The organism is Nonomuraea sp. NPDC049129, from assembly GCF_040648495.1.
GTDB lineage: Bacteria > Actinomycetota > Actinomycetes > Streptosporangiales > Streptosporangiaceae > Nonomuraea.
In genome coordinates, this window is sequence record NZ_JBEZDU010000036.1 from 55,097 (window position 1) to 97,804 (window position 42,708).

Sequence of the window (42,708 nt, forward strand, 5' to 3'; positions counted from 1 at the left end):
TGACGCGCTCGCCGTGGCCGCGACGGTGACGCTGACGCACACGGCCGGGGTGATCGTGCTGGGCGTGCTGCTGTCAGTCTCGGCCTCGATCGCCGGGGAGACGGTGCTGGGCTGGCTCGGGGTGATCAGCGGGCTGCTCATCGCGGCGATCGGCACCGCCCTGCTCCGCTCGGCCGTACGACCCGCAAGCCAGCACGGGCACGGACACGGGCACGGGCACTTCGCTCCGTCGGGGCGGGGTGTGGTCGGGTTGGGGGTCGCGGGCGGGCTGGTGCCGAGTCCGTCGGCCCTGGTGGTGCTGCTGGGGGCGATGGCGCTCGGGCGTACGGCGTTCGGGATCGTCACGGTCGTCTGTTATGGACTGGGCATGGCCCTGACCCTGCTCGCCGCGGCCGTCGCCGTCCGCCGCCTGGCCGACCTCACCCTGACGAAGCGGCTGTACAGGCTGCGTCCGTACACGGCGACGATCACCGCCGTACTCGTCCTGCTCGTCGGCATCGGCATCGCCGCCCGCGCCCTGGCCTCCCTCCTCTGAGATGGCGCCGCTGGTCAGGTGGCGGTCGCCACCCGGCCTCCGAGATGGCGCCGCTGGTCAGGTGGCGGTGGCCACCCGGCCGACAGGGGTGAGCCGGTCGCGCCGGTCCAGCCGTCTGACGGCGGCCGCGGAGGCGAGGCCGGCGACGGCCAGCAACAGCCAGGGCAGAGCGGCCAGCCGCGTCGTACGGGCCGCGTCGAGCAGGGCGCCGGCGACCAGGTTGCCGGCCAGGATGCCCACGCCGGACGCCAGGTTGTAGATCCCGTAGTAGGTGCCGATCAACCGATCTCCCGCCATGTCGGCAATGGTGGCCATCTCGAAGGGAAAGGCCATCAGCGTGCCGACGGTGAGCAGAAGAGTGCAGGCGAGCACGGGCAGCATCGCCCACACCGGCGCCAGAGGCAGGTGCGCCGCCACGGCCGGTGGCAGGAAGGCGAGCCCCATGAGCGCCAGACCGCGGCTGATCGCCTGGCCGCGACTCCAGCGCGCCGCGCACCAGGTGGTCAGGTGCACCTGCCCGGCGATGCCGAGCAGCGCGGAGAGGGCGTACAGGGCCATCACCCCTGCCTGGCCGCCGCCGAAGCGCTGCACCTGCAGCGGCAGGGCCAGATACATCTGGTACGACAGCGCGTACGAGGCGATCATCGCCGCGGCGAAGGAGACGAACGCCCGGTTCCCGAACGCCGCGCGCCACTCGCGCAGCACCGGCTGGTGCTCTGCCGCCCGAGGGCGCCGGGCCGGAAGGCACGCGCCTTGCAGGACGGTCAGCACCGCGAAGATCGCCGCCGCGGACAGGCACACGGCCGGGAAGCCGACGCTCATCAGCGCGATGCCGGCCAGCGGGCCGAGCAGGATGCCCGCCTGGTAGAACACGTTGAACACGGCGAAGGCCGCCACCTTGCGCTCGCCGGCCTCGACGGCCAGGTAGGCGCGGGCCGCCGGGTTGAACAGCGCCCCGGCGAAGCCGGTCACGGCGGCTGCCGCGAGGAGCCAGGGCAGTGAGGTGGTCAGCCCGAACAGGGCGAACCCGATCGTACGCAGCGCGCACCCGGCCATGATCATCGGCTTGTAGCCGAGCCGGTCGGCCAGGGTGCCGCCGATCAGGAACATGCCTTGCTGGCTGAAGTTCCGCAGGCCCAGGACCAGCCCGATGGTCCAGGCCGCCAGGCCCGCGGCGGCCGACAGGTGCTGGGCGAGGTAGGGCATGAGCATGTAGAAGCCGAGGTTGATGCCCAGCTGGTTGATCTGCAGAAGTTGAATCGGCCGGTCGAAGGAGCGGAACTGCCGCAGCGCGCCGCTCATCGCGTTCCCGTCAGTGGGTCCATCACGTGGGCGCAACGCGTCCAGCGGTGTACCTCCCGCTCGCTCGGCGCCGGCAGGAGGTCCGGTTCCTCCGCCGGGGTCGTGTCGAGCAGGCCGTGCCGCTGGCAGTACTCGTCGTCGAAGATGGTGTTCCAGTATCGCCAGGGCCCGTCGGGGAAGATCGCGACGATGGTCTGACCGGAGGTGGTACGCGCCAGCCAGCGGGCCACCAGGGTGACCGCGCCGGTGCTCCAGCCACCCGAGATGTAATGCCGGGCGGCCAGGGCGCGGCACGCCCAGACCGCTTCGGCGGCGCTGACCCAGTGCACCTCGCTGAAGGCGTCGTAGGCGACGTTGCGCGGGTGGATGCTGGAGCCCAGGCCGCGCATCAGCCGGGGCCGGGCGGGCTGGCCGAAGATGGTGGAGCCGACCGTGTCGACGCCGATCAGTCTCAGCTGCGGGAAGTGGCGGCGCAGCACCTTGGAGATGCCCGCGCTGTGCCCGCCGGTGCCGACCGAGCACACCAGCACGTCGATGTGCGGCAGCTGGGCCAGCAGTTCGTGGGCGAGACCGGCGTAGGCGTCGACGTTGTCGGGGTTGTTGTACTGGTCGGGACAGTAGGAGCCGGGAAGGTCGGCGAGCAGGCGCTGCACGCGCTCCCGGCGGGCCTGCTGCCAGCCGCCGACCGGGTGCGGCTCGGTGACGATCTCAAGGCGGACGCCGTAGGAGGTCAGGAGCCGGCACATCAACGGCTCCATGCCGAGGTCGCCCACCAGCACGACCGGGTGGCCGAACACGATGCCGGCCAGAGCCAGGCCGAGCCCCAGGGTGCCGCTGGTCGATTCGATGATCGTCGCACCCGGTGCGAGCTCCCCCCGGGCTCGTGCCTGGCGCACCATGTGCAGGGCGGGCCGGTCCTTGATGCCGCCCGGGTTGAAGCCTTCGAGCTTGGCCCAGAATCCCCCTCCCCCCGGTACGAACGGCTCGGAAATGAACGCCAGCGGCGTATTGCCGACGGTGAGCGACAGAGTGGAATAGGCGGCCTCTTGCGGGCGCGCGAACATTGCTGGTGATGACATTGATAAAATCCCCGAAGAATACGCGAAATTCACGGCACGGCGATATGACCGCGAACTTGGGCGGGCAGTGGACGACGAAAGCAGACGCAGTCCTGGCCTATACGCGCATCACGCTTTCCTGATCGGGCCTGACCCCCCGGCCGATATCGGCCGGCGACGAAGCGGCCACGGCGGTCCGCGGTGCCGCCGGGCAGGGCAGCACGACCGCCGGCCCGGCCGGCAAGGTCGGCGCGCCGGTGGGATTGGTGGCTGAGCGGTCCTGCTCGGTTCCGTGTACATGGCCTACGGGCAGGTCACGATGCAGGCAGCGGACGCCGTGCCTGACCGGAGAGACCCCTCGGGCCGCCGGCTGAGCGCCGTGAGCGAACGCAGAAACCCCTCCGCCGGCCGGCTGAGCGCTGTGAGCGACCGGTTCCGACAGTTCCACGGCCGCGCACGCGCCGCCATGGGCGAACACCACGCTGAGGACCAAGGCGATCGCGAACACCGCGTGCGTCAGCAGCCGGCCGGTGCCACGGGCGGCCGGTCGGCGCGAACGGAGCGTTCGTGTCGCAAGCATCACCGGTGATAGTGCCCGAAAGGCAGCCGGACGCGCCCCGCAATAGCAATGCTTCCGGTAAAGCTCGTGCCGTCATCCGGTTTCGCGGGCGCGTCGATGGCCCGCTCACCGACATGGGGGAAAGAGCGTCCTACCGTACGGCCATTTCTCCCGTACCGCGATTTACGGTGGACATTCGCGCCTCGCGTGAATCGCGCGGATATCAGGTGGAGTCCCTCATGACCCTGTCCCGACGCCGGATCCTCGCCGGGCTCGGCGCGCTGGCCGCCGGCGCCGCGACCCGCCCAGCTGTGACGCCCTCGGTCCCGGCCACGACCCGCCCCGCCCCAGCCGCGACTCCCCCAGTCCCGGCCGTCACGCCTTCAGCCCCGGCGGTGACGTGCCCAGCCCCAGCCCCGGCGGAGGCGCTGACCGTACCCGGCGGCGGTCTGACCCCCGAGCAGCTGGCCCAGGACGAGGGTTTCTGGGCCACCGTCGCCCGCCAGTTCCAGGTGAGCGCCGACTTCGTCAACCTGGAGAACGGCTACTACGGCATCATGCCCGAGCCGGTCCGGCTGGCGTACCACCGCAACATCGACCAGCTCAACGAGCGCAGCTCCCACCTGCTGCGCACCGCGTACAAGCCGCGAGCCGACCAGATCCGCGACCGCATCGCCACCCTGCTCGGCGTCACCAGGGACGAGATCGCACTGACCCGAGGCGGCACCGAGGCGCTGCAGAGCCTGATCTCCGGCTACCGCCGCCTGCGCCCGGGCGACGGCATCATGTACGCCGACCTGGACTACCACAGCGCCCAGTACGCGATGAACTGGCTCCAAGCCCGGCGCGGCGTCCACCTCGCGCGGATCGTCATCCCCGAGCCTCCCACCCGTCAGGCGGTGCTGGAGGTCTACGAGCGCGCGCTACGTGAGCACCCGAAGGTGAGACTGCTGCTGCTCAGCCACATGAACAACCGCACCGGCCTGGTCACGCCGGTGCGCCAGATCGTCGCCATGGCCCGCCAGTACGGCGTCGACGTCATCGTCGACGCCGCCCACTCCTGGGGGCAGCTCGACTTCACCCTGCCCGACTTCGACGCCGACTTCGCCGCCTTCTCCCTGCACAAGTGGATGAACGTACCGCTGGGGGCCGGATTCCTCTACATCCGTGCCCAGCGCCTGGCCGACATCGACCCCCTCTACGCCGACGAGACCTATCCGGCCACCGACATCCGCTCCCGCGTGCACTCCGGCACCATGAACGTCGCCCCCTTCCTGACCGCCGACACCGCCCTGGACTTCCACGACACCCTCGGCGCCGAGGTCAAGCAGGCCCGGCTGCGCTTCCTGCGTGATCGCTGGGTCCACCAGCTGCGCGACCTCCCCACCGTGCAGATACTCACGCCGGACGAGCCCGACATGTACGGCGCCATCACCGCCATGCGACTGCGCCGCCGTACCTCTGAAGCCGACAACCAGGCCGTCGCCGACGAGCTCATGACCCGGCACCGGATCTTCACCGTCGCCCGCACCGGGATCACCGGCGGCGCCGCCGTACGCGTCACCCCGGCCCTGTTCACCTCCGCCGACGATGTGGACCGGCTCGCCACCGCGCTGCGCGACATCGCCCGCAGAGAGGCGTGATCGGGCCCTGCTCCAGACCGCCGGCGACCCGCAAAGACGCCGGCGGCGGACGCGCGCCGGCGTCCTTGCGGGACGCCGGCGAGCGTCCGCCGCCGCCCTTCGGAGACCGCCTAGGGGATCAACGGAAGCTCAGCTCGTACTCGACCTGCTCGATCGGATTGCCGTCACCGAAATCATGCTTGCGAGCCGCACCCGACTCGGTGAAGCCGCTCTTGGCGTAGAAGCGGCGTGACTGGGGTGTGTCGCGCAGCGTCCACAGATGTACCCCGCTGAAGCCCTCCTCGCGCAGCCTGGTCAAGGAGGCGGCGATCAGGGCGCCCGCGCTGCCGGTGCCCCACCCGTCCGGGTGGCTGTAGAAGCCGAAGATCTCCGCGTCTCCTGGGCGCGTCGGCGAGGGACCGAAGTAGGAGAAGGTCAGCGGCCGTCCATCCAGGGCGGCGAGCAGGATGGTGCCTTGCCCGTCCGCGAGCGTGTCGTGCCACTTCTCGCGCCGGCTCCGTACGGCTTCGGCGAAGTACTCCGGGTCGAAGAAGCCGTCGTAGGCCACCTTCCAGGACTCCGCGTGGATCTCCCCCACCACGTCTCCGTCATCCGTGGTGGCCTGAAATGTCGAGATACCTTCTGCCATGAGGTGATTCTTTCATTTTGGGCCTGCCGTCACCGCCCGAGACCACGGCGATCCCGGTGCAGGCGGCGCCCGCCCGGCTCGCTGGACCAAGCTGGCGGGCAGGCGCCGCGGTCATGGGTCAGGCGCCGCGGACGGCCTCGAAGCGCGAGATGACGTCGGTCCAGTTGATCAGGTCCCAGAGCTTCTCGACATAGTCCGGGCGCACGTTGCGGTACTGCAGGTAGTACGCGTGCTCCCAGGCGTCGAAGACCAGCAGCGGAGTGGTGTTCATGCCGACGTTACCGTGGTGGTCGTAGACCTGTTCGACCACCAGCCGACGCCCCAGCGGCTCCCAGGCCAGCACGCCCCAGCCCGAGCCCTGCACGGTCGCGGTGGCCGTGGTGAGCTGCTTGGCGAAGGCGTCGAAGGAGCCGAAGTGCTCGTCGATGGCCGCGCCCAGCTCACCGTCGGGGCGGTCGCCGCCGTCCGGGGACAGGTTCTGCCAGAAGATCGTGTGCAGCACGTGGCCGGACAGATTGAAGGCGAAGGTCTTCTCCAAGCCGACCAGGCCGCCGTACTCGCCCTTGTCCCGGGCCTCGGCCAGCTTCTCCAGTGTGTCGTTGGCGCCCTTGACGTAGGCGGCGTGGTGCTTGGCGTGGTGCAACTCCAGGATCTCCCCGGTGATCGCGGGCTCCAGCGCCGCGTAGTCGTAGGGCATGTCCGGAAGGGTGTAGTCCCCCATGTCGGTCTCCTCATACGGCCATTAATGCATATATCTTGCAATAACGATATATGTGCAAGTAGGTCCAAGGGAACCACAGGGCGCCCGCCCAGACGCGAGGCGCCCCCGGGCAGGCAGCCAGCAGCGGGCGAGCCGCCGAGCAGTTCGGGGCAGGCAGACGGCGGGACCCGGAAAGGCCCGTCAGCCGGACGGTTGGCGGGGGACGGCTGTCTGGGTACATGAAGGCGCAACGGAACAGGACGCCCGTACGTGCTCACGGGACGCTCATGGAAGTCCACGGCCGTGAGGAGATCATGCGGCGCGCGTCCGAATGACGCTACAGGTCGCCGCGCCGCCACCGGCTTATCTCGGCCTCCAGCGCCTGCTCGTCCAAAGGGGACACCGACACGTTCTGGGCCCACGCCGCCAGCAGCCGCGCGAGCTCCGCGTCCCCATGGTCGGCCTTGCCGTGGACGTGGAACCACGTGATCAGCGGCGCCGCGTGCGGCGCATCCTCATCGCAGGCAGGGCAGAGCACGACCCCGGTACGGCCGTGCACCCACCCTCCGCCTGCGTTGGCCCAGCCGTACGGTACCCGCGCCGACAGCAGCGCTTCGCCTTCGCAGCGCGGGCACGTGGGCGGCCCCGCGGTCGAGACGACCTCGATCCGCCGTTGGGTCACAGCATGATGGCTTCCGGTCCGAACAGCTGTTTCACGTCCGCGGCGAAGCTGGGTTCGGCGTTGACCGAGAACTCCGGCAGAGCGCACACCAGGGTCTTCCCGCTCAGCCGCTGCACGTTGATCCGCAGTGGCACGCTGCCCTGGTGCAGCTTCAGCACGTTACGGAGCTCTTCCACGGTTTGCTGCGTGAGGCGTTCCTCGCGGACCTGGATGGTGACGGGATGCCCGGAATCGCTGGTGATGCCGGACACGTCGAGCGGGGTGAGATCTTGCGCGAAGACGCTGATGGCGCCGTCCCGGTTGTTGATCTGGCCGCCGACCGACACCACGACGTCGCCGCGTAGCTCCGGGGCGTACAGCTCGTAGCTCTTGGGGAAGAACAGGCACTCGATGGCCGCGTCCATGTCCTCGACCGTGACGATCGCCCACACGTTGCCGGCCTTGTTGACCCGCTTGTCGACCTTGGTGATGAGGCCGCACACCCGTACGTCGCCGCGGTCGTCACGGCCGCTTTCGAGGAGTTCGGCGATGGTGGTGTCGCGGTTGCGGGCCAGCAGCCGCTCCGTGCCCGCCAACGGGTGGTCCGACACGTACAGGCCGAGCATCTCCCGCTCGAAGTCCAGCAGTGTCTTCTTGTCCCACTCCATGTCGGGAATCTGTACGGAGAACGCCGCCTCGCCCTCATCGTCGCTCGGACCGCCGAACAGGGAGTCCTGGCCGTGGGCCTCGTTCTTCTTGATGTCGATGACCGAATCGACCGCCTGCTCGTGCACCATGAGCAGGGCCTTACGCTGGTGGCCGAGCGAGTCGAAGGCGCCCGCCTTGATCAGCGATTCGATGACTCGCTTGTTGCAGGCCGTCAACGGCACCTTGCTGAGGAAGTCGTTGAAGTGCTCGTAGCGGCCCTTCTCGGCGCGGGCCTTGACGATGCCCTCCACCACGTTCTCCCCGACGTTACGGACGGCACCCATGCCGAAGCGCACCTGGGTGTCACCAACGGCGACGAAGTCGAGCTGGCTGTCGTTCACGTCCGGCGGCAGGACCTGGATGCCCATCTTGCGGCATTCGGCGAGGTAGACGCCCGCCTTGTCCTTGTCGTCACCCACGGAGGTGAGCAGGGCGGCCATGTACTCGGCGGGGTAGTTGGCCTTCAGGTAGGCGGTCCAGTAAGCGACCAGACCGTATCCGGCGGTGTGGGACTTGTTGAAGGCGTATCCGGAGAACGGCAGCATGACGTCCCAGAGCGCCTGGATCGCCTCGTCGCTGTAGTTGTTGGCGCGCATGCCCGCCTGGAAGTTGGCGTACTCGGCGTCCAGGATCTCCTTCTTCTTCTTACCCATGGCGCGGCGCAGCAGGTCGGCGCCGCCCAGCGTGTAGCCGGCCAGTTCCCGGGCCACGGCCATGATCTGCTCCTGGTAGACGAGCAGGTGGAAGGTGGGGCCGAGGATGGGTTCGAGCGCTTCCTTGAGCTCGGGGTGGATGGGCTCGATGTCCTGGCGGGCGTTCTTGCGGTGCGCGTAGTTGGTGTGCGCGTTGGCGGCCATCGGGCCCGGCCGGTAGAGGGCGAGCACTGCGGCGATGTCCTCGAACCGGGTGGGCTCCATCAGTCGCAGCAGCTGCCGCATCGGGCCGCCGTCGAGCTGGAAGACGCCCAGGGTGTCGCCGCGGGCCAGCAGCTCGTACGTGGTCTTGTCATCGAGGGGAAGCGTCAGCGTGTCGAGTTCCACGCCCCGGTTCTGCTTGATGATCTTGATGGCGTGGTCGATGATGCCCAGGTTGCGCAGGCCCAAGAAGTCCATCTTGATCAGGCCCATGTCTTCACAGCTCGGGTAGTCGAACCCGGTGATGATCACCTTGTCCTTGTCCCGCATGTGCATGGGGATCAGGTCCAGCAGGGGCGCCGAGGACAGGATGACCGCCGCCGCGTGCACGCCCGTGCCGCGGATCAGACCCTCGATGCCGCGGCCGGTGTCGATCACCTTGCGCACATCCTGGTCGTTCTCGTACAGGGCGCGGATCTCGGCGCCTTCGATGTAACGGGGGTGACTCTCGTTGAACATGTCCGCCAGCGGGACGCCCTTGCCCATGACGTCCGGCGGCATCGCCTTGGTGATCTTGTCACCCATCACGAATGGGTAGCCGAGGATGCGGGAGGCGTCCTTGACGGCGGCCTTCGCCTTGATCGTGCCGAACGTGTTGACCTGCGCGGTGGCCTCGCTGCCGTACTTCTGGGTCACGTACTGGACCATGCGGTCGCGCTGGCGGTCGTCGAAGTCGAGGTCGATGTCGGGCGGGCTGATGCGCTCGGGGTTCAGGAACCGCTCGAACAGCAGGCCGTGCTCCAACGGGTCGAGTTCGGTGATGCGCGTCGCGTAGGCGACGATCGAGCCGGTGGCGCTACCACGGCCGGGCCCCACCGCGATGCCGTTGTCGCGGGCATGCCGGCAGATGTCGGCGACGACCAGGAAGTAGGAGGAGAAACCGAGCGGGCCGATGACCTTCATCTCGGTCTCGTAGCGCTCCATGACCTCGGCGGGGACCGGGGTGCCGTAACGCATCTCCAGGCCGCGTTCGACCTCCTTGCGCAGCCAGGACTCCTGCGTCTCGCCCTCGGGGACGTCCGGGTATTGGGGCATCCGGTCCACGTAGGCGAACACGTCGCTGTAGTCGCCCACCATCTCGGCCACGAGCAGCGTGTTGTCACACGCTTCTGGCAGATCGGCGAACAGCCGGCGCATCTCGTCGGCGCTCTTGAGGTAGTAGCCCGACCCATTGAAGCGGAACCGGTTGGGGTCGTCCTTGTTCTTGCCCACGCCGACGCACAGGAGGCTGTCGTGCGCGTCGGCCTGGTCCTCGGTCACATAGTGGCTGTCGTTGGTGACCAGCAGCGGGATGTCGAGCTGCTTGGCCAGCCGCAGCAGGTCGGCCCGGACCTCCCGCTCGATGTCGATGCCGTGGTCCATCAGCTCCAGGAAGTAGTTCTCCTTGCCGAAGATCTCCTGGTATTCGCCGGCGACCCTGACCGCCTCGTCGTACTGGCCGAGCCGGATCCGGGTCTGCACCGCACCGGACGGGCAGCCGGTGGTGGCGATGATGCCGTTGGCGTATTGGGAGATCAGGTCCTGGTCCATCCGGGGCTTGGAGTAGTAGCCCTCGAACGAGGCCAAGGACGACAACTTGAACAGATTGCGCAGTCCGTTCGCGTCCTTGGCCCACATGGTCATGTGGGTGAACCGGCCACCGCCGGAGACGTCCTTGCCGCCTTCGCCGTCCGCCACACCGGTCTCGGCTCGCGACCCCCAGAAGACCGGCTTCTTCACGAACCGGTTCTCCGGCGCCACGTAGGCCTCGATGCCGATGATGGGCTTGACGGGGCTGTCCTTGGCCACCTTCTGGAACTCGTACGCGCCGAACATGTTGCCGTGATCGGACATCGCGATCGCCGGCATCTCGAGGCGGGCGGCCTCCTTGAACAGCGGCTTCATCTTCGCCGCCCCGTCAAGCATGCTGTACTCAGTGTGGACGTGCAGATGTACGAAGGACTTGCTCACCCGTTCCCCTAACCTTGCCCCGGCCCGACTGCAGCATGAGCCTATTCCGTCCCGCGAGGCTGTTGGAGCATCGAACCGAAGGGGCAGACACCCTGTTGCCGGGGTGTTGCCAGAGTGCAAGGTGGCTCCCGGAAGGTCAGCCCTTGCCGTTGGCGGCGCACCAGCCGGACCACGTGGTGGCGCCCTTACCCAACTGCTTGTTGTAGAAGGAGCTCCAGGAGTTCTCGCTCGGGCCGGGCGCGGTGGGAGCGGCTTTGAAGAGCGGGTAGGCGGTGTCGACCTCCGCCCGCAGCCACGGCTCGACGTCCAGGTAGGAATCCAGCGACCAGCTGCGGGCGTGGTAGGTCAGCTGCCCGCGAACGCCGGTCTCCGGCAGGCACATGAACGGCGCCCACGGGCTCGTCCTGGCCCAGCTGATCTTGGTGTCCATCGCGCCCTTGGGGATGCTGCCCGCGACCGTACGGGCCGCGACCTCGCGATCGTCGACGTAGAAGTCGAACATCTCCTGGGCCGCGTAGACGCCGTTCACCAGGCCGAACTGCTCGCCCAGCGTGGCCCCGAAGTCGGTACGTACCGGGATGTCGCTGGTCCACTCGGTCTCGTCGTGCATCTGCCGCAGGGGCGGGCCGACGTAGGAGGAGGTGACGTTGAACGGGCCGAAGTTCACCGTGTCGTTGTTGATCGGGACGACCGGGTAGGTGCGCTGGTCGATCGGGTTCTTCCACTCCCGCAGGATCTTCGTGGGGTCGGTGGGGTCGGTGTAGAAGACGATCTCGCGGGAGAGCTGGTAGAGCTGCGTGGTGCCGGGCACCCGGTACAGCCGCCGGATGTTGTAGCCCTCGATGTTGAACAGTTTCTGGCCATGGCGCAGCTGCGGGTCGTAGGCGTTGCCCTCGATGTTGGCGTAGACGGCCCCTGAGATCCGGAAGACCATGTCCTTTCCGTCCGGCCGCCCATTGGTCTGCAGGGACAGCAGCCCGCTCTTGTCCGTAACCGTCTTGTAGACCGGTCCCGGATATGTCGGATCCTCTGTCTGCTGGTCCGCCGCTGCTCCAGGGATGGCGACGCACACGAACAGCGCGGCGAGGGCCGCGGACAGGGTTAAGCCACGACGCTTGGACAAGGGTGCTCCTGGGATGCCGAGGGTGACAGTGATCAGGCTGATCATCCCAGGCCGCTGTTCGTGATCATTCCGCGCTTCCCGGCGGTAAGAAATCTGACCACAATTCTTCGACATAACTCGCAGGTACGGGAGGCCAGGTGTCGAGCAGCGTGCTGACCCACGAATTCCACGTGGACGCCACACCGGAGAAGGTGTTCGAGCACCTGACGACGCCGGAGAGCTACATCGGCCTGTCCCCCCTCGTGGTGGCCGTCAGCGATGTGGACCGCTCGGAGCCCGACGTGATCCGGTACAGGGCCGTCGAGCGTTTCCGATTTTTACGGATCTTCACGTACGACAACGCGATCGACGTGGCCCTGCACACCGACGGCCTGTCCGTCCACGGCGAGGTGCGGAGCCCGGGACGCATACGCATGGCCTACCGCTTCGACCTTGAGCCGGACGGCACCGGTACCCGGATGAGCGATCGGCTCGACCTGACGGCGCCATGGCTCCTGGCCGGGTTCGCGGCCGGCCAGGCGCGCAATGTCCAGCTCGCCCGCGCTCGGATCCTGGCAGCGCGGCTGTCTCGTAGGTAGGCCCTCAGCTGTCAGGCGCAGGTGTATCCGGACGGTAGTGCGGTGTTGCCGTTCGGGCGGGTCGCCTGGAAGCCGACGCTGGTGATGCCGGCTCCGGGGGCGAGGGTGCCGTTGTGGGCGACGTTGTAGACGAATTTCTCCGCCAGCTTTTTGGTCTCTTCCCGTCGGCACCGCCAGTCGGACTTGGCGGAGATGCGCGTACCGTCCAGCTTCTTGAAAGGGTCGGGGAGCCGGGAGTTGCTCGGCAGGGATCCCGCGTCGGGCAGGCCGGTCACCACGCAGTCGGCGCCCTCGTCCTCGACTCCGGTTGCCGCCGTTGCCCTGGTGGGGGCTACGGTTAGCGCTCCGGTGAGCGAGAGTGTCACGGCTACCGCCAGCGCGACGGCCCTCGTACGGAGGGTCATTGGGCTCTCCCTTCCAGGTGGGGCGTTGGCGATCAGTCTGAGAACCCGCCTGAAACGTGTCAACGCACATCCGAAATATTTCGGAGATCGGCCGCCTATGCAGCCGTGCAACCTGGGATGACATTCACCCCGTAGCCGAAAATTTCGGAAATTAGCTGAAATGGAGCCACTCCTTCACCCGACGGTCTGGGGAGAACGGCGAGAGCCGCCCCCAAGGACCGGGGACGGCTCCACTCAGGTGGGCGATGTCATCTACGCCCAGGATTGTTCGACGATCCAGCTCACGTCGTTGGCCCATGAGGTGGCGCTGTCGAAGGCGTTAGAGCCGCCGTTGCTGGCGATGTAGACGATGTTGTTGTAGTGGCGGATGAACCGGGTCGGGAAGTTGTAGGAGGCGAGCGAGGAGCCCTGGCCGCTCTTGCCGGCCTGCGGGCAGAAGGTGGCGTCGGCGGCGAACAGTGAGCTGCCGTCGTTGTGCTGCCGGTACAGCTGGTAGTTCTGGTGCCGCAGGAAGTCGCCGGGGTAGTTCCTCGACTCGAACGACACGCACGAACCGCTGGCCAGGCCGCTGCGTACGATCCACGAGGCGTCGCTCTTGTCGAGAGACGAGCTGCCCGAGGTGATCACCGACGTGATGACCTGGTCGTTCTGGTGCCGGATGTAGCGGTCGGTGCAGCAGGCCGTCGTCGCGCGCAGCGAGATCGACGAGCCGGGGGTGAGCGTTCCGCCGGGGTTGCCGCCGCTCGACGGCGCGTATCCGGCGGCGACGATGCCGGCCTGCACCGAGTTCTCGGTGGCGTCCGACGGGTAGCCGGAGGTCATCACGCCCTCGTAGAAGGTGCCGGCGGAGCCGTTGCTGTTGTCGCCGCCGATCCCGAGGATGATCGCCCCTTCCTTCTTCATCGGGTTGTAGCCCGCGACGTTGGGGCGCGCTCCGTTGTAGTACGTCGACAGGTTGCCCGACTGCGCGTTGCCGGCCCGGATCGACCAGTGGTTCGGCTCGCCCTTGATGATGGCGGTCAGGAACCGGTGGTTCACGGTCGGGTCGTTCGCGTTGTAACCCGGGTTCACTCCGGAGAACAGGCCGTTCTCGAGGTCGGCCATGACCCAGGGGCCGTTGCCCGTGCCGTAGCCCCAGACCTTGATGTTCCCGAAGTAGATGGCCTCCATGGTGCCGTTGCCGTTGTCACGGCTGTTGGTCTCGGCGTTGCCGTAGTCGAAGCAGCAGCCGCCGTTGTAGTGCGTGCCGTCGAAGACCGCGTACATTCCCTCGGGCTGATCTCCCTTCGCGACGCCGTTGGTGTTGTTGTTGCGGTAGCCGGTGCCGGGAGCCACGTAGACGCCGTACGCCTTGTGACCGTTGATCATCGTCGGCGCGGCGGTCGCGTTCGCGAGGTTGTCATACCCACCCGGAGCCGGGCCGGGGAACCCGCCGGGGGGCGCCTGGGTGAGGTTGTTACCGCGACCGGACTGGTCGTAAATGATGGTGATGAGGCAGGTCGTACCCGCGCAGAACGAATCCTGGGTGGCGGCGTTGGCGTATCCGCCCGCGCTCAGGAGGCCGATGTTCCTGGTGGTGTTGTCCGAGGTGCGGCGCACCTGGTAGAGCGAGCCGTTGTAGGTGCCGTACAGGGCGCGGGTCGTACTGTGCGCCGCGACGCACGGGGTGCCGGCGGCGGCGTAGATGTCACACGACAGCGACGTAGCGGCCTGGGACGGCGTGGTGACCCCGGCCAGGAGGCCGGCGGCGAGCGCGACGGCCGCACCGGCGGACAGCAGTACCTTTTTAAGCTGCCGTAATTGGGACCGAACAATCATGATGAACCTCTGCCTTTCAGGGGGGCGTCGCTATATTCCAGGCACAGGTCATTAACGAAAGACGCAAAGGACGCCGCCGTACGGTCGTGCGCACAGCGACATACCTGCCGGCCTGCGACATCGCGACAGGGGCGGAAAGGAGGTTACATTGTTAGCGCTAACATTTCTGCGTGCTATAAGACCTCCAGAGACGCGCTTATGGGGTGACTGGCTCACTATGGATCGGGAGCCTATGTTGCGTCAAGGTTTCGGCAGAGTTATGAAAACGCGCGCGGTCAGAACGATCACCGGGAAACCCCGCATCGCCGCTCTAACAGCCGGGCACTCCTACCGCTTCGTCTGGTGGTGCCGTGCACACGGCCGGCTCCTCCACGTGGACCGGGCCGCCTCGATCTCTGGTGACGAACGCGATCGCGAGGGCGACGAATGCCGCCACGATCACGCCGTAGGTCCATGCGCCCGCCTTGTTGTTCAGCGCCAAACTGGCGATGAAACCAACCGGTGGCGCGCCCAGCCCGAGGATCAACATGGCTATCCCGCACACCAGGAAGAGGGTTTCGTTCACCGAGGCGCCGTCGGCCACGGTAAAGGCGAACGAGAACGCCAGAACACCCAAGGTGGGTGTGCCGATGAGCCATAGGAGACCGAGAAGCAGGAGCGCTGTCCCGCCCTTCGGCTGCCGCTGATCCGGTTCCATGATCGGCCCCGTCATGCCTATTGGTCGCCGACAGCAGCTGACGAGTTCGTGATCTGTCGCAAGGGTTGCCAAGCCGTTATCGATCAGTAGAGCGGTTGTCGTAGGTCGTGAGTCTTCTCGGGCGACAGTACAGTCGACGCCGTGGCATACGACCCCGCGCCGCTTGAGTTCCGGCCGCCAAGGCGGTCGTCCATCTGCACCCACGGCCCGCCGCCGCCGTCGCCTGCCTGCCGCCGTGGTCGCCACGCAGCGCGATCCCGCCGCTCACGCCGTACTTCGTCATGCGGGTCGGACAGACGCCACTGATCGGGTACGCCGCTCCGGGGGGCGACCGCGAACCCCGCTTCCTCGCCGACGCGGAGATCCGCGAGCTCACCGGCAAGTACGGGACTCCCTGGAACATGGGCGCGCGCCTCGCCTGAAGGACCTGGGCGCGCTTGACGCGGTCGTGTCGAGCGCTTCGACCAGGTTTACGGAAAGATGTGACGCATGTTCGGCACGCCGCTGTCCGCCCGGCTTGAGCGTTCCAGCCGGATCCTCGTCGCCGGCGCGGGCGGAGGCTTCGACGTGTACGCCGGGTTGCCCCTTGCCCTGTCTCTTCGGGAGGCCGGCAAGCAGGTGCACCTGGCGAACCTGTCGTTCAGCCACCTCGACGCCCTCGACCTGGACGTCTGGCTGTTCGAGGACGTGGCGGAGATACGCCCGGACACCACGGCCCGCGACTGGTACTTCCCCGAGGGCTGCCTGGCCCGCTGGCTGGCCACGCACGGCCAGCCGTCGACCGTGTACGCCTTCCCCAAGGTGGGCGTCCGCCCGCTGCGCGCCGCGTACGCCAAGCTCGCCGAGCACCTCGACCTGGACGCGGTCGTCCTGGTGGACGGCGGCACCGACATCCTCATGCGCGGCGACGAAGCCGGCCTCGGCACCCCGGCCGAGGACATGACGAGCCTGGCCGCCGTCCAGGCTCTCGACGTCCCCGAGAAGATCGTGGCCTGCCTGGGCTTCGGGGTGGACGCCTACCACGGCGTCAACCACGTACAGGTCCTGGAGAACCTGGCGGCCCTGGAACGCGACGGCGCCTACCTGGGCACGTCGTCGGTCTCCAGGTCCACGAAGGCGGGTGCGCTCTATCTCGACGCCGTCGCGCACGCCCAGGCCGAGCTGCCGACGTACCCGAGCATCGTGAACGGCTCGATCGCGGCGGCCGTACGCGGCGAGTTCGGGGACGTGCGCTTCACCGACCGGACGAAGGGCAGCGAGCTGTTCGTCAACCCGCTCATGGCCATCTACTTCGCCGTGGACCTCGACGCGCTGGCCCGGCGCTCGCTCTATCTGGACCGGCTCCGGGACACCGAACTCATGCGCCAGGTCGTCTCCGTCATCGAGACGTTCCGCGACGAGGTGACACCCCGTCCGCCAAAGGCGTTCCCGCACTAGGGACTCCGGCCCGAGCAAGTCGTGCTGTCCAACGGGAGTGTCGAACTGATGGGTCGCGACGTCCGTCTTCACACGCCGAGCTGTGGTTGCTGCGACTTCGACGATCGACCGTACAGCTCGCGGTACGCCTCGCGTAGTTCGACGACTTCGGCCAGGCCGTGCCCCTCGATGCCCGCGATGACCTCCTGGGCCCGCCAGTAGTTCGAGGGTACGAGTAGGCCGCTCATGACCGCCTGGAGGGTGATGTGACCAGCCTCTCCCGGTTCGTCCGTGGCGAGCAGGGCCAAAGCCAGATCGAGCCGAGCGGAGGCGGCTCTGCGCGGGCGCGGCCCACCGTCCTCCGTGGACTCCAACCGAGCGAGTACCTGCCGTGCGTAGCCCACGGCCGCAGGATCGCCCAGCCACGATAGCGTCGTCGCGGTGTATGCCTCGCTCTTGGCGGGGTCATATCGGAAGTGATGCTCTGGCTGGTCCGGGATAGGCATCGGAGAGACCATCTGGTGAATCCGGTTCAGCGCGGCCCTGGTCTCGGTTCCCTTCCCCATCCGCGCCCACGCCCGGCCTTCCTGCCCGGTCGCCTGGACGTAGGCCGAACTCCTGCGCGGAGCGACGTCTTGCGCTCCCTGGGAGAGGATCATCGCGTGCTGGTACTCGCCCTCGGTGAGAGCCTGCCACGCCTCTGTTTCCAGGCACCACGCCTTGATCTCGGAGTGCTCGGCGTGGCCGGCCAGCTGTCCGGCGGTCCGCAGGCGTGCCGCCGCAGCGGGGTATTGCCGCAGGTCGATGTGGCAGGTTGCCGCAAGCAATGACAGCCAACCGCCGGCCACGAGCAGGCGTCGATGCTCGGCGATGGTCTTCTTGCCGTCGAAGAGCCGCACGACGTACTCCAGGTGCCGCTTCACTCGTACAAGCAGCTGGCCCGGAGGCGTGCGAGGGTAAGCCGACGACAGGTCATCCACGGCGAGTTCCAGCCGTTCCAGGGTCTCCCGGCCGACGTCGCTGGCCCCCGCTCGACGGGCGAGCTCGATCGCGTCGATCTCGTCGCCGAGGTACGTCGCTTCGTCCTCGTCGTGGAAGAGAGCGTGTTCGCTCAACCCGTACACGCGGCAGTACAGCTCGGCGTACTCATCGTCCGGCCGGTGCTTCCCGCACTCGTGGTCCCGGATTCTGCGAATTATGCTCTCCGGCTCAGGCAGGACCCTGTCTGCGACCCTGGACAGTTGCCGGGCAAGATCCCGTTGAGACCATCCTCGCCTGGTCCGCTCGATGCGTAGCCGACCGGCCCAGGCCGGAACCTTGCTCATCACACGCACCTCCGGGGGACGAGCGGACACAGGCGGATGGCAGGGTGCGCCACCGGTGTCCTCTCCCGCAGTCGTACCACAGGCGAGTGTGATGGAACCGTGCACTGGGACACGAACAACCGCGACGCGATGACCGACACCGGCGCGCACGCGCTCATGGCCACTGACCCGAACGTCCGCGAGGTCGTTGCCGATGCCGCTCTCCTGCTGGACCTCCGCGGCCGTCAGCTCTCGGTGCTCCGCAACACCTATCCGGGCTGGGACATCGACTATGAGAGCGATGCGTCCGGGCGGATGTGGTGGACAGCCGAGCTCCGCAGGACGCTCACTTTGGAGATGGCGACGGAAGGCGTCATGCGGATCGTCCGGCAGGAGGACGCCATCGCGCTCGCGTCCACGCTGGCCTGGCAATCAGCCCTCTTGCACAACACGCGGTCAGGCATCAGTCCGCCGAACACCCCGTCCACTAGTGACCCCCCTAGTCCCCCGTTACGCTGCTCCGCATGAACAAAACGGCCATGATCGAGACCTGGCGTCGTCTACTGGACCCCGCCAAGTCCTGGGTGCTCTTCGCCAACGGAACCTGCGTCATCTTGATGGAGCCGACCGACGATCTCGGCCAGCAGGCGACCTCGCTCTTACGGGAGTACGGTCCCGTTCACGCGGGCACCCCGGCCGGAGACTTCGACATCGTTGACCTGGACGACGCACCCGGTTGGGCCGTAACCGGCCATCATCCCGACGTTCTCACGTACGTCGATCCCAGCGAGTTGGAGAACCACGATGATCTCACGGTCGGCCTCTTCGGCCGTAGCAAGCGCGATCAAGACGGGCACGATTTGATCGTCATTCACATCGAAGATAAACACACCGCCTGAGGCAGAGCCAGATTGAGATCTCCCTTGGAGCCCTAACCTTCGGCTGACCAGCTCACCCCCCACAAACCGGCCCCATCGTCCATGGAAATCCATGACTCTCCGTAGCTGTTGTTAGCACACCCGTTAGCAAGATCAACTGCGCGCTCAGCCCGGATCGGTCACACTGGAGGCATGGATGCGAAGGGATACGGAGAAGTCCGCCCTTACGTCATGCCCGACACGTTGGAAGAGCTCACCGGGCCCGTCAGGGGTGTCATCGTGCTTCCCCATCACCTCGGCTGGGGACCAAGGCGTAGCTGCGACCTGGAGCAGACCGCCGATGCCCAGCTGATGTATATGCGGGTGATCCGGGAAAGTGCCACGCCGGATGACCTGCGGCGCTTCCTGAACGCCTCGCTCCTGCGGGCCCTCTGGCCCGAGTTGGTCCTGCCTCCACAGGTTCGCGCCCTGTGGACCAGCCGTTTCCCCGAACTGCAGCGTCAAGCCGCATAAATGGACAACTGCCGCCCGGGAAGTGCTGGCCCGGCTGCGGATGCTGCATCCACAGTTGACGCTGATATGGGGCGACAGCGCCTACGCCGGGGTTCTGGTGGGCTGGGTCCGCCGTTTCCTCCGCCTCACCTTGAAGATCGTGACCAAACGGCCTGGCCAGACCGGGTTCAAAGTACTCGCGAGGCGAAGGATCGTCGAAAGAACGCACCCCTGGATGATGAACGCCCGCCGCAACGTGATCTTCGAGCGCAAGCCCTCGCACAGCGAAGCTCACCTGACCGTAGCCGCGATCACGCTCATGACCAGGCGGTTGACCAGGAAAAGGCCGCAGGCGTGGACCCGGAGGCCGGCATCCACTCCGCAGGCCGCCTGAGAGCGCGCCGTTGCCCACGAGGCGGTGCCGTCGCCGCCCAGATCGCTCCTACATCGATCTGCGCGACAACTATGCAGAACCTTGGTGGGTACGTTGAGTGTGCCGTTCCGCCACTCGTTGATCACCAGTCGTCGGTGATGAGGTGTTTGGGCGGGGCCGTGATCTTGACAGGTTTTCCCCATCCTCGGTAGATGATGTTCATCGTCATGGTGTAGGTGTCGCCGCCCTCCGGCCGGGTGAACCTCATGATGGCGTGGAAGCGTCGCGGCAGATGGTCCGGGCCTACCCAGAGTTTCCAGGTGATCGGCCCGCCATACACGAACTCCTCCTCCCGGGTGCCGAAGTACATCCCAGCCTGCCTCTCATCCAGCTTGGGAACCGTCACCGTGCCACTGTGAAGGGTCGTCTTCGCTCCCTCGAAAGTTCCGCCGTCGGTGCTGGTTGTTCCGTGGGAGGCGCCCAGTTTGAGGAAGCCCGGGTTGATCCCGTTGATCAGGTCCTCTCCCCAGATGACCCCGGGGAGGTTCCGCCCGCCGTAGGTCCATTTCCCCACTGTCGAAGGCGACTTCCAGGTGTACTTGCCGTCTTTGGAACGCACGTAGGCCTGCGAGTAGAAGTCCGGGCCGATGCTGATTTCCCGGGACCGGCCTGTCCCTCCTGGTTCATGGGAGATCGTCGTGGTTTCGGTGGCGTACACGCCTGAAGCACTGAAGCGGTACGCACCGGACGCCCTGATGTCCCAGGTGGCTGGGGGCCCGCCGCGTCGCTTGACGGAGAAGCGCACGCTGCTTTTCTTCGCGAACTGCTTCTTGATCGCTTTAACGACCGAGTCGAGAGTCTCCGATTCGGGTGCCGCGCGCACGGCGCCGCCGGGAATCGTGACGCTCAGCAGGCTGGCCACCACCAGCACGACGCTCATGCGTTTCATGCGCTGATCATCACAGAGGATGATCTCCATCTCATCACGGCAAGGCGCTGGGCTGGCCATCATCCGACTGTTGCGTTCACCGGTTGCTAGAAAGCCCCACGGGCCCTCCTGGCTGACGGGAAACGATCGCTTCCGTCCGTGATGTGCGATGAATTGCCCCATGGGCCCATCGGCAATTCAGCTCCACTAGTGTGCACTCCCCAACTACAGCTGACTGATCAACGGTGCAGGTTCAGAGACAACCTCCCAGAGGTCTTGGAAACCGGGGAAGAACGAGCTATCGGAAAAAGACCCAAGCCGAGTTCGGCAAGGCCGGAGTGACCGGCACCGACGTCAGGGACGTCGCCAGCCCCGAGACCCCTGACGATCCCCCGCGTTCCTCACGTTCAAGGCCGGACGGACTGCCAGGGCTGGATCAGTCCCGCTCCCGAGGGGAAGACCTGGGTGCTCCTCTCCGAGGACGAGAAGACCCGTCCCTTCCTGCATTCCGGCGGGATCGATCTCGCCGGTCCAGAGACGCTGAAGGCGATATTGGGCACAACTGATATCAAGCGACCCGGCGGCACCTACGACAACACCCGTACTACTGTCTACCAGGGGACGCTCACTTTCAGCCAGCTTTACAAGGCGTCGGCCGCGTTCCGGGCTCAGCACGACGGGAAGTACGCAAAGACCGAACTCTCGTGGCGGCTGTGGCTCGGAGAGGACCAGTTGGTGCGCAGGGTCCGTACCTCCCTGCCCGAAGGCTCGGCAAGCGCCTGATCTCCCACGTCGTCGACGCTCGCCTGACCGGGTGGGGCGCCAAGACAGACATCGCGGTCCCCTCCGCCGACGAGACAGCGGGACCGGACGACTGGAAAGACTCCCGGTACTGAACCTCGCCGCCGAAAGACCCATGTCAGCTCGATCCCGAGATCGTCCTATAGTCAGGCCAGTTCCGGCGTGCCCATCAGCTTGCCGAGATCGGTGACCGCCGTCCGGAGTTGGCCGGTCAGCGACTCGCCGTCGTCCGTGGACCAGCCGAGGGCGTACCCGGCCCTGGCCCAGTTCGCGGTCAGTGGCGGAAGGCGGCAGCCGGCCGCGGCGAGTTGCCGGACGATCTTGACGTCCGGCAGGCCGGCGAGCACCTCCACCGGGGCGACGTTCCGGCGGACGATGCCGGAGGCCAGCAGAAAGCGCACCTCGGCCCGGCGGGCGCGGGGTGGGCGGTCCGCCGCGAGCGGCCGGCCCAGCGCCAGGTGCGCCTGGTCGAGGTAGAGGTCGCGGCCATGCACCGCGGACACCAGTTCGGTGATGTAGTCGCCTGCCGGTCGTATCGTCCCCTCCAGCAGGACGGGGCGGCCGCCGTCGAGCTTCACCTCGACGTGCAAGATGGCCGATTCGACCTGCCAGGCGGCGATCAGGTCGTGGACGAGCGCGCTGACGGCGGCGTCGGGGCGTTCGGCCTGGTCGGTGGTGTGGGCGACTTCGAGAAAGCCGGTAGGGCCACCTGTCTGCTTGCGGGTCAGCGAGCAGAAGACCAGCTCGCCGCCCCGCACCACGGCCTCGACGCTCGCCTCCGCTCCGGGCAGGTACTCCTCCACGATGCCGGTACGGCTCGGCGAGATCGCCCGTACTCGCGGCCACCGGTCCAGCGCCTCTTCGACACTGTGTACGGCGAACACGGCGGCACTCGCGGAGGCGTCCGGCGGCTTCAGCACCGCGGCCTGGACTCCGGCGGCGAAGAAGCGGACGAGATCGTCGGGGCCGGTGACGGCCGAGTGCCGGGGGCCGGTCAGGCCGTGCCGCTGACCGGCCCAGCGCTGGCGGATCTTGCTGCGGGCGATGCGCGCCGCGCCGACTCCCGGACCCGGCAGGCCCAGTTCCCGCGCCACTGTCGCGGCGGTGATCAGCGATCCCTCGGCCAGCGTGGTCACCCCGTCGTGGCTGGCCGCCATCCGTACTAGCGACTCCACATCGGCCTTCTCATCGCGGACCTCGACCGGATGGAAACGATCGACGGCGTGCTCGAAACCGCCGCCGCTGACCCCGTCCGCGAGGGTGACCGACAGGCCGGCGCGCAGCCAGGCGGAAAAGGCCCACTCGCGGCGCGGGTCCGCACCGATGACGAACAACCTCACTGGCCCGCACTCCTAACTATGCCGATGACGAACAACCTCATCCGTCGCCGCTCCCAACTGTCCGGCCCGCGCTTTCGGCGAACCGGTCGAGGTTTGCGATGGTGCTCTCCCAGAGCGCGAGGACGTCCGCCTCGCTGTAGCGTTCGGGCTTGTACCGCAGGGCCGCCCGCAGGCCGCCGACGTCGTCTTCCGACCAGTACGTCAGGAGAGCCCCGTCCGGCCGGCCGAGGTGGACAGGGAACTCCTCGATCTCGGTGCCGGCGAAGGCGGCCTGGCGCAGGGCGGGGCCCATCCGCCGTGGCTGGGCGTTGAACGAGATGTACGGCAGCGACATCGAGTGGGTGAACCATTCCGGCACGGTGTCCGCGACGACCAGCGCCCATGGAACGCGCGCCGAGTCCAGCGCCGCGACGACCGCCTCGCGGAACGACCGCAGCTGCTCCTCTGGGTCGGCATGCCTGCCCCGGTTGACGACGGCGACCTGGTCGGCGAACCAGCCCACCGAGCCGTGCAGGTCGGGGCGGGGACGACCGGCGACCGCCATGATCGTCGCGGCGGGGAAATGATCACCCAGTTCGGCCGACGCCGCGTCCAGGGCGGCCAGGACGAGCTGGAGCCGGGTCAGCCGGAACCGCTTCGCGGCCGGCAGCAGGCGCTCGTACGAGTCCACGTCGAGCTGCCGCTCGATCCGCGGGACATCGGCCTGGTCAGCAGGCCCCTGGTCGGCGGTCCTCTGGTCGGCGGTCCCGCGGCCGACGGGCCTCCGCTCGACGGTCCCCCGGTCAGCAGGCCCCCTGTCGGGGAGGAGAACGTGCCGAGCGAGCTTCCGGCGCAGGTTGAGGCCGGCTGTGGACTCCAGGTAGTCGTTCTGGCGTTCCACCCAGCCGACGTACGCGGCCGGCGCCGGGGGCAGGTTCCCGGTCGACGCACCGATCTCCAGGTCGTAGAGGCGGTACAGGTCGCCCAGGAGGATCCGCCGCGACCACGCGTCAGAGACCAGGTGGTCGGTCACCAGCCCGAGCAGCGTCTCCGCGGCATCCGGAAGCGGGATGGCGACCAGCCGGGTCAGCGGTCCCCGCTCTATGTCGAACGGCCGCTCGGCCTCCCGCACCAGCGCCTGCCGAGCGTCGGCGAGGCGCGGCAGCCGTACCAGGTCAACCGGGTCGGCCGGGTCCAGCCGCCACAACGGCTTGTGCGGGTCGAAGGACGTGAGCAGGATCGGGTGCCGCCGTTGCAGCCGGAGCCAGGCCAGGTTCAGCGCGGAGAGGTCCAGTGAACCGCGTACGCGCAACGCGGAGATCGTGTGCTGCGGCCGGTAGAGCCCGGCCTCCGCGTCCTCGACCAGCCGGAGCAGGCGGCTGCGCTGAGTCCACGACGGGGTGATCGGGCCGGTCACCCGAGGCTCCGGTCGGCGAGGTAGCGGGAGATCTCTTCGACGGTGGGGTGGTCGAAGACCAGACCGTACGGGATCTCCGCTTCCAGCGCGTCCTCCAGCCGGGCGGCGATCTCCATCGCGGACATCGAATCGACGCCGAGCTCGAAGAGATCCGCGGTGAGCGAGATCGATTCGACGCCCAGGACCCGTCGGCAGGTTTCGACGACCAGCACGTTCCCCCCAGATTCGCTGGGCTTAACCGAGGCCGGGGCCAAGGCCGGGGCCGGGGCGCTGGCCTGGGAGCGCAGGTCCGTGCGGTCGATCTTGCCGTTCGGCAGCAGTGGCAGGTCCGTACGTACGACGAACTCATCCGGAACCGCCGCGGCCGGCAACTCCCGCAGAACCGCCTCCCGCAACACCCGAACCGGCGGCACGGCCGGTTCCCCCACGAGATAGGCGACAAGCCGTGCATCGCCCGCGACGACCACGGCGGCCTCCCGGACGCCGGCCACACCGCGCAGCACCCGTTCGATCTCTGGCAGTCGCAACCGGACTCCGCGCACCTTGACCTGCTGGTCCAGTCGGCCGAGCAGATGCAGCAACCCTCGCTCGTCCCACCGCCCCAGGTCGCCGGTGCGGTACACCTGCTCACCCGTGGGACCCGTCTCGAACGTACTGTCCGTGCCGAGGTAGCCCAGTGACCGATACGGCGTTGTCAGCACCACCTCGCCGACATCATCGGGCTCCCAGGACCCCGGCCGCAGTACGCCGACCGAGCACCCGGGCAACGGCCGCCCGACCGGCAACGGGCCGGTGCCCGGCTCGTCGGGCACTTCGAAAGCGCACTGGGCAAGGGTGGTTTCCGTCGGCCCGTACAGGTTGACCACCCGGCAGCCGGGCGCCACCCGGCCGCGCCAGTCGTTCACCAGCTCCGCGTGCAGCGGCTCCCCGGCGAAGAAGGCGACCCGCAGGGTCGGCACGGCGGTGTCCACGGCGGCGGTCGCCAGCCACCGCCGGACCAGCGACGGAACCGTGTGAACCAGCGTGATCCCGTACGTCCGCGCGAACGAGAAGACCCGTCCGGCGTCCCGCGACCGCGATCCCGGCAGGCAGAGTGTGGCGCCGCTGATCAGCGAGGTGAAGATGTCGCGCAGCACCACGTCGAAGGACCAGCTCGTCAGTTGCGCCATACGGTCGCCCGGCCCGACCTCGAAGGTGTCCCGCTGCCAGCGGAAGAAATGGGCCAGCGAGTCGTGCGCGCCCAGCACCGCCTTCGGACGCCCGGTGCTGCCGGAGGTGAAGCAGAGGTACGCGGGCGAGCGGGCGTCCAGCTTGGCGGGCTCGGCAAGCGGCGCCACCTGGTCCGGGACGGCCATCGGCCGGGTCTGCCCAGGCTCGAAGAGGCCGTCCGCGCGGACCAGAAAGCGCGCCACGCTGGTCATAGAGTCACGGAGCTCCGGCGACAGCACCGGATCGATGGGGAGGATCACGCAACCGGCGTAGAGCGTGCCACGGCATGGCGGCCCTGGACGCCTTGGGCCGCGTGTCGACAGACTTCGCCGTCTCCCTGCTCGACCAGGGCTTTGTTCCGGCATACTCGACCCTGCTCGGCCCAGACCAGCCGTGGACGATGGTCCCGGTCACCGCCACCGAAGGCGGCCGCCTCAACGACGGCTTCCGCGCCACGGTACGACTCAGACACCGCTAAGCACCCTGTCCAAATCACACTATTTCCCCACAAGTTACATCTGGTCACTACCATTTCCCGATGTGTCCCCTGAGCATCACCACACGACAGCCGTCTTCGTCGACCAGAGCGGTCGCCGGCGACGGCTGATCATGATCGGCTCGATCGCGTCCGGCGTGCTGGCCCTCGCGCTGCTCGCCGTCGTCATCGGCGGCTTGTTCTCCAACACGACGCTGTCGGTGACCGGGTGGCCGGGCGATCAGAAGGGCGGGATGGGCAGCACGGCTTCGCCCGACCCTTCACCGACGCCTCGGACGAGCCGCACCAAGCGACCCACCCCTTCGGTGACCCGCATCTCGTCGCGGCCCACTCCAAGCAGCACCCGGTCCGCCGTACGGTCGCAGGACCCTGCGACCGTACGGACCCCGTCGTCGTCGCCCAGCGTGAAGCCGAGCACGGAACCGGCACCGGAGCCGACCACCGAGCCCACGGTCGGGCCCACAGTCGAGCCCACCGACCTACCCCCGGGCCAGAACAAGACGCCGCCGGGGCTCGACCCGGACCGGACCAAGGGGCCGAAGAAGTGAGCGACCTGGCCGACCAGGGCAAGCAGGTCTGGCCGCGTCCGGCGGTCGCCGCCTGGCAGGATCCCACTTCGGCCCAGGCTGAGCAGGACCGACCGATCGCGCCCACGCCCCCTTCCGCCAAACGAGCCGACCCAAGAGGGCACTGGTTCCTGCTGGCCATCGGCATGCTGCTGGCGGCCGGCGCCCTCGTACTCAACGGGTACGTGACCAACGTCGTCGGCGAGACTCGCGCCGCTCCGCCCGCCACCGACCACCCTTCCGCACAGCTGGCGGAGATGCGGCGGGGCGGACCCGTGCTGAACCTCACGGGCAGCGAGCCCTCCAGCGCGCACCTGCCGAACAAGACGATCGCTCTCACCTTCGATGACGGCCCGGACCCCGCCTGGACGCCGGCGGTGCTCGACGCCCTGAAGAAGCACGGTGCCAAGGCGACGTTCTTCGTCGTCGGCTCGAAGGTCGCGAAATACCCCGATCTGGCTCGGCGGATCGTCGCGGAAGGCCATGAGCTGGGCAGCCATACCTACACGCACGCCGAGTTGGCGACGGTTCCCGGATGGCGGCTCAGGCTGGAGCTGTCCCTGACGCAGAAGGCCCTGGCGGGAGCGACCGGGCTGCACACCGCTCTGGTCCGCCCGCCGTACTCCTCCACTCCCGAAGCGATCACGGGCCCGCAATGGGAGAGCATGAAGGCAGTGGCGGCCGAGGGGTACCTCGTCACGCTGACGGATCTCGACACCAAGGACTGGAGCCGCCCCGGCACGCGGAAGATCGTGACCTCGTCGCTTCCGGCCGGGGGCCGGGGCGCGATCGTCATGATGCACGACTCGGGTGGCGACAGGCGGCAGACCGTCGAGGCCGTCGATCTGGTCCTGAAGGAGATCGCGGGCAAGGGCTACCGGGCGGTCACGGTGACCAAGGCCCTCGGCATGCCACCGGCACAGCAGCAGGCCGGCGGAGTGGACCGGTTCGTCGGCTCGGCCTTGAACGTGGCACAGCGCGTATCCGGATGGTTCACCGACGCCCTGTCGTGGGTGCTCGTCGCCGCGGGCGCGCTCACATTGGCGCGACTGGTCTTCTTCGCCGTACTCGCGTGGGTGCATGCCCGCCGTACCAGAGGTGGAAAGCGGCGAAGAGGGCGCGCGCCCGCGTGGCCGGCGGACCCGCCCGTGACGGTGATCGTGCCCGCCTACAACGAGGCGGCGGGGATCCAGGCGACGGTACGCTCACTGGCCGACACCACCTACCAGGGCCAGTTGGAGATCCTCGTCATCGACGACGGCTCGACCGACGAGACCGCCGAACTGGCCGCCGGGCTGGGATTGGCCAACGTACGGGTGATCCGGCAGCGCAACGGCGGCAAACCCGCGGCGCTCAACACGGGCATCGCGGCGGCCGGGCACGAGTTGATCATCATGGTGGACGGCGACACCGTCTTCGAACCCGCGACGATCGGCCACCTGGTACGCCAGCTCTCCGACCCCACGGTCGGTGCGGTGAGCGGCAACACCAAGGTCGGCAACCGGCGCGGCATGATCGGCCGCTGGCAGCACATCGAGTACGTCATCGGGTTCAACCTCGACAGGCGTGCCTTCGAGCAGCTCGACTGCATGGCGACCGTACCCGGCGCGATCGGGGCGTTCCGGCGTTCGGCGCTGGTGGCCCTGGGCGGCGTCAGCATCGACACGCTGGCGGAGGACACCGACCTCACGATGGCACTGTGCCGGGCCGGATGGCGGGTGGTCTACGAAGAGAAGGCCCTGGCGTGGACCGAGGCCCCGACCACGCTCGGCCAGCTGTGGAAGCAGCGCTACCGCTGGTGCTACGGCACCATGCAGGCGATGTGGAAGCATCGCCGCGCCGTCCTCGACCAGGACCCGTTCGGTCGCCGCTGCCTCGGCTACCTGGCGCTGTTCCAGGTGCTGCTGCCGCTGCTCGCACCCGTCGTCGACCTCATGGCGATCTACAGCACGGCCGTGGGCGATCCCCTGCCGGTGGTCGCGGTGTGGGCCGGGTTCGTCGCGGTGCAGGCGGTGACCGGCTGGTACGCGCTCCGCCTGGACGGCGAGCGCGCCTCGGCCCTGTGGGTGCTCCCTTTGCAGCAGTTCGTCTACCGCCAGCTCTTGTACCTCGTGGTGATCCAGTCATTGGCGACCGCGGTGCTGGGCGTACGGCTGCGCTGGCACACGGTACGCAGGGAGGGCACGTTCAGCGCACCCACCGCTCCCGGTCTCTTGCGCTGACGGCTTGACTCTTCCTCTGTGGGAGACCCCATGCTGCACACACCGATCGCCCGGCTACCGAGGAGAGCGACATGACCACCGTGCACGGCATCGAGGGCCGTGGCCTGCAGCACTGCGAGACGACGGCCCTGGGAGTGTTGCTGCGGCATGAGGGACTTGATCTGTCCGAGCCCATGCTGTTCGGGCTCGGCTCGGGCCTGTCCTTCATCTACTGGGACAGCAAAAGCATGCCGTTCCCCTTCCTCGGCGGGCGCGTCAAGCCCTTTGAACTCACCAGAAACCTGGCTGCCAGGCTCGGGCTGACGCTGTCGGTCGATGAGACCACCTCACTACGCAAGGCGTGGGAGAACGTGGCCGCCCAGCTCGACGCCGGTCGACCGGTCGGCCTCCAGCTCGACTCCTTCCACTTGGCCTACTTCCAGTCCAAGGTGCACTTCGGCGGCCACATCGTCGCCATGTACGGCTATGACGAGCACGATGCCTACCTGGTGGACACCGCGCAGCAGGGAGGGGCCGTACGTACGAGCCGGAACAGCCTGGCCATGGCGAGGGCCGAACGAGGCCCGATGACCGCCAGGAACCGCTCGTTCTCCATCACCCTGCCGGCGCACGCGCCCTCCTGGCAGGACCAGATCATCCCCGCGATCAAAGCCTGCGCCGACGCCTTCCTGACCCCTCCCATCGCGAACCTGGGCCACCGCGGCATCGAAAAAGCCGCAATCCAGGTGCCCAAGTGGCTGCTACGTACGGACGATCCGCGGCGTGACCTACCGCAAGCCGCCGTACTCATGGAGAAGGCCGGCACCGGCGGCGCCCTATTCCGCGCCCTCTATCGTGACTTCCTCGCCGAGTGCGCCGACCTCATCGACGATGACCGCCTGCGCACCGGTCACCGGTTGTACGCCGAGGCCGCCGCGCTGTGGACGAGCGTGGCCGACTCGATCGCGAAGGCCGGAGAGAGCGGCGACGCGGCGCAGCTTGAGCAGGCCGGCGCCATCCTCCACGACCTTTCGCGGATCGAGCGGGATGCCATGCAAGTGCTGAGTGAGCTTTAACCCCCGCCGCGGCCCTCCACCAAGACGGCGAAACCGTCGAGATGGCGCGCGAGGGCGTACTCGAACAGTCCGTTCAGGTCCGACGCCACTTCCTCGGGAATCGCGGCCAGCAGTGGAAAGCGTCCGCTGTGGAGGAGTTCGTCGGTTCGCTTCCGCTGGGCCAGCCACCACCGGTCGAGCGTCACGCCGGTCTCCTGCTCCGCTTCGACCTCATCCGCCATGGACAGAGCGATGGTGAGGACCAGGGTGTGCAGCGTGAGCGCCTCTTGGATCCCGGTCGCCGCGGGCAGCCCGAGCCCGTCGAGTGCGCGCAGGGTCCACTCTGTGTGCTCCATCATGTTGGGGACGAGCGACGGGCGAGTGAACGAGATGGCCCTCGGCAGCCAGAGGTGTCGCCGGCACAGCTCCCATTGACTGCGGGAGATCAGTTCGAGCTTGGCTCGCCACCCCTCCGGCCCCGGGACGGGCAGATCCGGTTCGCCGAAGGCTTCGTCGACCATCTGCGTCACCAGCTCGTCCTTGTTCGCCACGTGCCGGTACAGCGACATCGGACCGACGCCGAGTTCGGCCGCGAGCCGACGCATGGAGACGGCGTCGAGTCCCTCGGCGTCGGCGGTCGCGATGGCGGTGCGGAGAACCTGCTTCCGGTTCAGCCTGGTGATGCCGCCCTGACGCGGCTTCAGTGACGCGCTCGGGGCGGTCGGCTGCTGCCGGGCCGCGCGTGCGCTGACCACCGCGCCAGAACCGACCTTCGTCTCGACCAGCCCGTCGTCGCGGAGCGTCGCCATCACTTTGGTCGCGGTCGCGACCGCGACGCCCCATCGCTGGGCGATCTGCCGGATGGACGGCATCCGCTCGCCGGGCCGCAGGTCGCCGGTCAGGATCCGAGTACGGATCTCCGCGACGATCCGCCGGTATGGCGGGTCCGGTCGCTGCGTTGACGACGACATGTGCCCCCGATTCGTTTGGTGAGATCGCTACAGTGTACTAGTTCGATCGCTACAACACTAGTTCACTTTATTTGTCTTAAGCGCAGAATAGTGCGGCTTTCATGCCCTGCGTAGCTACTCTGTACGCATGACACTTAATACACCGTACGCACCGGCCCGATCGGAGGACCCGATGTCCTTCTCGTTAACCGAAGTGCGGTCGTGGCATCGACCATTGATGATCATGGTGGCGGCGATGTCCGCGCTCATCGTCGTCGCGCTCTTCGGCCTCCTCACAGACGGCCGCGAGCTCATGCAGCAGTCGATCTGGGTGAAGCCGCTGAAGTTCGGGGTGTCGTTCGTCATCCATGGCGCGACGCTCGCCTGGCTGTTGCCGAAGCTTCGCAAGGCGAAGCGCACGATGTGGAACCTCGGAACGGCCTTGGCCGTCGCCGGGATGATCGACGTCGGCTTCATCGCGGTACAGGCCGCTCGCGGCACCTACAGCCACTTCAACACCGGCGCCGACACGTTCAACACGATCGGACAGGTGGTCTTCTCCACAGGCGTGGTCGGGCTGTTCGGGGCGAACCTGCTCATCGCCATCATGCTGCTGTTCCAGCGGATCGGTGAACCGGCACTTACCTGGGCCCTGCGTGCCGGGATCGGGCTGGCCGTCATGGGCATGGGGCTGGCGTCCTTCATGGTCGGGACGGCCAACAGGACGCCCCGGATGGCCGAAGATGCCTACGGGAACCCGGTCCCGCTGGTCGGGGGCCACGGGGTGGGGGTGCCCGACGGCGACGGCATGCCGATCACGAACTGGAGCACCGTGGGTGGCGACCTGCGCGTTCCGCACTTCATCAGCCTGCACTCCATGCAGGTGTTCGTCCTCGCGGTGCTGGTTCTCACCGCCCTCGCGGCCCGGGTCAGCTGGCTGCGTGGCGAACGCGCCCGCGCCCAGCTGACCGGGGTCGTCATCGTGGGCTACGCCGCGCTGTTCGCCATCACGGCGTGGCAGGCGCTGCGCGGCCAGTCGCTGATCCACCCTGACCCGGCCACGTGGATCGCGCTCGGGGCGTCGGTTGCCGTGACCGCCCTGCTGGCGGTGCTGGCCATCTTGGCGGCCCGCCGCAGGGAGATGTCACCCGCCCGCCATGGGCGCACGCCCAACGTGCAGCACCTGTCCGGCAACCCCCGCTAGACCCAGCAGGCATAAAGGCGTGGGCCGACCTCAGGGGCGAATCGTATGACCAGCTGAACCTGTATCCCGCCGATGTGCGCGGGCCGCTCACGGAGCTGCTTCACACCTGACCCCGGCGCGCAGGACCGGGGCGGGGCAATTTCTGAGTAGGGGTTACTCATGGCGTCCCCGAGATGTGCGTCGACACTCGGTCCATGCGTATCCGCCGGGTGATCATGCCGCTCGTACTGACCGTCGTCGCCGTCATGCTCGGTGCCCCACCAGGGCACGCCGCAGGGTCGGTCCGTGGTGACTGTGAGTTCCTCGGGAGCTCGCCCCTCTCGGTCGCGGAAGGCGGGCGGCCCCGGGCCAGGATCACCTTTGTCAACGACAGCCAGGAGAGCGGGTGGTTCACCGCCACGGTTGAGGCCGGGTTCCACTACTGGCACACCACGCCGTTCTACCGGCAGCTGTTATCCGCCGAGACAGGGCTGGTGCAGGGTGAGTTCGACCTGCCGCCGGCGTACGGCGAAGGCCTCGGCGAGGCGAGCGGCGTACGGATAAAGATCACCTCGACGCTGTCGGGCGACACCACCATCGGCACGTGCGCCACCCAGCTGAAGGTGCACACGGGCCGTGACTCCGACCAGGACGGGCTGCTGGACGACTGGGAGACCAACGGCATCGACTACGACCAGGACGGCACGGTCGACCTCGCGCTGAACCAGCCCCCGTACAACGCCGACCCGAACCGGAAGGACATCTTCGTCGAGCTGGACGCGATGTTCTGCGTGGCGTCGTACTGCCCGCGCTCCAGGGAGCTCGACCCGACCGCCATCGCCCAGGTGGTGGCCGCCTTCGCGGCGCACGGCATCACCCTGCACGTACGTACCGGCGAGCGGGCCGCCGAGGTGGAGCGGATCTCCTTCGACACCGACAGTCCGGGCGCGTTGAACGACTTCGCCGACCTCAAGTTCGGCGACCCCGATCTGCCCTGCGACGGGAACTTCGGCGACGTGCTCGACCGGCTCTCACGCAACTGCGAGAACATCCTGGGCGCCAAGCGGCTGGTGTTCCGCTATGCCCTGTCGGCGCACGGGCTGACCGGGCTCGGCACCACGTCGGGGCAGGCCGAGGTCGGAGACGACTCCCAGTTCACCGTCGACGCCTCCCGCCTCGGCCGCATCGCCCTGCCTGGCGGCAACGACTTCGTCATCACACTCGGTGTTTGGGACAACAAGCGGATAACCGACAACGGCGGCCAGGTGGCGGCAGAGGCGGGCACGTTCCTGCACGAGCTCGGCCATACGCTCGGGCTCCAGCACGGTGGCATAGACAGCATCAACTGCAAGCCGAACTACCTGAGCGTCATGAACTACTCCTACCAGTTCCCCACGGCATCCACCGCGACCCGCCCCCTGGACTACCAGCCCCAAGAGCGCGCCCCCATGGCCGAGAACAACGGGCTCGACGAGGTGGGCGACGCCGTGCCAGGGGCCGGCGGGCGGACCGTCGTGTACGGGCTGGGAGGCGTCTGGAATACCACGCCGGCCAACAAACCGGTCGACTGGAACGGCGACGGCATCAAAGCGACGGGCCAGTCCGGGGACGTCAACCACATCATCCTGGGCCCCGACACCAAATCCTGTCCCGTCTCACTGGGCCAGACCCTGATCTCATGGAACGACTGGGAGCACCTGAACCTCAACTTCCGCGAGAGCCTGTGGTTCGAGGACGGCGCGCACAAGGGCGTACTCGGCCTGGGCGACACCGAGATCACCGCCGAGGCCGCGGCGAGTCTCAACCCACCGATCGACCTCACCGCCACCAAGACCGTGGACAGGCAGGACGCCTCTCCGGGCGACACACTCACCTACACCGTGAGCGTGGGCAACAAGGGACCCGCCACCGCCACGGCAGTGAAGATCGACGACACGATGCCTGACGGCACCGTCGTCCGCCGTACGACGTCCGACATCAAGACGGGGGACTCCGCACGGGAGACATTCACCTACGAAATCCCCTGTACGACTGCGGACGGAACCGTCCTGACCAACAAGGCGACCGTGTCCGGCACCAACGAGCGCGGATACGCCGAAACCGGCACCCTCTCCGACAACACCGCCGACGCGTCCACCACCGTACGAAAGCCGCTGATCGGCGTGGACGCCACCGCGCCCGCCACCGTCAACGCCGGCGAGGCCGCCGCCTATACCCTGACCTACCGCAACACCGGTGGCGCCCCCGCGCCCGCTGCCACGCTCACCGCGACGCTGCCCGCCGGCGTCTACTACAGCACCGCGCTCGACCAGAGCGCCGGACCCCGTCCCGGCTCCGTGACCAGGAACGCCGACGGCACCACCACGCTGCGCTGGAACACCGGCACGCTGCCCGCCCGCACCGGAACCGGCACGATCGCGTTCACCGCGCGACCGAGCCTGCTGCTCCTGAACGGGGCGAAGGTCACCGTACCGGTCTCGCTGAGCGTCGCCGGCTCGGGCCCGTGCCCGATCAGCCCTGTCACCGCTACGGCGGAAACCCGGATCACGACCGTCTCCCCGAGCCACGACCCCAAGCTGGTCACGTTCTGGGCACTGCGGCCCGACCTGCGCACCGCCGAGACACTCGCCCGCGTCCAGGCCACCGACAGCCGCTTCGACGGCACCGACGGCTCGGCCGCCGACGGCATGCTCTCCCGGCCGGAGTCCTCCGCGGTCCTCACGCTGCCGGTGACGCAGCCGCGCACGCTGCTGGCCGAACTCCTGGCCACCCAGCTCAACCTGGCCACCCGCCGGATCAACGCCGACACCGCTGTCGACACTCTCACCGCGCGCGCCCTGGGGTTGACGACGGTGGGTGACGCCGTCCGCCACGCCCAGGCCACCCTCACCCAGCCACCCACGCTGGACAACCTCATCCGCTACACGAAAGCCACCCAACTGCTCGCCGAGATCAACTCAGGTCTGGCGGTTTAGTACGCCTAGCCGGCCTCCCCGCGCCAGCTAGGGCACTCACCTTGCGAGTCAGGCGAGGGCCGGGTAGTGCGACCCAGGCCCTCGCCGGAGCGGTCACTTGATGTCCTGGGCGCTCCGCAGGTTCGTGAACGGGTTGAATGCCGGTGCTTTCGCCTGCAGCAGGTAGGCCTTCATGTCGCCCCCGTAGAAGGCGTTCGGGTTGGCCATCATGAAGTTCTTGCGGCGCCCGGCGTCCTCGTCGTTGCCGAGCGACAGCAGGTAGTTGATGGAGACGAAGTTGCAGAAGCCCTCCACGTAGGGCTTTTTAGAAAGCTTGTTCTCGTAGAGCCAGATGTGGGTGAGTTCGTGGACCAGGGTCTCCATGAAGGCCGCTTTGCGCATCCCGTTGAGAACAAAGATCGTGTAGCTGGTGATCTTGTTGTCCACACCCTGAGCCTTGCACAGGCCCAGCAGGGTGCCCTTCTCACCCAGCCCGTGACCCTCGGCCAGGATGACGTTCGCGGGCACCACCTTGACGCTGAAGTTCGGGATCTCCTTGGGGAAGGTCTCCTTCTTACTCTCGAACCACGAACGGATCCAGAACAGTCCGTCCTTGACGCAGGCTTCGACGTCGAAGGCCGGGCCGGAAGCGCAGAACGCGCACCGGGCGTCGTTCTCGGCCAGCAGCTTGGCCCCCCGCAAGGGGGTCTTGGACTCCGCCAGGTAGGCGGGAGTGCAGCAGGCCCGGCACGTCTGCGCGACGGAGCAGGGCTTGCAGAAGGAGAGTTCGGAGAACGTCCACGGACCCCAGACGGAGGTCATCGTCGTGGGCTTCACGGTGAATCTGATGATCTCGACGTACTCTTCCTTGCCCACGGTGAGCAGCGTCGTGCGCTCAGGACAACCGTCGCACCACTTCTTGGGGTACTTGGCCTCGTCGTCGTGCTCCCTGCAGAGTAGGGCCCGCTCCAGCCCGTTCTTTCCGTTGTACTCCTGGATGGGCTGATTGCTGCACATCTTGCATGTCGCTGTGTTGGCTTCCATGGCGTACAGCGTCAGGTGGGCCGCTTGCCGTCCGATGCACGCGCAATTTACGCACCAGCGCAAAGCCGAGATTGGGCCAGGGCGCGGCGCGGCTGCAGCACCTGGGCCTGCTGGAGACCGTCCGTGGTCGCAGTGGCGGGGTACGCCTCGCCGCCACGGCCCGCACTGCCTCGATCGGCGGCCTCGTACGCGAACTGGAGGGCGGGACCGAGGTCGTCGACTGCGACGGCGACCCGATACAGCCGCAGCGCGCAGGCGACCGGCGAGCAGAAGCACGCGCTGGCCGGTGCGGTCGCCGCGTTCGCCGGGCACCTGGTCGGCGCCGGCCCGGACGCCCCGGTCTTCGACCACATCGTGGAGCGCATCGCACAGCGACACTGCCCCCTGGGCATCCGCCCGGAGCAGTACACGGTGGTCGGCGCACCGAGGCGCACGACACAGCGTCGTTCATCCTCACGCCGGCCGACGGCGCACCCAGCCCACCCGCGACGTCACGGCCGTGCACGCCGACCGCAGTATGGAACGCCACCCGCTACGAGCCGACATGATCGCCAACGGCTCCCGGCTGCTGTCCTTCCGCAACCTCGTCTGGTACGAGCAGACGGTCCCGGACGCGCCGGATGCCTTCACCGGTTTCATCGACACCGACGCGATCCCCCTGCACCCCGAGGCGGATGTCTACCTGTGCGGTCCAGTCCCGTTCATGCAGATGGTCCGGGCCGGCCTGCACCGCCGCGGCGTACCGGACGAGCGGATCCGCTACGAGGTCTTCGGCTCCGAACAGTGGCGCCCGGCCCCCGTACCGACGCCGGCCTGACCGTACCAGCCCGTGCCTGAGGTCCCTGAGAGCGCCATCAACCACCTCATCATCCGCGGGACGACCGGCGCTGCCCGCCGTCCCACCGAACCGTGATCGAATCCAGTGTGCTGATTCTCGACGGTGCAGTATCTGCTCAGCCGGAACGCACGCCACCGATCGTTCCGGATATTTCCGGATCATGGAGTGTGCCGCCCGAATGAGGAGGGTGGGACGAGAAGCGCTTCCGCGCCGATCGGAACGTAGCCGGCGGCGAGGAATGTTCGGACGCTCGCCGCATTGCCCGGGGCGATTTGAGCCCAGAGAGGGTGCGTGATGAGATGCCTGGCGGCGCGGGCGAGGGTTCGGCCCAAACCGCCTCCTCGGCTGGAAGGGTCGACCTCGATCGCAACCTCCCATCGAGCGGCGACGCCTCGTCCGATGACCAGCAAACCTCCTGGACAGGTCCAGACGCGTACATCGTCCCGATAGCGATGGGCGCGCCGGACACGAGGATGGGCGGCATCCGTGACCTCGACCAGTTCGATCGGCGGAGGACCAACGCAGGGGGCAGCCACAGCGAGCATGTCGATGTTGTTGACTTTCCGCCCCATAGCTTCCTCTAGTTCCATGAGGAAGGGCGGGTTCAGTGGCGCCGACAGGTCGCCGTCGGGAAGCCGAGATCTGATCCAGTCCTCATCGAGGTCGGCGTAGATCACATTGTGGGCGGTGAAGGCGATCACTCCCGCGTCACGCGGGGACGGCTGCGGGACGATCGTGGGGCCAGCCCCGGGCTGGGGCATATGTCCGCTAGCCGCATCGGCAAGGATGTCCTGCAAAGCGATCATCCGCAGACCGTAGTCGCTGGCCCGGCGTACTTTCAAGGGCCGTCAAATCCACACCAAACGCGCCCCCGAGCACGTACGGGAGGCTCACGGGGCCTCCCCGAAATCGGCTTGCCTTTGGTCTCGACACCGCGGAGATCGACATCACGTGGCAGCTTCAGTGGCGCTGAGCCTGGGGCCCGTCGTGCGCTCGACGACCTGCCCGGTTCCCCGGTCTCAACAGTCGCGATCTCCGGCTTGGTCCGCACCGGACACGCCGGCCGCCTGCGCGGCGACGACGGCCGCGACCTACTCGACGACCGTCCGCGTGTGCGCCGGCCGTACCGTCCAAATGATCATGGGAAGGGACAGCCCGGCCAGCGGGTGCCATGGCCACTCGAGGAGCTGGCGGGCGGCGGTGTGCGAGCCGACGACGACAGCGTCGGCTTCCGCGGCCTCGGCGCAGGCGAGCGCGCCTCGTCGTCCGTGACCGTCCGGCCCCGTCTGTGGCCGTCGTCACCCAGCTGGTCACCCAGCTGGTCACCCAGCCGGAGACGCCCGGCGCAGGGCTCACCTGCGCAGGCCGTCTCACTATTCTCACGGCATGACCACCGAAGATCAATGCGCCATCATAAAGGACCTGCTCTCCCTCCCCTTCCCGCAGGAGCGAGCACGGGTGGGAAACCGATCCAGCGGTCCGGGCTACCACATGCGTGTTCTCCAGGCCAGCCAGGATTTCTGGGACGATCGCAGTGAAGAGACCGTCGAAGCCGCTGAGGAGGCGATCGACACCGCTTACAGGGAGCTGGAGACCACTCTGACGGCACGCTGGGGCAGCCCCGAGACGGTCGATCTGGAACCGTACCTGTGGGCCGAGGACCCAGCCCCGGAACCGATCGACGAACTGTGTCAGCTCAGCGGGCAGATGCTCGTCTGGCGGCGACCGGAAGCGGGCCGGTGGGTCGCGCTCGCCATCGGCCGAGCCGATCGGGAGTTCCCCATCGAGTTGCTGGCGGCGGTTGGAGCCCTCTCTGCCCCTTAACTCCTATGGTCGGTCGTGTCCGGTGTTAGCGCGAGCACTCCGGTTCCCCGTGCCCTCGTCTCGCGCGTCAGGGTGTACAGCTGACGCCGTACGCGGCGGCGATCTCGGGAGCCAGGTCGAAGGCGATCTCCGTCCACTCCTCGATCTGCTCATCGCTCCCGCTTCATATGCCGTCGACTCACCGCGTAGCGGCAACGGGCAGGGGACGGAGTGTCAAGCTCAGCTTGGCGTGTACGTTTGCCGGTCGCCGTTCCTCGATCATGTGTTGTCCTGCGGTCAGAGCCGGGCTTGATACGGAAGAGTCGGTCTGCTGGGCTTGCCTGAGTCGATGGTGTGCGAGGTGATCAGCCCCAAGCCACCCATCGACGTTCAAGGCCGTGTGGCGATCACCTCGGTGCCGGAGCGCTTCCGCCGGAGGCTCTGTTCTTCTTGCTTCGAGGTCCAGCGGGGTCCTAGGGCGGCCCGCTGGCGGCGAACACCGTAAAGCACGTCCACACGGTGCTCCGTAAGGCCCTCACGGACGCTGTGCTCGTGGACGAGCTGCTTCTGTTGTGGCGCGCATGTGGCAGATGGGATTTAGTACGCCCCCGCCGCCACCCGGCGGGTGACGTCCGCGCTGGACCCGCAGGGCCACTTGCCCAGCGCGCATCGCTCGGCGATGCCCAGACGCAGCAGCAGCCTGGCAAGAACGCGGGCAGGCTGGGGAACCGTCTCCACACCGCCACGCCGGCACCCGGCGCATGCGGCCTCCTCGCCTCGCGAGGTCGGCGGTGTAGCCGCAATTCCGGCAGTCGGGGCGGTCATATGGGTGAGGACTACGGCCAAGTAGCGACCGGACCAAGTGGGCATTGACTCGTGATCTTGCTGGCTGTATAAATGGTGTATTTATGTGGCATTCGTCCTGGGCGGCACCATCGACATCCGATATGGGAATCGCTTGCCTCGCATTTCTGCCTTATTGAAAGGAGGATGCTGAACATGCCCCTCCGCACAGTTTTTGTGGGTACAGGATTCTCCGTAGCCGCGGTCACGGGAGTTGGGGCTCCGGCCCACGCGCCAGCCCCACCCAGGCGACCAGGCGCATCAACCACCACTGCATCGAGCCTTGCCGGCCGACAGTGAAGGCGGCCCCGCCATCCGTCGGCGTAGATGCTCCGTTAGTGATTGCGAGCGGTTGCTGTAGATCATGGAGATGAGGAACATCGCCGCCGACGATGTGGCCCATGCGCGGATACTGATATTCGACCCGGAGAGCTGGATCAGCGCGGGGAAAGGCGTCCGGAAGGCCGCTGATGATCTGGCCGAGGGCGTGGACGAGTTCTGCCGGGCGGTGGATGAGCGCCCCTTCGGTCAGGACGATCTAGGCCGGGCGCTGTTCGAGGGCGATCCCGAGGCGGGCATGCCGGGGTTCGCCCGACTACGTGACGACCTGCTGAAAGACCTGGTCGGAGCGGTGAACCTGCTACGCGCGATGGCAGCCGGGATGGTCGTCGCCGGGTGCAGGTATGCCGCAACCGAGGACTTGAACGCCAGGATGATTGCCGGGAGCAGATACGCCGAGGCCGAGGAGGTGACCACCGAGATCCCGTATGCGCAGGGGTACCCGGGATGGCTGACGGATCCGGATGTGTACAAGCCCCGGCTGAGCCTGAGCGGTCTGCCGACGACCACACCAGCGCCTGACTTCGTGAGCCAGGCGATCTGGTTCCTCGAATCTGTAGGAGTCGGGTCCGCGTGGCCGGATGGTGATCTCGACGGTGTGGCGCGGCTGCGGGATGCCGCGACGACGATGGGACGCGTGGTCGCTGACGTCCAGGAGCAGGTCGCCGGGCAGGCCGGGCGGGTGACCGGGGCCGGATCCGGGCTGGCCACGGCTGTGTTCGGACGTACCGCACGAGTGGTGCACGGCGAGAATGGGCAGCTGGCCGACCTGCATCGGCGGTGCGCGCATCTCGCCGACAGCGGCCAGATCGGCTACGACGCGATCGTGGAGGCCAGACGGCGATTCCTGGCATCTGCGGCGTTCGTGGTGGCACTGATGCTCATTGCAAAGCTACTGGCCCCCCGGCTCGGCCCCCTCCTCGACGCCGTGGTGAAAAAGCTGCTCCGAACCGAGGGCCAGGTACTGCGGATCACTTTGCTGATCATCCGTCAGGCAGCGTTGGGCGCGATGTACTCCGGCGGACTGAGCGCGATCGACCAGCTGTTCGCCACCGGCACCATCAATGTCGGGAAGCTGGTTCGGGATATGTTGCACGGAGTGCTCGCCGGCGGGTTGATGGCCGGTGCGCACGGCGCGCTGCCCGCATTGCTACGCCGAGGCGGACCCGCGCTCACGGGCCTGGCCGAGGCCATGGAGTCGGCCACATGGGAGCGGGCATTCTCCCGGATCATGGTCGGCGGTGCGGTGAGCTCAACAGTGCTGGCAACCACGGGATGGGCGAGCGGCGCCGGCTGGGATTGGAAGCACGCCGCTGAGATGGGCTTCGGCATGGCCGCACTCAGCACCGGCGCGGGTATCGCCGCTCGGTCCTGGCCTGCCCCACCCTATGCGAGCCTGAGGGGCAGAGAATGGAAGCAGAGCCCGGCCAAGCGGTGGCATGACGTCAAATGGGCCACCGGGATTGTCATGATCACCACTCCTGCGAACGCCATCTTCGCACTCGCAAAGTTCGCCGAGGACGGAAGAAATCCCTTCTTCTTCCAGAAACGGGTTGGCCAGTTCGGCCGCGAGTTCGACATGGCCAAGGGCCGTACGATGAAGATAACCGACGGCATGAAAGGCGGCAGCGGCGAACGTACGAGCGTCGGTAATGGGTGGTCGCGAACCACCCTCGACGAGACCGTCCAAATGCTCTACAACGTCATCATCAAGGGAAACATGTCGGTCGTAAACGACCGACCGCTATTGACCCCCGACAGACAGAGAACAGTAGCGGCGCTCGGGCCCATCCTGGGGCCACGCTGGAACGAAGCGGATCTGGCCGGAAAGCCTGGGTGGCTCGGCCCATTCCCCAACAAGACCGTCGAGCTCAATCTCAAGCAGGGGACATTCGCGTACGACCTTCAACGAGGCTTCACGGGCCTCTGGCATGACCAGCACGCGAGCCTGAAGTTGGACCGGGAGATCGCCCGGAAATTCCTCTCCACTTACTGGAAGCGCATTCTCTAGGCTCGATCTTCCGTGCGCGTACTCCGCGACACCCAGGATCCCATCCTTGCCGAGTGGAACCCTCCGCTGCTGTGGCCACTGGGGCGAAGCAGTGTGCCCAGGGACCCCGCCCCTCGTCTCATTGATCTCAACGGACAGCGCGGCGATCGCCGAGAACAACGCCGGGCTGATCTGGGGATCCGCCAACAGCTCCGCAACACCCTCGGAGAAGTAACAGGGCCACCCCTCCGCTTCATGCTCACTCAAGCGGCAGGCCCTGCCGCTCACGGCGAGCGAGGATGTCCTCCATCGTGACGACCGGCAAGGTGCCGTCCATTGCGGCCCGGCGAATCTGCTCGGCCTCGGGGTCGGTATCCAGCATCGCCTCACACCACCACCGGCGCAGGATCGCCTCAGCCTGATCCAGCGGCGCCGTACCGAGCTCGCGGTAGAACTCCATCCGCCGGCCACCTTGAAGCGCGTCGGCGATCCCGTCGACGGTACGCGGCACCCGCGGCTCCCGAGGAACTTGTGGATGGACAGGCTGAGCGCTCATACCGTGAGGATAGCCGCCAGACGCGATAGCGCACTGGGAGGAGACCAGGTGAAGCTCGCCATAGGGAAATCAAGAGGCCCTCGCGAAGATCGCGAGGGCCTCCCGCCTGTGAGCCGACGAGGGGAATCGAACCCCTGACCTTCTGTTTACAAGGTCCCCAAACGATCTTCAGGACCATTCAGGTCCGTTCGCTGCGCCAGTAGGAGGTCGCCTTGCCGTTCAGGCTCGTACGGCTCAGTTCATGATCGTCCGTTCGGGTGGCTCCCCACGTGGCTCCCAAACCGGGGCCGCCGTCCTGCCCGAGATCACCCGTGTGCACTCATGAGCAAGCATGAGGCCAGGTTGATGTATTAGGCGTCACAGACCTTATGACTTCCATCTGGCCTTCCCCTCATAGCGTGGAGACCGAACCGGGAGAGGTTTGGTCGTGGCAGCAGTCACGCGGCGGCGCTTTGATCCGGAGTTCCGGGCGGGC

At 67.5% G+C, this 42,708-nt stretch carries 39 protein-coding genes and 1 pseudogene (1 of these 40 running past the window's edge); 20 read left to right on the plus strand and 20 right to left on the minus strand.

Going from position 1 to position 42,708, the window contains the following annotated elements; translation table 11 throughout:
• A protein-coding gene (locus AB0B64_RS54675; RefSeq protein ID WP_358202234.1) for a High-affinity nickel-transporter crosses the window boundary here: on the plus strand, positions 1-535 show its end. The gene continues 785 nt to the left of window position 1, outside the view; the window shows 535 of its 1,320 coding nt (coding positions 786-1,320); its start codon lies beyond the left edge, outside the window; it ends in the stop codon at positions 533-535.
• A gap of 57 nt (positions 536-592) precedes the next feature.
• Here AB0B64_RS54675 and AB0B64_RS54680 read toward each other — a convergent pair whose 3' ends face one another.
• Both AB0B64_RS54680 and AB0B64_RS54685 read right to left on the minus strand, forming a co-directional pair.
• Entirely contained in the window at positions 593-1,837 is a 1,245-nt protein-coding gene (locus AB0B64_RS54680; RefSeq protein ID WP_358202241.1) for an MFS transporter, read from the minus strand.
• A complete protein-coding gene (locus AB0B64_RS54685) occupies positions 1,834-2,916 on the minus strand; it encodes a PLP-dependent cysteine synthase family protein (RefSeq protein WP_358202248.1) in 1,083 nt (360 codons plus the stop codon). Before AB0B64_RS54685 ends, AB0B64_RS54680 begins: the two co-directional genes overlap by 4 nt.
• A 777-nt stretch (positions 2,917-3,693) precedes the next feature.
• Between AB0B64_RS54685 and AB0B64_RS54690 the strand changes: the two genes are divergently transcribed.
• Positions 3,694-5,097 carry an aminotransferase class V-fold PLP-dependent enzyme gene (locus AB0B64_RS54690; protein ID WP_357959715.1) on the plus strand — a complete coding sequence of 468 codons (1,404 nt, stop codon included), beginning with the start codon at positions 3,694-3,696 and terminating at the stop codon, positions 5,095-5,097.
• A 118-nt stretch (positions 5,098-5,215) separates the two neighbouring features.
• On the opposite strand, the gene AB0B64_RS54695 is transcribed toward AB0B64_RS54690, so the two are convergent.
• The 5 genes from AB0B64_RS54695 to AB0B64_RS54715 all read right to left on the minus strand — a co-directional run bounded on the left by AB0B64_RS54695 (position 5,216) and on the right by AB0B64_RS54715 (position 11,781).
• The gene (locus AB0B64_RS54695; RefSeq protein ID WP_357959713.1) at positions 5,216-5,725 is read right to left on the minus strand and encodes a GNAT family N-acetyltransferase; all 510 of its coding nucleotides are present in this window, start codon (positions 5,723-5,725) and stop codon (positions 5,216-5,218) included.
• A gap of 118 nt (positions 5,726-5,843) precedes the next feature.
• A complete protein-coding gene (locus AB0B64_RS54700) occupies positions 5,844-6,446 on the minus strand; it encodes a superoxide dismutase (RefSeq protein ID WP_357959710.1) in 603 nt (200 codons plus the stop codon).
• 316 nt (positions 6,447-6,762) lie between these two features.
• Positions 6,763-7,107, minus strand: a complete 345-nt coding sequence (locus AB0B64_RS54705; RefSeq protein WP_357959707.1) for a DUF6300 family protein — start codon at positions 7,105-7,107, stop codon at positions 6,763-6,765.
• Positions 7,104-10,658, minus strand: coding sequence for a DNA polymerase III subunit alpha (gene dnaE / locus AB0B64_RS54710; RefSeq protein WP_357959704.1), 3,555 nt, complete (start codon positions 10,656-10,658; stop codon positions 7,104-7,106). Before dnaE ends, AB0B64_RS54705 begins: the two co-directional genes overlap by 4 nt.
• A 136-nt stretch (positions 10,659-10,794) precedes the next feature.
• Entirely contained in the window at positions 10,795-11,781 is a 987-nt protein-coding gene (locus AB0B64_RS54715; RefSeq protein ID WP_357959702.1) for a DUF1838 family protein, read from the minus strand.
• Between the two features lie 149 nt (positions 11,782-11,930).
• Here AB0B64_RS54715 and AB0B64_RS54720 point away from each other — a divergent pair, with 149 nt between their 5' ends.
• On the plus strand, positions 11,931-12,359 hold the full coding sequence (locus tag AB0B64_RS54720; RefSeq protein ID WP_358202269.1) for an SRPBCC family protein: 429 nt from the start codon (positions 11,931-11,933) through the stop codon (positions 12,357-12,359).
• Positions 12,360-12,370: 11 nt separating this feature from the next.
• On the opposite strand, the gene AB0B64_RS54725 is transcribed toward AB0B64_RS54720, so the two are convergent.
• The 3 genes from AB0B64_RS54725 to AB0B64_RS54735 form a co-directional block, all read right to left on the minus strand.
• Positions 12,371-12,763, minus strand: coding sequence for a hypothetical protein (locus tag AB0B64_RS54725; RefSeq protein ID WP_358202273.1), 393 nt, complete (start codon positions 12,761-12,763; stop codon positions 12,371-12,373).
• Between the two features lie 252 nt (positions 12,764-13,015).
• The gene (locus AB0B64_RS54730) at positions 13,016-14,581 is read right to left on the minus strand and encodes an alpha-L-arabinofuranosidase B (RefSeq protein ID WP_358202283.1); all 1,566 of its coding nucleotides are present in this window, start codon (positions 14,579-14,581) and stop codon (positions 13,016-13,018) included.
• A 310-nt stretch (positions 14,582-14,891) separates the two neighbouring features.
• A complete protein-coding gene (locus AB0B64_RS54735; protein WP_358202288.1) occupies positions 14,892-15,278 on the minus strand; it encodes a hypothetical protein in 387 nt (128 codons plus the stop codon).
• Positions 15,279-15,460: 182 nt separating this feature from the next.
• On the opposite strand from AB0B64_RS54735, the pseudogene AB0B64_RS54740 reads away from it, so the two are divergent.
• Positions 15,461-15,700 (plus strand): annotated as a pseudogene (locus AB0B64_RS54740) (hypothetical protein); the annotation flags it as partial.
• 67 nt (positions 15,701-15,767) lie between these two features.
• Positions 15,768-16,715 carry a DUF1152 domain-containing protein gene (locus AB0B64_RS54745; RefSeq protein ID WP_358202296.1) on the plus strand — a complete coding sequence of 316 codons (948 nt, stop codon included), beginning with the start codon at positions 15,768-15,770 and terminating at the stop codon, positions 16,713-16,715.
• 68 nt (positions 16,716-16,783) lie between these two features.
• Here the strand turns inward: AB0B64_RS54745 and AB0B64_RS54750 are convergent, their stop codons facing one another.
• Positions 16,784-18,019 (minus strand): helix-turn-helix transcriptional regulator, encoded by a 1,236-nt coding sequence (locus AB0B64_RS54750; protein WP_357959667.1) that lies wholly within the window; start codon positions 18,017-18,019, stop codon positions 16,784-16,786.
• A gap of 99 nt (positions 18,020-18,118) precedes the next feature.
• Between AB0B64_RS54750 and AB0B64_RS54755 the strand changes: the two genes are divergently transcribed.
• The 4 genes from AB0B64_RS54755 (at position 18,119) to AB0B64_RS54770 (ending at position 19,762) form a co-directional block, all read left to right on the plus strand.
• The gene (locus AB0B64_RS54755; protein WP_357959664.1) at positions 18,119-18,526 is read left to right on the plus strand and encodes a hypothetical protein; all 408 of its coding nucleotides are present in this window, start codon (positions 18,119-18,121) and stop codon (positions 18,524-18,526) included.
• A gap of 11 nt (positions 18,527-18,537) precedes the next feature.
• Positions 18,538-18,897 (plus strand): hypothetical protein, encoded by a 360-nt coding sequence (locus AB0B64_RS54760; protein ID WP_357959661.1) that lies wholly within the window; start codon positions 18,538-18,540, stop codon positions 18,895-18,897.
• 171 nt (positions 18,898-19,068) lie between these two features.
• On the plus strand, positions 19,069-19,389 hold the full coding sequence (locus AB0B64_RS54765) for a hypothetical protein (protein WP_357959658.1): 321 nt from the start codon (positions 19,069-19,071) through the stop codon (positions 19,387-19,389).
• Between the two features lie 22 nt (positions 19,390-19,411).
• A complete protein-coding gene (locus AB0B64_RS54770; RefSeq protein WP_357959655.1) occupies positions 19,412-19,762 on the plus strand; it encodes a hypothetical protein in 351 nt (116 codons plus the stop codon).
• A gap of 121 nt (positions 19,763-19,883) precedes the next feature.
• On the opposite strand, the gene AB0B64_RS54775 is transcribed toward AB0B64_RS54770, so the two are convergent.
• Positions 19,884-20,720 (minus strand): hypothetical protein, encoded by an 837-nt coding sequence (locus AB0B64_RS54775; RefSeq protein WP_357959652.1) that lies wholly within the window; start codon positions 20,718-20,720, stop codon positions 19,884-19,886.
• A gap of 414 nt (positions 20,721-21,134) precedes the next feature.
• Between AB0B64_RS54775 and AB0B64_RS54780 the strand changes: the two genes are divergently transcribed.
• Complete coding sequence (locus tag AB0B64_RS54780; RefSeq protein ID WP_357959649.1) at positions 21,135-21,452, plus strand: hypothetical protein; 318 nt, start codon at positions 21,135-21,137, stop codon at positions 21,450-21,452.
• A 164-nt stretch (positions 21,453-21,616) separates the two neighbouring features.
• On the opposite strand, the gene AB0B64_RS54785 is transcribed toward AB0B64_RS54780, so the two are convergent.
• From AB0B64_RS54785 to AB0B64_RS54795, 3 genes are read right to left on the minus strand one after another with little or no spacing between them, the layout of a single operon-like run.
• Positions 21,617-22,810, minus strand: coding sequence for an ATP-grasp domain-containing protein (locus AB0B64_RS54785; protein WP_357959646.1), 1,194 nt, complete (start codon positions 22,808-22,810; stop codon positions 21,617-21,619).
• A gap of 37 nt (positions 22,811-22,847) precedes the next feature.
• Complete coding sequence (locus tag AB0B64_RS54790; protein ID WP_357959643.1) at positions 22,848-24,206, minus strand: condensation domain-containing protein; 1,359 nt, start codon at positions 24,204-24,206, stop codon at positions 22,848-22,850.
• A complete protein-coding gene (locus AB0B64_RS54795) occupies positions 24,203-25,675 on the minus strand; it encodes an AMP-binding protein (protein ID WP_357959640.1) in 1,473 nt (490 codons plus the stop codon). The genes AB0B64_RS54790 and AB0B64_RS54795 overlap by 4 nt, the downstream gene beginning before the upstream one ends.
• A 26-nt stretch (positions 25,676-25,701) precedes the next feature.
• Between AB0B64_RS54795 and AB0B64_RS54800 the strand changes: the two genes are divergently transcribed.
• The 4 genes from AB0B64_RS54800 to AB0B64_RS54815 all read left to right on the plus strand — a co-directional run bounded on the left by AB0B64_RS54800 (position 25,702) and on the right by AB0B64_RS54815 (position 29,754).
• Complete coding sequence (locus tag AB0B64_RS54800; RefSeq protein ID WP_357959637.1) at positions 25,702-25,893, plus strand: hypothetical protein; 192 nt, start codon at positions 25,702-25,704, stop codon at positions 25,891-25,893.
• 62 nt (positions 25,894-25,955) lie between these two features.
• A complete protein-coding gene (locus AB0B64_RS54805; RefSeq protein ID WP_358202347.1) occupies positions 25,956-26,459 on the plus strand; it encodes a hypothetical protein in 504 nt (167 codons plus the stop codon).
• Positions 26,456-28,699, plus strand: coding sequence for a bifunctional polysaccharide deacetylase/glycosyltransferase family 2 protein (locus AB0B64_RS54810; protein WP_358202356.1), 2,244 nt, complete (start codon positions 26,456-26,458; stop codon positions 28,697-28,699). The genes AB0B64_RS54805 and AB0B64_RS54810 overlap by 4 nt, the downstream gene beginning before the upstream one ends.
• Positions 28,700-28,770: 71 nt before the next feature.
• Positions 28,771-29,754, plus strand: a complete 984-nt coding sequence (locus AB0B64_RS54815) for a BtrH N-terminal domain-containing protein (protein ID WP_358202366.1) — start codon at positions 28,771-28,773, stop codon at positions 29,752-29,754.
• On the opposite strand, the gene AB0B64_RS54820 is transcribed toward AB0B64_RS54815, so the two are convergent.
• A complete protein-coding gene (locus AB0B64_RS54820; RefSeq protein WP_358202372.1) occupies positions 29,751-30,704 on the minus strand; it encodes a GntR family transcriptional regulator in 954 nt (317 codons plus the stop codon). The genes AB0B64_RS54815 and AB0B64_RS54820 overlap by 4 nt on opposite strands.
• A 217-nt stretch (positions 30,705-30,921) precedes the next feature.
• Here AB0B64_RS54820 and AB0B64_RS54825 point away from each other — a divergent pair, with 217 nt between their 5' ends.
• Together AB0B64_RS54825 and AB0B64_RS54830 are read left to right on the plus strand one after the other, a co-directional pair.
• Complete coding sequence (locus tag AB0B64_RS54825; protein ID WP_358202380.1) at positions 30,922-31,887, plus strand: hypothetical protein; 966 nt, start codon at positions 30,922-30,924, stop codon at positions 31,885-31,887.
• 194 nt (positions 31,888-32,081) lie between these two features.
• On the plus strand, positions 32,082-34,841 hold the full coding sequence (locus AB0B64_RS54830; protein ID WP_358202385.1) for a CARDB domain-containing protein: 2,760 nt from the start codon (positions 32,082-32,084) through the stop codon (positions 34,839-34,841).
• Positions 34,842-34,934: 93 nt separating this feature from the next.
• Here AB0B64_RS54830 and AB0B64_RS54835 read toward each other — a convergent pair whose 3' ends face one another.
• Complete coding sequence (locus AB0B64_RS54835; RefSeq protein WP_358202390.1) at positions 34,935-35,864, minus strand: hypothetical protein; 930 nt, start codon at positions 35,862-35,864, stop codon at positions 34,935-34,937.
• Between AB0B64_RS54835 and AB0B64_RS54840 the strand changes: the two genes are divergently transcribed.
• Together AB0B64_RS54840 and AB0B64_RS54845 are read left to right on the plus strand one after the other, a co-directional pair.
• On the plus strand, positions 35,843-36,412 hold the full coding sequence (locus tag AB0B64_RS54840; protein ID WP_358202395.1) for an Rrf2 family transcriptional regulator: 570 nt from the start codon (positions 35,843-35,845) through the stop codon (positions 36,410-36,412). The two genes, AB0B64_RS54835 and AB0B64_RS54840, sit on opposite strands and share 22 nt — an antisense overlap.
• Entirely contained in the window at positions 36,409-36,681 is a 273-nt protein-coding gene (locus AB0B64_RS54845) for a hypothetical protein (RefSeq protein WP_358202404.1), read from the plus strand. The genes AB0B64_RS54840 and AB0B64_RS54845 overlap by 4 nt, the downstream gene beginning before the upstream one ends.
• Positions 36,682-36,860: 179 nt before the next feature.
• On the opposite strand, the gene AB0B64_RS54850 is transcribed toward AB0B64_RS54845, so the two are convergent.
• Positions 36,861-37,508 carry a GNAT family N-acetyltransferase gene (locus tag AB0B64_RS54850; RefSeq protein WP_358202409.1) on the minus strand — a complete coding sequence of 216 codons (648 nt, stop codon included), beginning with the start codon at positions 37,506-37,508 and terminating at the stop codon, positions 36,861-36,863.
• 580 nt (positions 37,509-38,088) lie between these two features.
• Here AB0B64_RS54850 and AB0B64_RS54855 point away from each other — a divergent pair.
• Entirely contained in the window at positions 38,089-38,526 is a 438-nt protein-coding gene (locus AB0B64_RS54855; protein ID WP_358202417.1) for a hypothetical protein, read from the plus strand.
• Positions 38,527-39,102: 576 nt separating this feature from the next.
• On the opposite strand, the gene AB0B64_RS54860 is transcribed toward AB0B64_RS54855, so the two are convergent.
• Complete coding sequence (locus tag AB0B64_RS54860; protein ID WP_357959611.1) at positions 39,103-39,243, minus strand: hypothetical protein; 141 nt, start codon at positions 39,241-39,243, stop codon at positions 39,103-39,105.
• A 475-nt stretch (positions 39,244-39,718) separates the two neighbouring features.
• On the opposite strand from AB0B64_RS54860, the gene AB0B64_RS54865 reads away from it, so the two are divergent.
• Positions 39,719-41,698, plus strand: a complete 1,980-nt coding sequence (locus tag AB0B64_RS54865; RefSeq protein WP_358202433.1) for a sugar transferase — start codon at positions 39,719-39,721, stop codon at positions 41,696-41,698.
• A gap of 238 nt (positions 41,699-41,936) precedes the next feature.
• On the opposite strand, the gene AB0B64_RS54870 is transcribed toward AB0B64_RS54865, so the two are convergent.
• Positions 41,937-42,233, minus strand: coding sequence for a hypothetical protein (locus AB0B64_RS54870; protein ID WP_358202440.1), 297 nt, complete (start codon positions 42,231-42,233; stop codon positions 41,937-41,939).
• Positions 42,234-42,708: the final 475 nt, after the last annotated feature.

Bases quoted from the DNA above. Each gene is read 5' to 3' on its own strand.
- AB0B64_RS54850 (WP_358202409.1), bottom strand. From the start codon at position 37,508: ATGATCGCTTTGCAGGACATCCTTGCCGATGCGGCTAGCGGACATATG.
- AB0B64_RS54735 (WP_358202288.1), bottom strand. From the start codon at position 15,278: ATGGAACCGGATCAGCGGCAGCCGAAGGGCGGGACAGCGCTCCTGCTT.
- AB0B64_RS54685 (WP_358202248.1), bottom strand. From the start codon at position 2,916: ATGTCATCACCAGCAATGTTCGCGCGCCCGCAAGAGGCCGCCTATTCC.
- AB0B64_RS54745 (WP_358202296.1), top strand. From the start codon at position 15,768: ATGTTCGGCACGCCGCTGTCCGCCCGGCTTGAGCGTTCCAGCCGGATC.
- AB0B64_RS54700 (WP_357959710.1), bottom strand. From the start codon at position 6,446: ATGGGGGACTACACCCTTCCGGACATGCCCTACGACTACGCGGCGCTG.
- AB0B64_RS54765 (WP_357959658.1), top strand. From the start codon at position 19,069: ATGGATGCGAAGGGATACGGAGAAGTCCGCCCTTACGTCATGCCCGAC.
- AB0B64_RS54800 (WP_357959637.1), top strand. From the start codon at position 25,702: ATGGCGGCCCTGGACGCCTTGGGCCGCGTGTCGACAGACTTCGCCGTC.
- AB0B64_RS54725 (WP_358202273.1), bottom strand. From the start codon at position 12,763: ATGACCCTCCGTACGAGGGCCGTCGCGCTGGCGGTAGCCGTGACACTC.
- AB0B64_RS54775 (WP_357959652.1), bottom strand. From the start codon at position 20,720: ATGGAGATCATCCTCTGTGATGATCAGCGCATGAAACGCATGAGCGTC.
- AB0B64_RS54835 (WP_358202390.1), bottom strand. From the start codon at position 35,864: ATGGAAGCCAACACAGCGACATGCAAGATGTGCAGCAATCAGCCCATC.
- AB0B64_RS54865 (WP_358202433.1), top strand. From the start codon at position 39,719: ATGAGGAACATCGCCGCCGACGATGTGGCCCATGCGCGGATACTGATA.
- AB0B64_RS54695 (WP_357959713.1), bottom strand. From the start codon at position 5,725: ATGGCAGAAGGTATCTCGACATTTCAGGCCACCACGGATGACGGAGAC.
- AB0B64_RS54680 (WP_358202241.1), bottom strand. From the start codon at position 1,837: ATGAGCGGCGCGCTGCGGCAGTTCCGCTCCTTCGACCGGCCGATTCAA.
- AB0B64_RS54730 (WP_358202283.1), bottom strand. From the start codon at position 14,581: ATGATTGTTCGGTCCCAATTACGGCAGCTTAAAAAGGTACTGCTGTCC.
- AB0B64_RS54820 (WP_358202372.1), bottom strand. From the start codon at position 30,704: ATGTCGTCGTCAACGCAGCGACCGGACCCGCCATACCGGCGGATCGTC.
- AB0B64_RS54840 (WP_358202395.1), top strand. From the start codon at position 35,843: ATGTCGCTGTGTTGGCTTCCATGGCGTACAGCGTCAGGTGGGCCGCTT.
- AB0B64_RS54760 (WP_357959661.1), top strand. From the start codon at position 18,538: ATGATCGAGACCTGGCGTCGTCTACTGGACCCCGCCAAGTCCTGGGTG.
- AB0B64_RS54845 (WP_358202404.1), top strand. From the start codon at position 36,409: ATGATCGCCAACGGCTCCCGGCTGCTGTCCTTCCGCAACCTCGTCTGG.
- AB0B64_RS54830 (WP_358202385.1), top strand. From the start codon at position 32,082: ATGCGTATCCGCCGGGTGATCATGCCGCTCGTACTGACCGTCGTCGCC.
- AB0B64_RS54750 (WP_357959667.1), bottom strand. From the start codon at position 18,019: ATGAGCAAGGTTCCGGCCTGGGCCGGTCGGCTACGCATCGAGCGGACC.
- AB0B64_RS54815 (WP_358202366.1), top strand. From the start codon at position 28,771: ATGACCACCGTGCACGGCATCGAGGGCCGTGGCCTGCAGCACTGCGAG.
- AB0B64_RS54690 (WP_357959715.1), top strand. From the start codon at position 3,694: ATGACCCTGTCCCGACGCCGGATCCTCGCCGGGCTCGGCGCGCTGGCC.
- AB0B64_RS54825 (WP_358202380.1), top strand. From the start codon at position 30,922: ATGATCATGGTGGCGGCGATGTCCGCGCTCATCGTCGTCGCGCTCTTC.
- AB0B64_RS54855 (WP_358202417.1), top strand. From the start codon at position 38,089: ATGACCACCGAAGATCAATGCGCCATCATAAAGGACCTGCTCTCCCTC.
- AB0B64_RS54870 (WP_358202440.1), bottom strand. From the start codon at position 42,233: ATGAGCGCTCAGCCTGTCCATCCACAAGTTCCTCGGGAGCCGCGGGTG.